This is a genomic window from Myroides odoratus, from assembly GCF_965118575.1.
GTDB lineage: Bacteria > Bacteroidota > Bacteroidia > Flavobacteriales > Flavobacteriaceae > Flavobacterium > Flavobacterium odoratum_B.
Map to the genome: position 1 here is coordinate 1 of NZ_CBCPHW010000012.1, position 57671 is coordinate 57671.

At 34.4% G+C, this 57671-nt stretch carries 55 protein-coding genes (1 of these 55 running past the window's edge); 34 read left to right on the forward strand and 21 right to left on the reverse strand.

The annotated features are described in order from the left end of the window. The first annotated feature begins 141 nt into the window (after positions 1-141). Together ACMHJ2_RS11005 and ACMHJ2_RS11010 are read left to right on the forward strand one after the other, a co-directional pair. The gene (locus ACMHJ2_RS11005) at positions 142-1161 is read left to right on the forward strand and encodes a hypothetical protein (RefSeq protein ID WP_413512907.1); all 1020 of its coding nucleotides are present in this window, start codon (positions 142-144) and stop codon (positions 1159-1161) included. Positions 1162-1252: 91 nt separating this feature from the next. Next, positions 1253-2185 carry a restriction endonuclease gene (locus tag ACMHJ2_RS11010; RefSeq protein WP_413512908.1) on the forward strand — a complete coding sequence of 311 codons (933 nt, stop codon included), beginning with the start codon at positions 1253-1255 and terminating at the stop codon, positions 2183-2185. Positions 2186-2507: 322 nt separating this feature from the next. Here the strand turns inward: ACMHJ2_RS11010 and ACMHJ2_RS11015 are convergent, their stop codons facing one another. The 3 genes from ACMHJ2_RS11015 to mnmE form a co-directional block, all read right to left on the reverse strand. Further along, positions 2508-2801: a helix-turn-helix transcriptional regulator gene (locus ACMHJ2_RS11015; protein ID WP_413512909.1), complete on the reverse strand. Its 294-nt coding sequence runs from the start codon at positions 2799-2801 to the stop codon at positions 2508-2510. A 120-nt stretch (positions 2802-2921) separates the two neighbouring features. After that, entirely contained in the window at positions 2922-4055 is a 1134-nt protein-coding gene (locus ACMHJ2_RS11020) for a site-specific integrase (RefSeq protein ID WP_413512910.1), read from the reverse strand. A 180-nt stretch (positions 4056-4235) separates the two neighbouring features. Next, positions 4236-5627, reverse strand: a complete 1392-nt coding sequence (gene mnmE, locus ACMHJ2_RS11025) for a tRNA uridine-5-carboxymethylaminomethyl(34) synthesis GTPase MnmE (protein WP_413512911.1) — start codon at positions 5625-5627, stop codon at positions 4236-4238. A 116-nt stretch (positions 5628-5743) separates the two neighbouring features. On the opposite strand from mnmE, the gene ACMHJ2_RS11030 reads away from it, so the two are divergent. After that, positions 5744-6739 carry a hypothetical protein gene (locus ACMHJ2_RS11030; protein WP_413512912.1) on the forward strand — a complete coding sequence of 332 codons (996 nt, stop codon included), beginning with the start codon at positions 5744-5746 and terminating at the stop codon, positions 6737-6739. Positions 6740-6884: 145 nt separating this feature from the next. Next, positions 6885-7718: a universal stress protein gene (locus ACMHJ2_RS11035; RefSeq protein ID WP_413512913.1), complete on the forward strand. Its 834-nt coding sequence runs from the start codon at positions 6885-6887 to the stop codon at positions 7716-7718. Between the two features lie 56 nt (positions 7719-7774). Here ACMHJ2_RS11035 and ACMHJ2_RS11040 read toward each other — a convergent pair whose 3' ends face one another. Further along, entirely contained in the window at positions 7775-8353 is a 579-nt protein-coding gene (locus ACMHJ2_RS11040; protein WP_413512914.1) for a hypothetical protein, read from the reverse strand. A gap of 248 nt (positions 8354-8601) precedes the next feature. On the opposite strand from ACMHJ2_RS11040, the gene ACMHJ2_RS11045 reads away from it, so the two are divergent. Next, entirely contained in the window at positions 8602-9594 is a 993-nt protein-coding gene (locus tag ACMHJ2_RS11045; RefSeq protein WP_413512915.1) for a hypothetical protein, read from the forward strand. A 49-nt stretch (positions 9595-9643) separates the two neighbouring features. Then, positions 9644-10102 (forward strand): PaaI family thioesterase, encoded by a 459-nt coding sequence (locus ACMHJ2_RS11050; protein ID WP_413512916.1) that lies wholly within the window; start codon positions 9644-9646, stop codon positions 10100-10102. Positions 10103-10159: 57 nt separating this feature from the next. On the opposite strand, the gene ACMHJ2_RS11055 is transcribed toward ACMHJ2_RS11050, so the two are convergent. Further along, entirely contained in the window at positions 10160-11563 is a 1404-nt protein-coding gene (locus ACMHJ2_RS11055) for a glycosyltransferase (RefSeq protein WP_413512917.1), read from the reverse strand. 294 nt (positions 11564-11857) lie between these two features. On the opposite strand from ACMHJ2_RS11055, the gene ACMHJ2_RS11060 reads away from it, so the two are divergent. From ACMHJ2_RS11060 to ACMHJ2_RS11070, 3 genes are read left to right on the forward strand one after another with little or no spacing between them, the layout of a single operon-like run. Continuing rightward, positions 11858-11989 (forward strand): hypothetical protein, encoded by a 132-nt coding sequence (locus tag ACMHJ2_RS11060; RefSeq protein WP_413512918.1) that lies wholly within the window; start codon positions 11858-11860, stop codon positions 11987-11989. A 21-nt stretch (positions 11990-12010) separates the two neighbouring features. Continuing rightward, a complete protein-coding gene (gene galE / locus ACMHJ2_RS11065) occupies positions 12011-13027 on the forward strand; it encodes a UDP-glucose 4-epimerase GalE (protein WP_413512919.1) in 1017 nt (338 codons plus the stop codon). 25 nt (positions 13028-13052) lie between these two features. After that, the gene (locus ACMHJ2_RS11070) at positions 13053-13553 is read left to right on the forward strand and encodes a DUF4199 domain-containing protein (RefSeq protein WP_413512920.1); all 501 of its coding nucleotides are present in this window, start codon (positions 13053-13055) and stop codon (positions 13551-13553) included. A 29-nt stretch (positions 13554-13582) separates the two neighbouring features. Here ACMHJ2_RS11070 and ACMHJ2_RS11075 read toward each other — a convergent pair whose 3' ends face one another. The 8 genes from ACMHJ2_RS11075 to ACMHJ2_RS11110 all read right to left on the reverse strand — a co-directional run bounded on the left by ACMHJ2_RS11075 (position 13583) and on the right by ACMHJ2_RS11110 (position 20082). Then, the gene (locus ACMHJ2_RS11075) at positions 13583-13924 is read right to left on the reverse strand and encodes a hypothetical protein (protein ID WP_413512921.1); all 342 of its coding nucleotides are present in this window, start codon (positions 13922-13924) and stop codon (positions 13583-13585) included. Between the two features lie 37 nt (positions 13925-13961). Then, complete coding sequence (locus ACMHJ2_RS11080) at positions 13962-15071, reverse strand: FUSC family protein (RefSeq protein ID WP_413512922.1); 1110 nt, start codon at positions 15069-15071, stop codon at positions 13962-13964. Positions 15072-15315: 244 nt separating this feature from the next. Beyond that, a complete protein-coding gene (locus ACMHJ2_RS11085) occupies positions 15316-15849 on the reverse strand; it encodes an NADPH-dependent FMN reductase (RefSeq protein WP_413512923.1) in 534 nt (177 codons plus the stop codon). A 283-nt stretch (positions 15850-16132) separates the two neighbouring features. Beyond that, positions 16133-16390, reverse strand: coding sequence for a DUF6952 family protein (locus ACMHJ2_RS11090; protein ID WP_158963096.1), 258 nt, complete (start codon positions 16388-16390; stop codon positions 16133-16135). A 17-nt stretch (positions 16391-16407) separates the two neighbouring features. Beyond that, positions 16408-16716: a thioredoxin family protein gene (locus tag ACMHJ2_RS11095; RefSeq protein ID WP_413512924.1), complete on the reverse strand. Its 309-nt coding sequence runs from the start codon at positions 16714-16716 to the stop codon at positions 16408-16410. A gap of 29 nt (positions 16717-16745) precedes the next feature. After that, the gene (locus ACMHJ2_RS11100) at positions 16746-17384 is read right to left on the reverse strand and encodes a peroxiredoxin (protein WP_413512925.1); all 639 of its coding nucleotides are present in this window, start codon (positions 17382-17384) and stop codon (positions 16746-16748) included. A gap of 346 nt (positions 17385-17730) precedes the next feature. Next, entirely contained in the window at positions 17731-19437 is a 1707-nt protein-coding gene (gene ureC, locus ACMHJ2_RS11105) for an urease subunit alpha (RefSeq protein WP_413512926.1), read from the reverse strand. A gap of 21 nt (positions 19438-19458) precedes the next feature. Beyond that, positions 19459-20082: an urease subunit beta gene (locus tag ACMHJ2_RS11110; RefSeq protein WP_413512927.1), complete on the reverse strand. Its 624-nt coding sequence runs from the start codon at positions 20080-20082 to the stop codon at positions 19459-19461. Between the two features lie 144 nt (positions 20083-20226). Here ACMHJ2_RS11110 and ACMHJ2_RS11115 point away from each other — a divergent pair, with 144 nt between their 5' ends. Then, positions 20227-21129 carry a helix-turn-helix domain-containing protein gene (locus ACMHJ2_RS11115; protein ID WP_413512928.1) on the forward strand — a complete coding sequence of 301 codons (903 nt, stop codon included), beginning with the start codon at positions 20227-20229 and terminating at the stop codon, positions 21127-21129. A 76-nt stretch (positions 21130-21205) separates the two neighbouring features. Here the strand turns inward: ACMHJ2_RS11115 and nhaC are convergent, their stop codons facing one another. Next, positions 21206-22648: a Na+/H+ antiporter NhaC gene (nhaC, locus tag ACMHJ2_RS11120; RefSeq protein ID WP_413512929.1), complete on the reverse strand. Its 1443-nt coding sequence runs from the start codon at positions 22646-22648 to the stop codon at positions 21206-21208. A 503-nt stretch (positions 22649-23151) separates the two neighbouring features. On the opposite strand from nhaC, the gene ACMHJ2_RS11125 reads away from it, so the two are divergent. The 3 genes from ACMHJ2_RS11125 to ACMHJ2_RS11135 all read left to right on the forward strand — a co-directional run bounded on the left by ACMHJ2_RS11125 (position 23152) and on the right by ACMHJ2_RS11135 (position 25524). Beyond that, positions 23152-24078, forward strand: coding sequence for a bestrophin family protein (locus tag ACMHJ2_RS11125; protein ID WP_413512930.1), 927 nt, complete (start codon positions 23152-23154; stop codon positions 24076-24078). Between the two features lie 223 nt (positions 24079-24301). Beyond that, on the forward strand, positions 24302-24928 hold the full coding sequence (locus tag ACMHJ2_RS11130; protein WP_413512931.1) for a 2OG-Fe(II) oxygenase: 627 nt from the start codon (positions 24302-24304) through the stop codon (positions 24926-24928). A 137-nt stretch (positions 24929-25065) separates the two neighbouring features. After that, positions 25066-25524, forward strand: coding sequence for a VOC family protein (locus tag ACMHJ2_RS11135; RefSeq protein WP_413512932.1), 459 nt, complete (start codon positions 25066-25068; stop codon positions 25522-25524). Here ACMHJ2_RS11135 and ACMHJ2_RS11140 read toward each other — a convergent pair. Next, positions 25521-25850, reverse strand: a complete 330-nt coding sequence (locus tag ACMHJ2_RS11140; RefSeq protein ID WP_413512933.1) for a winged helix-turn-helix transcriptional regulator — start codon at positions 25848-25850, stop codon at positions 25521-25523. The two genes, ACMHJ2_RS11135 and ACMHJ2_RS11140, sit on opposite strands and share 4 nt — an antisense overlap. A gap of 267 nt (positions 25851-26117) precedes the next feature. Here ACMHJ2_RS11140 and ACMHJ2_RS11145 point away from each other — a divergent pair, with 267 nt between their 5' ends. Further along, complete coding sequence (locus tag ACMHJ2_RS11145) at positions 26118-27014, forward strand: LysR substrate-binding domain-containing protein (protein ID WP_413512934.1); 897 nt, start codon at positions 26118-26120, stop codon at positions 27012-27014. A 72-nt stretch (positions 27015-27086) separates the two neighbouring features. Continuing rightward, positions 27087-28028: a YeiH family protein gene (locus ACMHJ2_RS11150; RefSeq protein WP_413512935.1), complete on the forward strand. Its 942-nt coding sequence runs from the start codon at positions 27087-27089 to the stop codon at positions 28026-28028. 290 nt (positions 28029-28318) lie between these two features. On the opposite strand, the gene ACMHJ2_RS11155 is transcribed toward ACMHJ2_RS11150, so the two are convergent. After that, positions 28319-29947, reverse strand: a complete 1629-nt coding sequence (locus tag ACMHJ2_RS11155; protein ID WP_413512936.1) for an acyl-CoA carboxylase subunit beta — start codon at positions 29945-29947, stop codon at positions 28319-28321. Positions 29948-30551: 604 nt separating this feature from the next. Here ACMHJ2_RS11155 and ACMHJ2_RS11160 point away from each other — a divergent pair. The 6 genes from ACMHJ2_RS11160 to ACMHJ2_RS11185 all read left to right on the forward strand — a co-directional run bounded on the left by ACMHJ2_RS11160 (position 30552) and on the right by ACMHJ2_RS11185 (position 37372). Further along, positions 30552-31196: a DUF47 domain-containing protein gene (locus ACMHJ2_RS11160; RefSeq protein WP_413512937.1), complete on the forward strand. Its 645-nt coding sequence runs from the start codon at positions 30552-30554 to the stop codon at positions 31194-31196. A gap of 17 nt (positions 31197-31213) precedes the next feature. Next, on the forward strand, positions 31214-32311 hold the full coding sequence (locus ACMHJ2_RS11165; RefSeq protein ID WP_413512938.1) for an inorganic phosphate transporter: 1098 nt from the start codon (positions 31214-31216) through the stop codon (positions 32309-32311). Positions 32312-32999: 688 nt separating this feature from the next. Further along, positions 33000-33692, forward strand: coding sequence for a hypothetical protein (locus ACMHJ2_RS11170; protein ID WP_413512939.1), 693 nt, complete (start codon positions 33000-33002; stop codon positions 33690-33692). Between the two features lie 35 nt (positions 33693-33727). Further along, positions 33728-34360 (forward strand): hypothetical protein, encoded by a 633-nt coding sequence (locus ACMHJ2_RS11175; RefSeq protein ID WP_413512940.1) that lies wholly within the window; start codon positions 33728-33730, stop codon positions 34358-34360. Next, a complete protein-coding gene (locus ACMHJ2_RS11180; protein ID WP_413512941.1) occupies positions 34360-35853 on the forward strand; it encodes a hypothetical protein in 1494 nt (497 codons plus the stop codon). The genes ACMHJ2_RS11175 and ACMHJ2_RS11180 overlap by 1 nt, the downstream gene beginning before the upstream one ends. Positions 35854-35863: 10 nt before the next feature. Continuing rightward, positions 35864-37372 carry a hypothetical protein gene (locus ACMHJ2_RS11185; protein ID WP_413512942.1) on the forward strand — a complete coding sequence of 503 codons (1509 nt, stop codon included), beginning with the start codon at positions 35864-35866 and terminating at the stop codon, positions 37370-37372. Positions 37373-37443: 71 nt separating this feature from the next. Here ACMHJ2_RS11185 and metK read toward each other — a convergent pair whose 3' ends face one another. Then, positions 37444-38736, reverse strand: coding sequence for a methionine adenosyltransferase (gene metK / locus ACMHJ2_RS11190; protein WP_413512943.1), 1293 nt, complete (start codon positions 38734-38736; stop codon positions 37444-37446). Positions 38737-39127: 391 nt separating this feature from the next. On the opposite strand from metK, the gene ACMHJ2_RS11195 reads away from it, so the two are divergent. Together ACMHJ2_RS11195 and can are read left to right on the forward strand one after the other, a co-directional pair. After that, on the forward strand, positions 39128-39766 hold the full coding sequence (locus ACMHJ2_RS11195; protein WP_413512944.1) for a carbonic anhydrase family protein: 639 nt from the start codon (positions 39128-39130) through the stop codon (positions 39764-39766). Positions 39767-39777: 11 nt separating this feature from the next. Beyond that, the gene (can, locus tag ACMHJ2_RS11200) at positions 39778-40428 is read left to right on the forward strand and encodes a carbonate dehydratase (RefSeq protein WP_413512945.1); all 651 of its coding nucleotides are present in this window, start codon (positions 39778-39780) and stop codon (positions 40426-40428) included. Here can and ACMHJ2_RS11205 read toward each other — a convergent pair. The 4 genes from ACMHJ2_RS11205 to ACMHJ2_RS11220 all read right to left on the reverse strand — a co-directional run bounded on the left by ACMHJ2_RS11205 (position 40425) and on the right by ACMHJ2_RS11220 (position 46773). Then, on the reverse strand, positions 40425-41570 hold the full coding sequence (locus tag ACMHJ2_RS11205) for an LETM1-related biofilm-associated protein (protein WP_413512946.1): 1146 nt from the start codon (positions 41568-41570) through the stop codon (positions 40425-40427). The genes can and ACMHJ2_RS11205 overlap by 4 nt on opposite strands. Positions 41571-41624: 54 nt before the next feature. Next, the gene (rimK, locus tag ACMHJ2_RS11210) at positions 41625-42989 is read right to left on the reverse strand and encodes a 30S ribosomal protein S6--L-glutamate ligase (protein ID WP_413512947.1); all 1365 of its coding nucleotides are present in this window, start codon (positions 42987-42989) and stop codon (positions 41625-41627) included. A gap of 143 nt (positions 42990-43132) precedes the next feature. Beyond that, a complete protein-coding gene (locus tag ACMHJ2_RS11215; RefSeq protein ID WP_413512948.1) occupies positions 43133-45691 on the reverse strand; it encodes an ATP-dependent Clp protease ATP-binding subunit in 2559 nt (852 codons plus the stop codon). Between the two features lie 647 nt (positions 45692-46338). Then, the gene (locus tag ACMHJ2_RS11220; protein WP_413512949.1) at positions 46339-46773 is read right to left on the reverse strand and encodes a helix-turn-helix domain-containing protein; all 435 of its coding nucleotides are present in this window, start codon (positions 46771-46773) and stop codon (positions 46339-46341) included. A 303-nt stretch (positions 46774-47076) separates the two neighbouring features. Between ACMHJ2_RS11220 and ACMHJ2_RS11225 the strand changes: the two genes are divergently transcribed. From ACMHJ2_RS11225 to ACMHJ2_RS11275, 11 genes are all read left to right on the forward strand, one after another. Continuing rightward, positions 47077-48234 (forward strand): M14 metallopeptidase family protein, encoded by a 1158-nt coding sequence (locus ACMHJ2_RS11225; RefSeq protein WP_413512950.1) that lies wholly within the window; start codon positions 47077-47079, stop codon positions 48232-48234. An 84-nt stretch (positions 48235-48318) separates the two neighbouring features. Further along, on the forward strand, positions 48319-48798 hold the full coding sequence (locus tag ACMHJ2_RS11230) for an Lrp/AsnC family transcriptional regulator (RefSeq protein ID WP_002985664.1): 480 nt from the start codon (positions 48319-48321) through the stop codon (positions 48796-48798). 83 nt (positions 48799-48881) lie between these two features. Continuing rightward, positions 48882-49895, forward strand: coding sequence for a metal-dependent hydrolase (locus ACMHJ2_RS11235; protein ID WP_413512951.1), 1014 nt, complete (start codon positions 48882-48884; stop codon positions 49893-49895). Positions 49896-49928: 33 nt separating this feature from the next. Further along, entirely contained in the window at positions 49929-50696 is a 768-nt protein-coding gene (gene yaaA, locus ACMHJ2_RS11240) for a peroxide stress protein YaaA (protein WP_413512952.1), read from the forward strand. 28 nt (positions 50697-50724) lie between these two features. Then, a complete protein-coding gene (gene hutH, locus ACMHJ2_RS11245; RefSeq protein ID WP_413512953.1) occupies positions 50725-52227 on the forward strand; it encodes a histidine ammonia-lyase in 1503 nt (500 codons plus the stop codon). Positions 52228-52343: 116 nt separating this feature from the next. Further along, a complete protein-coding gene (locus ACMHJ2_RS11250; protein ID WP_413513013.1) occupies positions 52344-53582 on the forward strand; it encodes an HD domain-containing protein in 1239 nt (412 codons plus the stop codon). Between the two features lie 30 nt (positions 53583-53612). Next, entirely contained in the window at positions 53613-54629 is a 1017-nt protein-coding gene (gene lpxD / locus ACMHJ2_RS11255) for a UDP-3-O-(3-hydroxymyristoyl)glucosamine N-acyltransferase (protein ID WP_413512954.1), read from the forward strand. A gap of 30 nt (positions 54630-54659) precedes the next feature. Next, on the forward strand, positions 54660-56051 hold the full coding sequence (locus tag ACMHJ2_RS11260) for a bifunctional UDP-3-O-[3-hydroxymyristoyl] N-acetylglucosamine deacetylase/3-hydroxyacyl-ACP dehydratase (RefSeq protein WP_413512955.1): 1392 nt from the start codon (positions 54660-54662) through the stop codon (positions 56049-56051). A gap of 10 nt (positions 56052-56061) precedes the next feature. Next, positions 56062-56847: an acyl-ACP--UDP-N-acetylglucosamine O-acyltransferase gene (lpxA, locus tag ACMHJ2_RS11265; protein WP_413512956.1), complete on the forward strand. Its 786-nt coding sequence runs from the start codon at positions 56062-56064 to the stop codon at positions 56845-56847. Between the two features lie 22 nt (positions 56848-56869). Then, complete coding sequence (gene efp / locus ACMHJ2_RS11270; protein ID WP_413512957.1) at positions 56870-57436, forward strand: elongation factor P; 567 nt, start codon at positions 56870-56872, stop codon at positions 57434-57436. 7 nt (positions 57437-57443) lie between these two features. Further along, a protein-coding gene (locus ACMHJ2_RS11275; RefSeq protein ID WP_413512958.1) for a UDP-3-O-(3-hydroxymyristoyl)glucosamine N-acyltransferase crosses the window boundary here: on the forward strand, positions 57444-57671 show its 5' end (the start). It continues 717 nt past the right edge of the window; only the first 228 of its 945 coding nucleotides appear in the window; its start codon is at positions 57444-57446; its stop codon lies off the right edge, out of view.

Genomic DNA, 57671 nt, shown 5'->3' on the forward strand with positions numbered 1-57671 from the left:
TCAAATAATAAATATTAATAAAGCTGCTTAACTAATTGTCCGAATTTCATTAGGATATCCAATATCTAATATCAAACGTGCTTTTATATGGTAATAATACTATTAAATAGATTATAATCAGATGAAAATGGAAATCTGAGTATGGAAAAATTTAGAAAATCTGATCAGTTTTATATTGATCAATATGATAGACATACAATAGAAGAGCTTAAAGAGTTAGAGTTGCAAATTGAGAAAGTTTACAAAAAAATAAAAACTAATCAGAATCCAGAGCATGATTCTGATTATTTTAAGCTTCAAATGCAGTATCAAGATACAGCTGTTCATTTTGCGAGGCAAAGAGAGAAACTTATACAGTCCCGTATTTATGAAGATGAAAAAAAGGATAGATTAATTCAATCAGTACCTATACCTAAAAATGTAAGATGTAATACTTGCCTTGAACAGATGAAATTTGATATGTTTGATTTTGTAGAAAATGATTCAGAGATAATATTTGTTTTTTCATGTAATCATAAACATCTACCTAAAAAAGCAATTTATGCTGATGGTAGAGAGTTCTATGTTGCCAAACATTTATGTAGCTATTGTGGAGGAAAACTTAATAGTACTAAAAAAGAAACAAATGGTAAGTTAACTTTAATTGATACCTGTGAGCAATGTGACCAAGTTGAAGCTATGGAAATAAATCGTTCTGTTAAAAAGATATTACCTATCAATGAAGATGAACGAAAAAAGTATTGTACAGATTTTATAGGATCAAGTACTTTTTATGAAGATTTAGAGACAATAACTAACTTAAGTATTAGTCTTGATCAAGATAGTGAAATTGATGTTAGTCAATTGAAACAATTAAATATAGCACAAGTAGAAAAGGTATTATCTGAAGAACTTGAAAAAGCACAATTCACTAAAGTTCAATTTGAAAAACCTCAAGTTGGTAGATATTTAACTATAGAGTTTTCAGCTCAAGATTTGTCTGATAGAAATGAAACGAATAGGATTAAAGAGCTAATACAAGTAATCCAGAAGGTTTTATTCTTGACTAACTGGCGATTAAGTGTAAATAGTGTTTCTTATAAATTAGGATTCTTAAGTGCTCATATTAAAGGATATTCAGAGAAAGATGATTTACTTAGGATTCTTAAAGAAATAAGGTGAATAAAATAGTGCTGTATGATTGGTTGTTTTTTTATTTGTTATCTTCTAAACCTAAGTTATCTTTACTAATTAGTTTTGTAAATAGAATGAAATGGCTATACCTAAACATGATGAACTAAGAGTACCAATACTTGAAATTTTAAGTGATGGTCAACAGTATAAATTAAAACAGTTTCAAAAGCCTTTAGCAGAGAGGTTTAAATTAACAGATGAAGAGATTAATGAAATGTATCCATCAGGTAATGGACATGTTTTTTATGATCGTATCTCTTGGGCATTAAGCTATTTGAATATGGCTGGTTTACTAGATAAACCCAGCCGTGGAGTTTATGTTATTAACATGAAGGCTAAAGAACTTTTAAAGACACCTGAAAAGATAAATTATTATATAGATGATAAAATGTCTAAGAGGGAAAAGAAAAAAAATTCTGGAGATGAGTTGATAAATGATTTTCGAATTTCGAAAATACAAGAAGATGCTACACCTTCCGAAAAGTTATATGCCTCTTTTACAAATATTAAAAACGCTGTTTATGATGAGATTATTGAAAGTATTCTTAGTAAGAGTCCAGCATCTTTTGAACGATTAGTTGTGATGTTATTGCAAAAAATGGGATATGGGGGTGAAGTTAAAGATTCAGGATTGGTAACGCAGATTTCTAACGATGGAGGTATAGATGGTGTCATAAAGGAAGATGTGCTTGGTTTTGGACGTATTCACATTCAAGCTAAAAGGTTCAACTCTAAGTTATCAGTAGGGAGACAAGATATACAAGGTTTTGTAGGGGCATTAGCTGTAGCTCAATCTAATAAGGGGGTGTTTATAACGACATCGTATTTTACACAAGGAGCTAAGGATTACGTAAAGAGTTTAAATGGGGCTACTACAGTTGTTTTGATTGACGGAAAAGATTTAGCAGAGTATATTTATGAGTATGGACTTGGTATGCAAGTAGAACAAACAATTGAGATTAAAAAGTTAGATGCTGATTTTTGGGATAGTTTTGAAGATGATAATAGATAAACTTTTTATATTTGAAATAGTATTAATGAATTAAAAATCTTTGACTTAAAAGCTCATCTAATTCATAACACTCAAAAATATAAAAGTCTGAAAGCCGTAATTTATAAGACATATGGAGTAGGGTGTAAATCCCTCTTTAATATATTTGAAAACCGATAGCCTACGCTATCGGTTTTTTATGTTTACACTATTCTACTTTTTACAATTCAACGCTAACATGTTTTTCCAAATGTAAAATTCAGATGTACTACATTCTCTATAACTCCTCACCACCAAAGACCCATAACTTTTTGCGCCGACATTTTAATTCAAGAAAAACCTTCTAAAGATTCCTTTTTTTCAAAACATATTCACGTGCTTTTTCCTGGATTTGATCATCAGATAAAGACTTGTTTTTTAGTAACCACTCATCAATTTCAGATTTTTGAAAGAATAAATACTTACCATTAGGTTTAGAATAAGGAATTTTACTGTAATGAACCAGGTGATAGATATATGATTTTTTAAAACCAGTATATTTTTCTAGTTCTTCTACAGACAGAATTTCTTTGTGATTAGCAATGATGAGTTGCTCTAAATAGTCAAGCTTTTCAAGAATAAGTTTAATAGTTTCCATAGTCAATTGTTTTTAGATTTAAGAGCAAACTACAGTTATATCATAAACGACTAAAGCCAAGAGTACTTTCAAGTACCACTTGGCTTTATTGTAATGATAATCTGTAATTAAACCTTCCGTTTAAAATCCAAACTTAAGTTCCGGAATAAGCTCAGAGGCTTCTTTCATTTTACTATCTATGATCTTAGCATAGATTTGAGTAGTTCTAATTTCACGATGTCCTAAGCGCTTGGAAACTGTGTAAATATCTGCTCCATTCTCTAAGAGGAGTACCGCATTGGTGTGTCTTGCACTATGGAAGGTGATATGCTTGTGAATACCCGCTCGGTTACACCAACGGACAATTTCATTATTGTAAATAGCAGAATATTTAAGATTAGTAAAAACGAGTTGATTCAATGATTCTCTTTCTCCTAAGAGATCTCTTGCTTGTTTAGAGATATAAAGATACTCAACACCTTCCGTTTTTTCCTGTCTATAGATGACTCTACAAATATCATCTTCGTCTCTTACTTCAGACCAAACAAGTTTGTTAATATCCGACCAGCGTAGACCAGTTAAACAAGAGAATAAAAAAGCACGTTTAAGTACTTCGTATTTACAATTTGTTTTTACCAGACGTTGTACCTCATTAAACGTAAGGTACTCTCTTTGACTTTCAGCTTGTTTGAAGCTCTTTACCTTTTGGGCATAGTTAATCGTTAGATAGCCCTCTTCAAAAGCTAATCTAAGAGCAGCTCTAAACTTATTGAGATAAGAGTATTTTGAGTTTAATGAAAGCGGAAGTTTACTTTTAGTAAGGGCCTTTGTATCAAAGTAATGTCTGACCTTTTTTAAGAAGTCATCATCTACCTCGTCAAAAGTAAAAGTAGTAGAGATACATTTTTTTAAGTGAAGAAAACTAGCAGCCCAGTTTCCATAGTTTTTAGGACTTTCGTATTTCTCTTCCATTTTTTCGTGAAAGAAGTCTAGGAAGCAACGTTGTCCTTTATGTATGTTTTTGATTCCATATTTACCTCGAAGGATTTCACTTTGTCTGATGGCTAAGATATTCTCAGCCATTTGGAGTGCTTCTTTGTTCTCCTTTCTTTCCTTAGGACTATTAGGAGCGCCGTGAAGGAAGAGTTTGAGGTTTTCGAATTCTCTGATATGTTTCCTTTTTCCATTTGCAAGTACTTCAGTTCCTTTGAGATATTCTATATGAAGACTAATTCTTCCACTAGGAAGTTTTCTTTGTTTAAGAGTGATGTTCATAATGTTCTATATTAGGTTAGGGAGACTCATTTTGTACAACATTTGTACAACACTTTTTAATTATGTTGTACAAATGTTGTACGCAATATAGAAAATAAGGACATCTTATAAAAACATTTAACACTTAACTATTTGATTTTCAAAGTATTTAAAATCAAATAAAAGTATTAAAAAGACAGGTTATTTACCGATACAAAAATTAGCAAAAATATTCCCTAGTAGCTCATCATTGGTCACTTGACCCGTGATTTCTCCGAAGTAGTAGAGTGCTTGGCGAATATCGATAGCCATGAGATCTGCGGATAAATTCGTTTGCAGTCCCCATTTCACCTTTTCGATTTCCTCTAGTGCTTTGAGGAGAGAGTCGTAGTGGCGGGTATTGGTTACGATGGTTTCATTGTTGCGCAGCGCACCTGTATTAACGAAGCTCAGTAACCTTTGTTTCAGTTCATCAATACCGATATTTGTTTTGGCAGACATCAACATAAGATTGTCAATTTTCGATTGAAACAAAGCAATTTGTTCCTCACTCAAAAGATCCTGTTTGTTGCAAACCACCAACAGCGGTTTAAGTGGATATTTATTTTTCAGCCGTTCCAGTTCAACCGTAAGTTGTTCTATTGATTGCAGCGTTACTTGTCCCCCATCAATTAAATAGATAACAACCTGAGCGGCTTCCATCTTTTCAAACGTCTTTTGAATACCGATGCTTTCCACCACATCTTTTGTCTCGCGAATACCAGCTGTATCGATAAAACGAAAGCCGATGCCGTCAATGACCAATTCATCCTCAATGGTATCGCGAGTAGTTCCGGCGATATCCGAAACAATGGCGCGTTCCTCATTGAGTAAAGCGTTGAGTAGCGTAGATTTCCCCACATTAGGTTCCCCAACGATAGCAACCGGAATCCCATTCTTAATCACATTGCCAACCGCAAAAGAATCCAGCAAGCGCTTCAGTACAAACCCGATGCGTTCAATTAATTCTCTGAATTGCGTGCGATCCGCAAATTCCACATCCTCCTCAGAAAAATCCAATTCCAATTCAATCAATGAAGCGAAGTTGAGTAACTGTTCCCGAAGAAGTGCAATTTCATTGGAGAACCCACCGCGCATTTGTTGCATGGCAATTTGGTGACTCGCCTCATTATCCGAAGCGATTAAATCAGCCACAGCCTCTGCTTGCGATAAATCCAGTTTACCATTTAAAAAAGCGCGCATGGTAAATTCACCTGGTTGAGCCATTTTCGCCCCTTTGCGCAGGCAAAGCTGAATAATTTGCTGTTGAATAAACGTAGAACCGTGGCAAGAAATCTCAATCGTATCTTCCCCTGTATACGAATTAGGGCCCTTAAAAACAGAAATAAGTACCTGATCCAGTATGCGTTCCCCATCAACCACATGACCTAAATGCAAGGTATGCGTCTTTTGTTTGGTTAAATCCTTGTTTTTGATCGATTTAAAAATGCCATGTACCAAAGCAATAGCCTCTTTTCCCGAAACCCGTATAATAGCAATAGCTCCAGCACCTGAAGGGGTTGCCAAAGCGACAATTGTATCTTGTAATATCATTTTATTCGTCTATAATAAAACGCAAAGATACTATTTATTCAGCAATCAATCCGCGGTAGATTCGCGGAATGAAGTAGCTTTATTTCTTTGTATATTTGAGTATAAAACGCCTAAAAATGAAAAAAATACTTCTCTTACTTTGTGGTTTATGTAGTGTGATGCTTTTTGGTCAAGCCTATCGTATGCCTATAGAAAACAAAGAAAAAATAGCACAATTAAATCCAGATGGCTTGGTGTTTTTAGTCAAAATAGAAGAAGTATTAGCAAACAATCACGAGAAGTTAAAAAATAAAAAGGAGGAGATTCAAAATCCCGCCATAGGAGAACTCTTTAAACAAGGCTTGCGCAATAGTCCCACATCAATCAAAAAACAAGTAGAAAATAACGTCTGTTTGAGTTGTTATGAAGCAGAGTGGGCGGATCAGCTTCTCGAAGTGAATTTGATTCGAGCAAAGAAGAATTACAACCGAGATAGTTTATATCAGAAGTCACTAACATTTAGTCGAGAGGCTATTCAAATACTTGGAAAAAATGTAGTAGAAAACAAAAATCCGAAGGCAAAACAAAGCGGAAGCACAGAGGTAGAGGGTTATGCTAAATTAGAACGGCAGTTAGGCGCATTATCCAGGGTAGAGGATTTTACCTTATTTAGAAAATTAGATTACAATTTTGTTGTTTCTCGTTTTGGCGTTTATTTACAGCTGACAAAGAGAATGACTTACTTGGGACAAGAAAAAAAGGGAAATAAAATTATAGATAAATACACCCCTGGCATATCGATTAAGAAGGATGAATACCTCTATGTCACTTACACCGTTGAAGAACATCCAGACCTTAGAGGAGCATTTGGCGATGGATTAACAGAAATTAAAGAAGTTGAAATTACAGGAGACCCCGAACTAGTAATCCAACTATTTGCTTCCTATTGGAGTCCGCTACAAGTGGACCTAACCCGTAATACAGGTTATATGGTCTCCATAGAAAAAATGAGCGATTATATTCAATTACAAGCTGTAGCTCCTAAGCAATACAAGATAACCATCACCAAGGGGAATATGGACGTTAATTATGCAGCCACGTTTGGAATTCACCAAAAGATAGAGGTAAAATAGAATAGGAGAAGAGGGGGTTGTTTTTTAGTTAAGGGACAGCCTTTTTTTATTTGAAAAGGTAGATTATTCCTGATTTTTTGCTTGAAATAAACGAGACATTCAAGCTTAATTTTATATCTTTATAGAAATCAAAATTACCACTATTATGAAAAAAATACTTTTTCCAACCGACTTTTCCGAAACGGCAAATAACGCTTTACTATACGCTTTGAAAATGGCGGATAGCCAAAAAGCAGCTCTTTTTGTACTTCATGCCTATGAGATGCCCGTAATATCAGCTACGGCAAATCCAGTGATGGTACAAGATGTGTATAAATCTATTGAATTAAGCAACTTTGAGAATTTTAAAGATCAAGTTCCTTTTATTCGCGATATCGCTAAAGCAAACAATTTAGACCATGTGCCGATGCACTTTATTTTAGAAGAAGGATTTTTAAACACCATTCTGAAGAAAAGAGTAGAAGAAGAAGAAATTGATTTGGTTGTAATGGGAACCAATGGAAACTCTGGATGGGACAGAAAACTTTTGGGATCCAATACAATTAACGCCATCAATTCACTAAAAGCACCCGTATTAAGTGTGCCCCATGATGCGATTTTTAATGGAGTAGAATCCATTGCGTTTTCAACCTTATTCAATGCAAATGATAAAATAGTATTAGACAAATTAGTGAAAATTGCAGAAGGCTATAACGCAACGATTAAGTGTATCCACATTGCAGAAGATGTAGATAAAATAAAACAAGATGTAGTAGATAGTTGGTTAGAAAACTATAAAGGACATCCAATTACCTTTACAATTATAGAAGGCAAAGACGTAGAAAAAGAAATTTTTACTTTCTTGGATAAAGAAAATATAGATATACTAGTTTCAGTTAAGCGAAACAGAAGTTTCTTAGAAAAATTATTTACTTCGAGTATGACTAAAAAATTGAGTTACCATACCCTTGTACCAATTATAGCTTTTCACGAGGAATAAAAACAATAAAAAAGTCGTAAAATTTAATGTTTTACGACTTTTTTATTCGTTTCATATTAATTGTCCTTGTTTTTATTGATTTCATCTTGAAGTTGTCTTCGGATTTTTTGTTCTCTTTCTAAAGAAGTTTTTCTAAATTCTTCTAATTCTTCATCCGTTTCTTTTAATTTGCGAACTGCATCTTTGGTATCCACATGACATTTTTTGAAGCGAAAGTAAAAAAGAGCCATCAATACAAAAAGAAAGGCAAATAGTGTTAAGATAACTACTTGAAAGGTTGTTTGATGGGTTGAAATGCCGAGGAACGTAAAGTTTTCTTCGTTATTCGCTGCTGATTTTAAATCGTTTTCAGCCTGTTCAAGTTTTGTAGTTAGCAGCGTAAGTTCTTCTTTGTTTTGGTTTATAAGAATTTGATTGCTTGCCAAACTGCTTTTGTATTGCTGGATAGAATCTGCTATATTTTTTTCTAGATCCCTAAGGCTTTGTTGATCAACCAGCTTAAAATTTTTATAACTGGAAGAGGTATCGAATATAGTTGAGAATTGGTTGTTGATAGTTGGTGTATTGCCCTGTGCGAAAACAGTACTTGTCACTGCTAGAAGGGCAACAATTAAAATACGTTTTTTTCTTTTCATTTAGTAACTTTTTTAGTCTTATTTTTATTGACGTCTAAGATAAGCCATTTATTGTAGAAAATTAAGATTAGGAAGTTTTCTTTTTAAGAGAAAATATTTTTTATTCGTGTAAGTATAGGGTAAAAAATGATGTTTATTTAATAAATAAGGTAATTTTAAGTAATTATTGTAAGGATAGTTTAAAAATGGTATATTTTTATACTTTTTTTTTCTTTAATAACGCGTATTTTGATGTAAAAGGGTTGATAATGATAGATTTTTTTTGGGTTAAGCATAGATTTGTAAGATGGAGCTTATGGCTTTTTTTATTGTACCCCTTAGCTCCTCATGCACAAGCATTAAATCAGGATGAATTAACGGCTGTCAAAATGTGGTTAGATGAAGATGGAGATACCAGTTTGTATATAAAAGTAAGCGCAGCTTGTAATAATTATGACAGTAAAAGAGCTTTTGAATTTATTGGTTTACCTTCTGCAATCACCTTGTTATTAAAAAATGATTTAGGCGATACTACTTTTGTCTATGAACATCCGCGTTTTGATTCTTCCATGCTTATGTTTTATAGTGAAGCCGTTTGGTTTAAGACCTATGAGTGGAAACAGGCAGTATTTATACCTTTATTTTATTGCAGTCAAAAACATGGAGCAATTATGCCTTTGTCTTACCTTATTTTATATAATCAGCAAATGCAAGTTGTTCATCTTTCCTTTCAATGTAAACCTGAAGTGTGGGGAACGTGCACCCCTGTATTTAAAAAACAAAAAATAAAGAATCAATTGACCCAACTGCCTCAGGCCTTACAAAAGGATTTTATAAAGTACATAGAAAATACCTATACCACTCGGGAGGATTTATATCCCAATCACAGAACCTTTGAACAAAAAAAATACAAAGATTGGAATTTAGAGTCTGTTGTTTCTATTGTTGAAGCGAGTTATCCTCATGAACTTTTACATCGATTACACACCTTTGTAGAAGATAAAAAATGGGATTTAGCAGAAGCGTACTTAAAAGAATTTGAGTATTTATATGTAGATACAGAGGGAATTGTTAGTATTTCTGGATTTCGAACGAGTAAAAAATTCTTTCAAGAAGAATGGACTACTTATGTAAGACACAATTTAACAAATGAACAGCTTATTTTAGAAAAGGCCAATGATTTTGTTGCACAAGGCGATTTTCAACGTGCGTATGATTTGTATAAAGCCGTGGTCGAAGAAATGAAGCCTACCCATTTTTAGAGGCCATTTAAAAGGCGTATCTTTTTACTGAATTAAAAAAGATCAAAGCATGCAAAAGGCAATACAAGATTTATATCCAGAAAATTTAGCGCATTGCTATGGATGCGGAAATTTAAATCCGGCAGGTCATCAGTTGAAAACCTATGTTGACGAACAAGAGGGGACGGTAGCTTATTTTACACCCAAAGAAGAATATACCGCTTTACCAGGAAGTGTGTATGGCGGATTAATCGCTTCATTACTCGATTGCCACGGTACAGGATCTGCAGCAGCATTTGTTTGTTTGGCTGAAAATATAGCCTTCGAAAAACCAATTGCTGTTCGCTGTGTAACGGCTTCTTTAAAGGTTGATTTCAAAGCCTTAACCCCCATGGGAGTGCCCTTAGTTTTAAAAGGAAAATTGAGAAGTATTGAAGGCAGAAAAGTATGGGTAGATATGACTTTATCTGCGGGGGATACACTTTGTGCGACCGCAGAAATTCTAGCTATTCGCTTAAGAGAGGAGTAAAAATAAAACGAGCTATAGTAGACCTATAGCTCGTTTCGCAACTTATGGAAAACCTGCTTATTTAACAGGAAGTGTTCGGGTTAACCAACCCCTTCTATTGGCGGTTGCAATGGCATAGGGTGTAATCCAAAACAAAGCAAAGGTGTAAAAAATACTATACGTATATGCCCAGAAGGAGTCTTTAATATTGTATTTCTTAGCGTAAAAAATAACCTGTATAGACGAAAAAATTAAAATTCCTGCTAAGGCACTGCTAATAAACATAATCGGGTAGCTTAAAACAAAATAAAGCATTAGCATCGTCATTGGATAGGCTAGAATTACTTTTAACCATTGATTTAAAAGTAGAATACGAGAGCCTGTTGTACTCCCTTTTCTAAATTTAGTAAACGCAAACTTACTCATCATAATATTCTCACGTACATTACTGCGTTCCCAACGAATAAACATTTTGTATAATCCCTTGAAATTCTCAGGGGTGTTGGTTAAAACATATGCATTCTTTTGAAATAATACGTGGTAACCTTGTTTTAAAATCATATTGGTCATCGCTCTATCTTCTCCAATATCCGAAGGCGTACCCATAAACGTCTGATGAATCCATTCTTCCAAACAATTCATAACCGCTTCTCTGCGATAGGCTGCTAAAGCCCCCGGAGTACATAAAACACTGTTTAAAGCACTTTGAGCAGAGCGGATAAATTCAAAACTAAATACGAAACTTACATTGAGCATTTTTGGAATTATACCATCTTGTGTGTTGAGCACAAGTACATTACCACCAACGGCACCACATAAACTGTTGTTTACGAAAGGACTAACTAATTGTCGTAATGTATCCTTTTTAACAATAGAATCACTGTCAACGGTAATAAAAACTTCTCCTTTTCCCAATTTAAATCCGCGGTATAAGGCATGTCTTTTTCCCTTGTTTTTGGGTTGTTGATAAATTTCTACTCGGGAACCCAATACGGCTTTTGCCTTTTGCATCCATTCCCATGTGTCATCTTTACTACCATCATCAAAAGAGATAATCTCTAATTTGTCTGCTGGAAAATCACTCTGGGCTAAACTGAGTAAAGTATCATATACCAAACGACCCTCATTATAAGCAGGTACAATTACAGTACAAGTGGGCAATAATTGATCATCCGTAACTGGTTTTACGGGTTTATATTTAAAATATTGATAGAAAATATAGACTAAGAACAGTAATTGGATGCCTAATAAGAACATACTAGACCCAAAAAATAATTGTCCTCCCCATCCTTCTAATCGTTTTAATTGAATTTTTTCAAAATAGGGATGAAAATAATATAAAATGAGTACACTACTGAATAATAAGGTAAAGGTAAGCGCTAAGACGAAATAGTCTGTAAGACTAAAGCGTTTCTTTTTATTTGCATTTTGCGAATATTCAGAAACTGAATGCGCAAATTGGGGAGCTTGAGTTTTTTTCATGAGTTTTAGTTTAGTGGAAATTAAAGGGGAGCCTAATTCCCTAAAAAGGTTTAAGACGGTCTGTTTTTTCCAAACTTTTATCTTACTGATTGTAATACAAGATACGTGCCATACGGTTTTACTGAGGTTTTGAGCGGTTTTGAGCGGTTTTGTGCCTTTGAGGTTCCCCACATTGTTGAATTGGACAACACTTTGGTTAGAGTAAGAATAGTAGTTGAGCTACTTGTTTTGAATAATTAACAGATTTAGGTTGTTTTATATGAAGGATTTAAGAGTGAATTTAGTGTACGCAAAATGAGATTTTTTAAATCGTTCGCTACTGCTTGTATAGAAAAAGAACCGATGCATTGGAATGAATCTAGAGAAGTTGAAAAGGGAAGAGAATTAAAAAGCAAAACGTTTAAAAATCTAGTTATCTTTGATTAACCTATTTTTTAAATAAATAATATGAAAATACTAGTAACTGGTGGACTAGGATTTATTGGCTCTCATACCGTTGTAGCTTTGCAACAAAAAGGATATCAAGTCATTGTGATTGATGATTTATCGAATGCGTCTATTGATGTTTTAGAAGGAATAAAGAATATAACGGTAAGCAAACCTTCATTCTCACAACTAGATTTGCGCGACAAGCAAGCGGTTTTTCAATTTTTTGAAAAAAATAAAGACATTGAAGGAGTCATTCATTTTGCAGCCTCTAAGGCGGTTGGAGAAAGTATGGCAAAACCTTTAGTGTATTACGAAAATAATTTTTTCTCTTTAATTAATTTACTATCCGCTTTACAAGCTTTTAACATCAATAAGATGCTATTTAGCTCGTCTTGTACGGTGTATGGTCAAGGAGAGACTATGCCTATAACCGAAGAGGAGCCTATTAAAACAGCACTTTCTCCTTATGGAAATACCAAACAAGTAGGAGAGGAGATTATAGCAGATTTAGCCAAAGTTTACCCTTTACAAGCCGTTTTATTGCGCTACTTCAATCCAATTGGCGCGCATGAATCAGGACATATAGGAGAATCTCCGTTAGGGATTCCTTACAACTTAATACCTTATATTACACAAACAGCAATTGGAATTAGAGAATACTTATCTATTTATGGTGGGGATTACGATACACCTGATGGAACTTGTGTACGCGATTATATTCATGTAGTAGATTTAGCAGAGGCGCATCTTCGTGCCATGGAGTATCTTTTACAGCAAAAAAACACACAACAAGTAGAAGCTTTTAATGTAGGAAATGGACAGGGGTATTCTGTATTGGAATTGGTGCATTCTTTTGAACGGGTAAGTGGCATAAAAATCAACTATAAAGTAGTAGAACGCCGTCTTGGTGATATTGACAAAGCGTGGGCAAATATAACTAAGATTGAACGTGTTTTAGGTTGGAAACCTACGAAAACATTAGACGATATGTTGGCTAGTGCATGGAAATGGGAACAAAAATCAAGAATAAAATAAAGAGAATTACATTTAAAATTTACGGATGAAAAATAGTAGCATTGAATTAAAATGGGGCATTATCTTTTCGCTTGTTGGATTACTGTGGATGGTGTTGGAAAAAGTAACCGGTTTACACGGAAAATACATTGATTATCACATGTATTTGACCAATTTATTTGCTATTCCAGCTGTAATTGTAATGGTTTTAGCTTTAAAGGATAAAAAGAAAAACTTTTATGAAGGAGATATGACATATAGTGAAGGTATGTTGACCGGTGTAGTCCTTTCTTTAATTATTGCCCTTTTGAGCCCCCTAACCCAATGGATAACAAGCTATGTGATTACACCCGATTTTTTTCCTAAGGTTATTCAACGATCAGTCGAATTAGGCTATTATGCCAATACCCAAGATGCAGCTAGTTATTTTAACTATGCAAATTATGCTAGACAAGGCTTTTTGATGAATTTGATGATGGGTGTAGGAACTACGGCAATAATTATGATTTTTTTGAGAAGCAAAAGTGGGAGTAACTATGAGAGGTGATCACAAACCTTTTACCTATCACCTTTTACTTAAAAAACATATCTCAAAAAAGAATAAGCTTTGCGTGTTTCATTATAAGATAAATTAGATTCGTTGGCATACGCCTCTTGTTCAAAGGAAATTTGTCTATATGCTTTTCTCCTATTGCGATAGTACAAGAGACGCAGGAGAAATTCAATTCCATACCAAAGATAGAAAACAATAAGGACGAGTTCTAGCTGTTGTTTAAGGTGAATGCGTTCATGATTCACAAGAATAGGATCAGTAGCAAAAGAGGCTTCTCTGTAAATAATAAAAGGAAAAAAGGTCAAAGCCATGAAGTTTTTAGGCAACAGTTTACATACGAGCAAAATTGATTTAGGCTTTGTCATAGATTGAACCGTATAATTTTAATTTGGTACACTGAAATTAAGCTTTTTTTCGACCTCTTTTTAAAACAATTCGCGTGCTTCTGATTTGATCAACCGTGTGGTGTCTAATATATTCATTATGCAAGAGCCAACCACCGAGGCCGCCAAGTAAACTTCCGATAACAATATCTGTTAAACGAACTTGAATCAATGTATTTGGTGCATGTATCAGTGGACTTCCTGCTTCAGCTAATAAAACAGTTAGAGCAGTAATGAAAACAACCGCAATCGTATAATTTCTAGAAATAAAAATTTCAATAATGAATTGCAAAATCATAATGCAAATACACAAGTACAAAGGATCCTGAGAAATTGAGATTAGGACCCAGCATAAACCGATTCCAATAAAAGTACCCGTTATACGATGTAAAGCCCTTTGCCAGACGTGATACAGCGATATACCTTGCATAATGGCCAAACACGAAATAGGAATCCAATAGGGGTTATTAAGATTCAATACATTCCCAATAAGCAAAGAAATCAACATAAATCCACCTACAAGGAGTGCGCGAATAAAGTAATCTACTTGCGCTTTTATAGGTACAGGTTGGATAATCCGAACCGGTGTTTTGCTTGTATACTTTCGTCCAACACTAAAACTATAAATCAGCGCTAAGGTACAAGCAAAGATAGTTCCTAAAACAAAATAACCAATTCGCGTGGCTATTGTATCAAAATCAAAAGGGGTATTACTAGCCATTGAGGCAATCATAATAAAGAAAAAACTCCCTGGAGGAGGCATAGAAAAATAAAGTGAGATCCAATGTACGGCAGTTGCAAATAAACCAAAAACTAGCGCTGATACAAGGTAATTAAAACTAAAAATTACCCCAACCACGTAGGAAAACATAAAACCAAAAGAACAAACCAGCATGATAAACATGCGTTGAGGTGTGGGGAGATTAGAAGGCAAATACAAAATAACCAAACCCGCTAAACAAGCCAATAAGCCCGCTTGCAAATGGTCAAAATACCAACCTACTAACAAGGGAACTCCTATCGCGAACATAGCCATAAATGGAATGTGCCACAAGCGATCGCTGTGTTTCAGTTGGAATAAATTAGCGCCTTCTTGCTTCAGCAATTGAACAAAGAAATTACTTCTCATGGTTTTGAACTTTTTTACAGTTAAGAAAGTATAAACTGTTTTATCTCTAAATTTAAATCCTTGCCCAAGGAGTAGGTAGGACTAAATCAGTGTTTTTTTAGGTTGTGCAAATATACAAAAAAGAAGGAGGGAATGCCCCTTGAACAGTATATTCGTTAAGAACAAAATAAGAATCCATTCTACTAAAAATAAAAGAGGTTATCTCCTGAGAAATAACCCCTTCGTTGAAAAAATTAAAAAATTGTTAGTTTTGATGAAGCGTTGATTTGAATTCATTTAGACTATCTTCAAAGACTTGTTTAAGCCTATCGTTGCTAATACTGCCATTTTTAAAATTATCTTGAAAACTAGGTAAAGAAAAATGGGCTTTTATATTACCTCCAAAAAAGGGGAAAATAGTTTTTGCCGATTCCATTACGGATTGTCCACCTCTTGGTCCTGGAGAAGTAGAAAGCAAAAACATTGGTTTTTGTTGAAATAAGGTTTTATCTGCACGCGATCCCCAATCGAATATATTTTTAAAAGCGGTACTAAAAGTTCCATTGTGTTCCGCTAATCCAATAATTAAAGCATCACTTTCTTGTAGAATTTGATTGAAGGTTAACGCTTTTTCAGGAATTCCTTGTTTATTTCTTTCCGCAGAATAAATAGGCATTTCATAATCGTTTAAATCTAATACTTGTATTTCGTATCCTTCTAAAGTATATAAGGCACTTTTTACCAATTCTAAGTTGATAGATTGCGTGCTATTCGTTGCTGCAAATGCGGTTATTTTCATGGTTGTTTCTCGTTTTATTGTTTGACAAAGGTAGACGTATAACAAAAGAGAATGACTTAATCTAGAATAAGAAATAACAGAAAACGGGCTGTTTTTCTATAGTCTTTATCCACGTAAAATCTCCCTGAATATAAAAGGGTATTCAATTACTGTTCTGAATAAAATGAAAGAGAAGGGGAGCATCCAATACATCCACAATAGGTAAAGTGAACGTTTGATTCCAATAAAAAAAAGCTATGAAACCAAAGTTTCATAGCTTTTCCACTTTATTAAAATAAAAAGATTATTTATCGATTGATCCAAGTACTCTTTGCATAAAGCTATTCAACGCTTCTTTTTGCGTAGCACCTTCTTTCATTAATTTTTGAACTTCCAGTGCCCCGTACATATTGGAAATTAATTCACCTATTACGTCTAATTCTTCATCTTTCAAGGAAGGAACTTCTGTTAGGTTTTCCAATACTTCAAGTGTTTCAATGATATAGTCTTGGTCATTATCCTCAATAAATTGAGTTAGGTGTTTGATTACGGGTAATTTCATGCTATTTGTATTTAGAATTAAGCAATTTCGCCAACTAATTCGTGTAAAACTTCTGTTTTATTCGTTTGCGTTTGATTCACTAATTTCCCATTTACAAAAGTAGCAAAAGTAGGTAGATTACTCACGTCAGCTAGTTTTCGAGATTCAGGAAATTTCTCAGCATCTACAATAACAAAAGTAATATTCTCTTTTTCTGTCGAAAGCTTTTTAAACTTCGGCTTCATAATTCTACAATTCCCACACCAAGTAGCTGAAAATTGAACAACTACTTTCTCATTTTGACCTACAATTTCTTGTAAGTTATCTTGGTCTAATTCTAAAAGCATTTTTTTGTTTTTTTTAGATTAATTACTAATTAGTGTTTGCTTAAATAAGCTGCAACACCTTTTCTGTCCGCATTCATTGCATCTTTTCCTTCTTCCCAGTTTGCTGGACATACTTCACCATGCGTTTGAACGTGCGTATAAGCATCAATTAATCTCATATATTCATTCACGTTTCTTCCTAATGGCATATCGTTTACTGACTCATGGAAAATTTTTCCTGCTTCGTCAATTAAATAAGTAGCTCTATAAGTAACGTTTGATCCTTCAATTTGTACTGAATCTAACTCTTCGTTGTATTCTTCACTTTCAATGTCTAAAATTCCCAATACTGAAGATAAGTTTCTTTGTGTATCCGCAATAATAGGGTAAGTTACGCCTTCGATACCTCCGTTGTCTTTGGCTGTATTTAACCAAGCAAAGTGAACTTCATTTGTATCACAAGAAGCACCAACTACTAGTGTGTTTCTTTTTTCAAATTCAGGAAGTGCTTCTTGGAAAGCATGTAATTCAGTTGGACATACAAAAGTAAAATCTTTTGGATACCAGAATAAAAGTACTTTTTTATTATTTTTTGTTGCCTCTTCAAAAAGGTTGATTCTTAAATTATCACCCATTTCTGAAATTGCATCTACTGTAATGTTTGGAAACTTTTTACCTACTAAAGACATAATGTTTATTTTTAAAAGTTAATATGTGTTTTTATTTCTTATTTCTACTACAAATGTAGTGTACCCTCTAGGGATAAGCTATTATTTTTGATTATTGTTTTTTATTTTACTATAAGTTTTATTTATAGTCTATAAAAGCTTTTAGAGTTGAGGTCGATGATAAAACTTATTTCGACGAGTCTAAATATAGGGATAAAAAACGAGTTTGTATGCTAAGAAATTGTTATAAATCTTTAAAATAGGAGACGCTTATTCTGAAGTATAAGCAATAGAAAAGACACTTTCCGGGTGTATATACTAAAAAAAAACTGACTGTTTGCTAGAACAGTCAGTTTAGGAAAGTAAGTTATATATAATAAAGTTGACTTAAAGGCAAAGTCTGAGAAGGTTGAATAGAAACAGGACGCTGATCAATGTGAATCTCATAGGTTTGATGATCCATTTCGATATGCGGTCTAGCTGCATTGTGTATTAAATCTGATTTTTTTACCTGGCGTGTATTTTTTACAGGTAGCAGATTTTTTTCTACACCTAATTCTTTCAATCCTCCAAAATCAATCGCTTGTTGAGCAACGAATAAGGCTGAAATCTCACCCACTACTTTTCCGAATGTTCCCCACATTGGGCGATACATATAAGGCTGAGGAGTTGATATTGAAGCATTAGGGTCACCCATTCCTGCGTATACAATTATACCTCCTTTTAGAACCATTTCTGGTTTAATACCAAAAGCGCAAGGTCTATAAAAAACTAAATCAGCCATTTTGCCAATTTCTACTGAACCTACATATTCAGAAATACCGTGTGTAATAGCGGGGTTTATCGTGTATTTTGCTACGTAGCGTTTGGCTCTGAAGTTGTCATTAACTGTATCAGGATGCAATGCACCAAAATCTTTTTTCATTTTATCCGCAATCTGCCAAGTACGCGTTACAACTTCTCCGATACGTCCCATCGCTTGTGAATCTGAACTCATCATCGATATAGCTCCCATATCCTGTAAGATACCTTCCGCAGCGATTGTTTGTTCTCTGATTCGCGATTTTGCAAAAGCGATATCCTCAGGAATATTTTTATCTAAGTGATGACAAATCATCATCATATCTAAATGCTCGTCAATCGTATTGATGGTGAAAGGATTCGTTGGCGTAGTAGAAGAAGGCAAAATGTTGTCATATTCCACGACCTTTAATAAATCCGGAGCATGTCCTCCTCCTGCACCTTCGGTATGGTAGGTATGGATAGATCTACCATTAAAAGAAGCTAAAGAATCCTCAACAAATCCAGCCTCGTTTAAAGTATCCGTGTGAATACAAACCTGAATATCAGCTTCGTCTGCCACTTCTAAACATTTATTTAGAACATAAGGTGTACTTCCCCAATCTTCGTGAATTTTCATTCCACCCGCACCCGCAGTTACTATTTCATGTAATGCTTCAGCACTTGAGCTGTTTCCTTTGGCTAAAAAGATAAAATTAACTGGAATTTTATCAGTAGCTAGCGCCATGCGTTGTAAATGCCATGCGCCAGAAGTACAATTGGTTGCTAGTGTACCAGCAGCAGGTCCTGTACCACCACCTACAACAGTAGTTGTTCCAGCTTGTAAAGCTACATCAAACTGTTGGGGACAGATATAATGAACATGCGTATCGATTGTTCCAGCTGTGACAATTAGGTTTTCACCTGCAATGTATTCTGTACCAACACCTACAATCATATCAGGGGATACGCCATCCATGGTCAAAGGGTTTCCCGCTTTTCCAATGCCAACAATTATCCCGTTTTTAATTCCTATATCTGCTTTTACAATACCCCAATGGTCTAGAATAATAGCATTAGAAATAACGGTATCTAGTACTTGGTCTTTCGTTGCTAAAGGATGTTGACCCATACCATCTCGCACTACTTTTCCACCACCAAATAGTAATTCATCCCCATAGGTAGTATAATCTTTTTCAACCTGAATCCACAGGTCTGTATCTGCTAAGCGTATTTTATCTCCTGTTGTTGGACCAAAGTAGCTAGCATATTCTTTACGTGATATTTTTTTCATTTTGCTTGTCAATAGTATAAATTAAAGGGAACCATTTATTTTTCCTGTAAAACCATGGATGATTTTATCTCCGCCATATTCTACAAGACCAATCGTTTCTTCCACCCCTGGCATAAAACGAACAGATAAACCGGAGGCAATATCCAAATGATACCCTTTAGTTTGTTCTCTGTCAAACGATAAAGCGGGGTTGACTTCATAAAAGTGAAAATGAGAGCCTACCTGTACCGGTCGATCAGCCGTATTGATTACCTGTACCTGAATGCGTTTTCTATTTTCAGATAAGGTGATATCTTCTTCTGCATAAGCGTATTCACCCGGTATAAGTGTAGCAGATGCTGCATGTGGAATAGGGTTATTTAGTGAAACAAGTTTGGTTCCATCTACAAACATAGCCTCCACTTGTACTTGTTCTAATAATTCTGGAACACCTGGCATAACCTCTTCTGCTGTAAGTAACTGATTACATTCTTCAATCAATTTCTGCACGGTTTTACCTTCCCTTGCTCCCTCAATAATATGACCTGATAGATAAGCAATTGCTTCTGGATAACTGAGTTTTAAGCCTTTGTCTTTTCGGCTCTTTGCTATAATAGCGGCAAATAAAAGAAGCATTTTTTCTTTTTCTTGATGCGTTAAATACATAGTTGATAAAGTTTTGTGCAAAAGTAGACCCCCTAGAAGTAGGAGCAAATAGCCATACCATGCGAATACTTTCCTTTTTCGTGCCATGCCTAATTTTGCTTCTTTTTTTAGTTAACTTTAGGCGTATTTTTTACTGTACTTTATATGAAAGAAGTTTCTATGATTTTATCTAGTTACGATTATAAAAAAAGATACTTACCCTATCTCGATTTTACGATATTAAGCAATACAAATTCACTACAGGTTTATAAAGTAGAGGAATATCTAACAGGTATCATAAAACCAGTTAGCCCCTATAGAACGGCTTTTAGTTTTGTTATTTTCATTGTTCAGGGCGAATTTGAACAATTGATTAACTTTCAGAATTATCGCATTTCAGCAGGGGAGTGTCTGCATGTCAAGCAAGGCGTATGGACAGCCACACACTATTTATCAGAAGATATTAAAGGATTTATTGTTTTTTATGAATCGGATATTTTTACCCAATATTTGTTGATGCACAACAAAAAGGAAGAGGTGAGGTATATGCCGTATTACAAATTAAACTATTACGATGTTCAGGCATTAACAGCTAGTATGCTTTTGCTATACGGTGAGTTAGGACAGCCAGAAAATCGGCCTAGTATTTATGTACCCATTTTTTACTCTATTTTGTCGCGATTAAATTATTATACCGATAATTATACCTTTACTTCGAGGGATTTAGAAATTGCCTTTAAATTTAAAGAGCTCGTTATAGAATCCCATATTCGCGAAAAATCGGTGAGCTATTATGCCAATCAATTATGTTTGTCCGAGAATTATTTAAACCGCTGCATCAAAAAAATTATTGGCCGTTCAGCCAAACAATTTATCAATGAAGTGATCCTAGAATACGCTAAGTTACTCTTGCTAAATTCTACACGAGATATTGCTGAGATAGCCCATGAATTGCATTTTCCATCACCGAGTTATTTCTCCAAGTTTTTTAGGAAAGAGATGGGAATGTCTCCGCATGAGTTTAGAATAAAAGAAAGACTTTATATGGAGGAGGTTCTCAATCGATGAGTGAGGTGGAGGTTTGTTGTTTTGTAAGTAGCTAGTAGGGGGGCTTCTTTCTTACCAAAGAACAATCCACAAAAAACTATTTCTTGAGAATACGCCTAATTTTAATATCAAAAGCAGCATAGAGTAACGTTACAAATGGACTTAGATAATTGAAAAAAGCATACGGTAAATAGGTTAATGTAGGAATGCCTAAAACGCCTGCGTGATAAGCGCCACACGTATTCCACGGAATTAGAACAGAAGTAACAGTTCCTGAATCTTCTAAGGTTCTACTTAAGTTTTCGGGTGCTAAGCCTTTTTGCTTATAGGCTTCCGCAAACATTTTTCCAGGTACAACAATCGATAAGTATTGGTCAGATGTGGTGATATTAACGGCTAAACAACTTGCAACCGTACTGGCAAATAAACCAAATAGGCTATTGCCAATGGATAAAAGAGCTCCTGATATTTTTTGTAAAGCGCCAATAGCTTCCATGGCTCCTCCAAAAAACATAGCACAAAGAATTAACCAAACTGTATTAAGCATACTAGCCATTCCTCCCGCTTCAAATAGACCATTTAAACTTTCTAAAGGCGATAAGATGCGGATATCAGTTGTTAGCGCAAGCATCACTCCTTTGTAAGCGTGATAAAAATCAAACGTTGTTCCACCTGCTACACTTGTTACAATATTGGGTTGAAAAATAAGAGCGAAAATTGCACCTAATAAAGTGCCAATTAACAAAGCGGCAATGGGTTGTACTTTTTTAACAATCAGTACAATCACTACAACAGGTACAATAAATAAGAATGGAGTAATGGTAAAAGTAGCGCTAATAGCCTCTAAAGTTTCGGTAGTATTTACTTGTCCATCCGCGGTGTAGATAAAACCGAGAATAATAAACAAAATTAGCGTTACGATATAAGTAGGAACAGTGGTATAGAGCATGTAGCGAATATGTGTAAATAAATCGGTACCTGCCATGACAGGAGCTAAATTCGTGGTATCCGATAAAGGAGATAATTTATCCCCAAAATACGCACCAGAAATTACGGCTCCTCCGATAACCCCTAAAGGCATTCCCAAGGCATTTCCAATCCCTACTAGAGCTATACCAACCGTTGCAGAGGTAGTCCAAGAGCTACCTGTCGCAATGGAAATAATAGAGGTAATAAGCAAACAAGCAGGTAAATAGATAGAGGGATGTAGAATTTCCAAACCATAGTAAATCATAGTTGGAATGATCCCACTTAACAGCCAAGTACCCGATAAAGCTCCTACCAATAAGAGGATGAAGATGGCATTGGATGTATCGCGAACGTTATTGATAATTTGAGTGAGTATGGTATCATAGGAGACGCGATTGTACAGCCCTACAAGCATGGCAATGGCTCCTCCAAGAAGTAAAATAAACTGATTTGTTCCTGATAAAGCATCATCCTTAAATATAAAAACATTGATAGCCAATAAGAAAACTAATAACAAAACTGGAATTAGAGATTGAAATAAAGTAATAGGTTTTGTTTGTTTTTCTTGCATTTCGAGTTTTTTAAGGAATGAATAAAAGTAAAAGTAATTAATTTTGTGGGATACAACCTAAAAACAGCAACATAAACTATACCAAAAAGGTAAAAAAGTATCATTCCTAAGCTTATATTGGAATACAGCAATGATAGACTTTCGCTTTTTTGTACAGGACCTCGTAGGCAATTTATTTTGGTCTTATTCGGATTTTGTTTGAGACTTGTTCGGAAAAAGTTCTCTTTTTCCGAAGCGTTTCCGAAGGAGTCTCGAAGGAGTCTCGAAGAAAGCCCGAATAAGGTGGGGTAAAAACGGAAGCACGACCTAGCTTAGAAAAGGATTTAAATAATAGAAATTCAATAGTTTATAAGATTTTCTAAAAATCAACTTAGGTATATAGGATAAAGAATTCGAAGTGTTCAAGCTGCAATATAAACCTAAATGAGTTAGAATTTACGGACTAAAAGGACTATTTATCTCTTGATATCTCTTAATTTTGTAAGGAATAAAATCGATAGCATATGATAGTTAGAGACAAAAAGCATATTGTGCAAATGCTTTTTATTTGGAAGGGGTCTGTGCTCAAAAAAATAGCCCCTACTTTATTAGCCATATTTCTCTTTTCTTGGTTGGTATATTGGAGTCATTATTTTTTTCCAGAGATCATCATACCTCTGAATGTTGGCGCATTTACTTTAGTGGGGATTTCTCTAGCTATTTTCTTGGCCTTTTGCAATAATGCAGCCTATGATAGGTATTGGGAAGGACGAAAACAATGGGGGAGTTTAGTGATTTACACCCGATCGTTGGCTTTTCAAATTTTGCATTTTATTCCAGAAGATGATTCCTTTACCCTCAAAGAGAAGCAAAAGGGGATTCGCTTGATAATTGCTTTTTGTTATGCACTGAATAAACAATTGAGAAATAAGACGGATTTAGATATTGTGCGCTCCTATTTGACGGAAGAAATGTATCAGGAAATGTTGACCAAGCGCTTTAAACCCGCTTTTTTGTTAAGTGAATTAACCAAATGGATTAACGAACAATATAAAGCAGGAAGAATAGACTCTATTACGCAAGCGAGAATCGATCAAAATATAGAACAACTATCCATCGTTTTAGCGGCTTGTGAACGTATTGTACATACCAAGATTCCCTTTGTATATTTTATTATTCTGCATCGAACTGTCTATATCTATAGTTTTCTTTTGCCTTTTGGGTTGATTGATTTGATTGTCTGGACCATGCCTTTCTTTGTTACTTTTGTCGCTTATACCTTTATTGCTCTTGATGCTGTGGTTGCAGAAATAGCAGAACCTTTTGGCGAGGAAGAAAACGATTTAGCACTGGATCAAATGTGTAGCAATATTGCCTATTCCTTAGCTGAAATTTCAGGATTGGAATTACCTGCTTTAGTGCTTCCTGATAAAAATTACATTGTAAAATAAAGCGTAAATACGATTTGATATCAAAAAAAGCATGCTGTTGAAGCATGCTTTTTTTTATGCATACCTTTGAAATGCGTTTATGGATGCCCAGTAGGCTAGGGAAAACAGCTGTTTTTTATTCTTAAGAAAAAATTAACACAAGGAGAAGTAAAAAAAAAGGCCTTTACTGCATTATTTTTTTTGTATTGTAAATTACTTTTGCTTAGTTTTTATCTAATGATATATGGGCGATTTTGAAGTAAATTCATTTTATGAGTTAATAATACACGATTTAGTGAATCAGGGGTACGCCACTGTGGATTGTTTTTTTACCGAAGAAGAAATCGACCTGTTGCGAGCGAATTTGTTTGTGAAACAAGAACTGCAAACTTTTAAAAAAGCAGCGATTGGACAAGCAAGTAGTGAACAAATAATTGAAGAGGTACGCGGTGATTTTATTCTGTGGATGGATGAACATGCGCTTGATGAGGTGGAGAAAATGTATTTCCAAAGGATGAATGAATTTATTGTCTATGTGAATCGCACTTGCTTTTTGGGAATCAAAGAAGGGGAGTTTCACTATGCAAATTATCCTGTAGGGACTAGATACCAGCGTCACTTAGATGTTTTTCACAAAGATACACGTCGTACTCTATCTGTTGTTTTGTATTTGAATGACAAAGATTGGACCCCAGCTAATGGGGGTGAATTGGTTTTGTTCGTACCCGATGAAAAGGGGAACGAAAGAGAGGAAATTGTCTATACCCTACCTGGTCGACTGGTGATTTTTGACAGTAAAACAATTGAACACGAAGTTCGAATGGTTCACAAGCCTCGCTATAGTATTACGGGATGGTTGAAAACAAGATAAATTGGAGGGTACCTAATAGGGTGCTCTTTTTGTTTTTAAATGCCTTATCGAAGTCCTTTTTCATCTACTAACAATTTTGTAAGTTCTTTCTTATTCACCTAACGTGAGCTAATTTTGAGATCACAAATTTGAAAAACATGAATTTAGCTCAGAATATTATCGGATTCCATCACGTATCTATCAAAGCAGAACAGTTCGAGTCTACGATTGAATTTTATAAAAATTTAGGATTTGAACCCGTTCACAGTTGGTCATTGCCAGAGATTAACATGGAAAAATGTACCATGCTTTACCACAAGGCAATTAACTTTTACTTGGAAATCTGCGATAAAAATGCCGCTATGCCTACCCAAGGAAGAAAGCGAGAAGCTGAGGATGACTATATTGAAAATGCGTTACTCCATATCTGTTTTGAGGTGAAAGATGCCAATCTTGCACGACAACAAGCCTTGCAATATGGAGCAATCGATTTAAGCCTAGGAGTGGATGAGGTAGAATTGAAAAGTGACATCAAAACCATCCATGTGCGAAACAGCCTCGTTTATAGTCCCAATGGAGAAGTAATCGAATTTCTGGAACGCGCAAACTTTGCTTAATCATCCGCTGAAAAATCAGCTAGTACCTGTAAAATAGGCGCTAGTTGATGGCCTTTTTGCGTGAGGGAATAGATAGATGAGGTTTTACTCTTGTCTTTGAAAACCAAGCCATCGGCTATCAATTCATTCAATTGCCTCGAAAGCGTTCGGTCACTGATTTCAGGTAGCAGTACTTTGAATTGAGAATAACTCGTTGTTGCTTGAAGGAGCTGGAATAAAAGAGAGAATTTCCATCGACCACTAAATAAAGCCAAAGTCTTAGAAGCCTTGCAGAATTGTTGCAGTGCTTTTTCATTGCTTGCGTTGGTTGAATTTTCTTTGCGCATATTTCAAATTTAACTCGTTATATGCAAATGTAGGATACGCTAAATTAGTTTGCAACAATAGACCGTATAACTAAAAATAGAGATTCATCGCTATTTAGCGTCAATTTGGGAGTAAAGATGAAGTTGGAGGCTATTGCTTACACGGAATCCTAGCTTATTTCTACTAGATACAGAATAAAATCCAGCTTCTCTCGTTAATTTCTGTATTTTTGTTTACTATAGCAAAAGTATCTCCATACAAGGGTACACGGCTTAATTTTGAAAACTATGTTTGATTTTCGGTTGAAGGTTTTTTATACAGTTGCGAAGAGGGAAAGCTTTACCAAGGCAGCCAAAGAACTCCTGATTTCTCAACCCGCCGTTTCTAAACACATTCGAGAAATTGAAGGGCATTACCAAACCAAACTATTCGTTCGGGATGGAATTGCGATTCGATTGACCGAATCAGGTCAATTGCTGTACACCTATGCAGAAGAGATTTTCTCGATCTATCGCAATTTAGAATTTGATATGCACGCGCTCAATTCAAAAATGGATGGAAATTTGCGCATCGGAGCAAGTACAACCGTTTCCCAATATGTTTTACCACCACTTTTAGCGGAATTTAGAGCCAAAGTACACGATATCCATCTGGATATACTTTCTGAGAATTCGGCGGTGATTGAACAATTGTTATTGAGTAAAAATATCGATGTGGGGGTAGTGGAAGGATGTTCAAAAAATCCACAAATCAAATATATTGACTTTATTGATGATGAAATTGTCCTAGTTTGTCGCGCGGATAACCCCAAATTTAAAACCGGTATAATTGAACCCGAAGAGCTCAAAGGGTATTCCTTTTTACTGAGAGAAACGGGATCTGGTACGTTAGATGTCATTGAGCGAAACCTAAATCAGGTGGGAATTTCAATCAATCAATTGCGCAATGAAATGAATTTTTCAAGTACCGAAAGTATCAAAATGTATTTGAAACATTCGGATAGCTTTGCCTTTGTGTCGATTCATGCCATTCTCAAAGAATTAAAATACAACGAATTGATTGTCGTTGATATCCATGGGTTAGATATTCGCCGAAAATTTAGTATTGTTCAACGCCAAGGGCAAGAAAGTGCCTTGGTTGAATTGTTTATCCGCTTCATTAAATCCTATAACTTCAAGTTATAGCTCATAACTATTATGTATTTTTTTCGCTTCTAAGGATGTTTGACCTTTGTAGAGTTGAAAAACATACAAATTATGACGCTATCAAATAAGAATACCGAATTAAGTAGTAAAATTATAGGGATTGGTTTAGCTGTTTTAAGTTTATTTCCTTTTATTTCTTCAGCAACTGCTTTAGTTTTAGGAATCATTTATGCGCAAATATTCGAAAATCCTTATAGTAAACAAACAAAAAAAGCGACAGGTTTGCTATTGAAAGTGGCTGTAGTAGGGTTGGGGTTTGGCATGAATGTACACAGTGCAATAGCCGCGGGAAAAGAAGGGTTTGTACTGACCATTTTCTCCATTTTCGTCACCTTAGTTTTGGGTTTTGGAATTGGCAAGTTATTTAAAATTGACAAGAAAATATCCTATTTGATTTCATCGGGTACTGCCATTTGTGGCGGAAGTGCAATTGCTGCAGTATCTCCAGTAATTCAGGCTGATGAAAAACAAATATCCGTAGCCTTGGGCATTGTCTTTATCTTAAACTCTGTGGCGCTGATTATTTTTCCTCCTATAGGGCATGCTTTGGGGTTGAGTCAAGTTGATTTTGGTTTGTGGTCGGCCATAGCCATTCACGATACAAGTTCGGTAGTTGGCGCAGCAGCTAAATACGGAGATGAAGCTTTAGCCGTCGCAACTACCGTAAAATTAGCCCGCGCTTTATGGGTAATTCCCGTTGCTTTTTTATCTACCCTATTATTTCAAAATAAAGGATCCAAAGTAAAAATCCCCTATTTTATAGGTTTGTTTATTTTAGCGATGTTGGCGAATTCTTATCTTCCTTTTATTCAACCTTTAAGTCCTTATATCGTTCAAATGTCCAAAGCAGCCCTAACGCTAACGTTGTTTTTTATTGGTACATCGCTCTCCTATCGAACAGTGAAAAACGTAGGCGCTAAACCTTTTATTGAAGGGGTATTGTTGTGGGTTTTTATTTCGATTAGTTCTTTGGCTTATATTTTGTATGTGTGAGGTTTGTGATAGGTAGAAGGGAAATATCAAATCACAAACAACGGTGTAGTACCTGTAGTACCTATGACAAGCTGTAGTAAGGAAGAAGAAAATAATTTACCCTCTCAAACCTATCAACTTTCAGATGAAGGCTAGCAACTAAAAATTACCAAAATGGAAGCCCTATTTTCAACATAGGGTTGGAGTAAAGATAAGCACTATTATATTTCCTCTATTATCCACTACTTTATAAAAAAAACGGATATTTCTTAGTTGAAATATCCGTTTTTTTATTGGTTTGTATCGTTGTATCAAACTTGAATTACACCCAGATTAAAAGGTTTTTCGATAGGCGCATGATTCGCTGCTTCAATTCCCATAGAAATCCATTTTCTCGTATCTAACGGATCAATGATACCATCGGTCCAGATGCGAGCTGCTGCATAATACGGAGAGATTTGTTTGTCGTATTTGGCTTTTATTTGGTCGTATAGTTTTTGTTCTTCTTCCGCTGATATCTCTTCCCCTTTTGCTTTTAAAGAAGACGCTTCAATTTGCATTAATACTTTAGCGGCTTGAGCTCCACCCATCACAGCAAGTTCTGCACTTGGCCAGGCAAATATTAAACGCGGATCATAGGCTTTTCCACACATGGCGTAGTTACCTGCTCCATATGAATTCCCAATAATTACAGTAAACTTAGGTACAACAGAATTAGAAACTGCATTAACCATTTTTGCACCATCTTTAATGATACCGCCATGCTCTGATTTTGAGCCTACCATAAATCCAGTTACATCTTGTAAGAAGACCAAAGGTATTTTCTTTTGGTTGCAATTCGCAATAAATCGAGTGGCTTTGTCTGCGGAATCTGAATAGATTACACCGCCAAATTGCATTTCTCCTTTTTTAGTTTTAACTACTTTGCGTTGGTTGGCAACAATACCAACAGCCCAACCATCCATACGAGCATATCCCGTAATTAAAGATTGGCCATAACCTGCTTTGTATTCTTCAAATTCTGAATTATCAACCAAACGCTTGATAATTTCCATCATATCGTATTGCTCTGCACGAGATTTTGGTAAAATACCGTATATATCATTGGGATCAGAAGCTGGTTTTTTAGCCGCAATTCGGTTGTAACCTGCTTTGTCAAAATCGCCAATTTTATCCACGATATTTTTAATCTTGTCTAAAGCGTCTTTATCGTCTTTTGCCTTGTAATCTGTAACACCCGAAATCTCACAATGAGTAGTTGCTCCACCCAAAGTTTCATTGTCAATACTTTCGCCAATAGCTGCTTTTACTAAATAGCTTCCTGCTAAGAAAATACTACCTGTTTTGTCAACGATTAAAGCTTCATCACTCATAATAGGTAAGTAGGCACCTCCTGCAACACAGCTACCCATTACAGCGGCAATTTGCGTGATACCCCTACTACTCATAATGGCATTATTTCTGAAAATACGACCAAAGTGTTCTTTGTCTGGGAAAATTTCGTCTTGTAGTGGTAAATATACCCCCGCACTATCTACTAAATAAATAATAGGCAGTTTATTTTCTATTGCAATTTCTTGTGCGCGTAAATTCTTTTTTCCAGTAATAGGAAACCAAGCACCCGCTTTTACTGTAGCATCATTGGCAACTACAATACACTGCTTGCCTTTGATATAACCTAATTTGACTACAACACCACCAGACGGACATCCTCCGTGTTCTGCATACATTTCTTCTCCTGCAAAGGCCCCAATTTCAATACTATTAGCCTTGTCATCTAAGAGGTAATCGATGCGTTCTCTGGCTGTCATTTTTCCTTGTTGGTGTAATTTTTCAATTCTTTTTTCACCGCCACCAAGTTTAACTTTTGCTAGTTTTCGTTTTAAATCTGAAAGCAATAACTTGTTGTGATCTTCGTTTTTATTGAAGTTAATATCCATAGTTATCTAGGTTGTTGTATAATATTATTAGTTGTCGCTAAAGTACAAAATAAAAATATATAGCCCCATACTATGTGTAATATTCACAAAATGCTTCCCTTTAAACTAGAATCCACAAAAATAAAATAAACGTAAAAAACTGGAATAAAAGAAAATAAAGGAATTCCAATTGATTTATTTGTACTGTTAAATTTCATGTGTTACTGCGTGAATAGCCTTTCTATACAGTTTCCTCTTTTTTTTGAATTTAGTTTGTCAGTATAAAAATTTCGAACAAGGTCAGCTTGATTCGCACTTCGTTGCTCAAGAACTAAAAGATGATGGAATTTTAGTTTTATGTTTTTGAAATACAGTACTTTATTGTATATTTAACAAGATTGAAATACAAGCAAGAAAAAGTTTAATGTTACCTCAGTGTTAAGTGAATATAAAAAAAATGGAGGGATGTTTACTTGTTAATTGTTTGATTTATAGTAATTAAGCTAAGGTTTTGTGCGTAAATCCAGTGTTGCCTAGGTTTTGATGTAAAAATTAACGTTAAGGAAACATTCGGTTTATTTTATTGCGTAATTTTGCTTCTGTTTATAACATATATTAGTATATAATGTCATTGAATAACATTTTTCAATTTTTAGTTCCAAAGGACAAAACATTTTATCCTTTATTTGAACAAGCAGCTGTAAAGCTTAAAAAATTATCGGAAACTCTAAATGAAGCGGTGCATACACCAGCTAAAGAAAGAGAGAAATTACTTAAAGATGTTGAAGTAATAAAACTCGAAATCGAAGCGATTGCACAAAAAACGAGAATTGAATTAGGAAAAAACTTCATTACTCCGTTCGATAGAGAAGATATTCATAATTTAATTACAGCGGTTGAGGATGTTGCTGATCATTTATCTGATGCAGCTTCTCGTATGAGATTATATCAAATAGATAAAATTACAAAACCCTTGCGCAAATTGACTGAAGCAAATCTTGAAGCTTGTAGTGAAGTTTACAAAGGATTATTGCACTTGAAAGATTTAAAAAAGCTAGATGAGTTAGCTACTGTATGTAAAAACATTTCTCGCTTAGAAAGAAAAGCAGATAAAGTTTTTGATAAGGCCGTTGCAGATATTTTTGAAAATGAAAATAACGCGATCGAAATTATAAAATACAAAGAAGTAATGGTGGCATTAGAAACGGCTACAGATAGTTGTAGAGACGTTGCTAATGTTTTAGAAACCGTTATCGTTAAATACTCTTAATGATCTAGCTCAAGTATATGGAATTTTTTACAGAAATAGTGAGTAATCAAAGTGGGATAATGCTAATTGTCATTATCGTATTAGCCCTAGGATTTGATTATATCAATGGTTTTCACGATGCCGCAAACTCAATTGCTACAATCGTAACAACCCGAGTTTTGACACCTTTCCAAGCAGTGCTTTGGGCGGCGGCTTTTAACTTTGCAGCCTATTTTATCTCCCTATACATTATTGGTGAATTTAAAATTGGTAATACAATAGCCAAATCGGTTAACGAAAACTTTATTAGTTTAGAAGTTATTTTTGCTGGTTTGATTGCTGCGATTATTTGGAACTTATTAACCTGGAAGCTAGGAATTCCATCTTCGTCTTCTCATACTTTAATTGGCGGGTTTATTGGAGCAGCAGTTGCACACGCAGGTGGGTTATCCGTAGATGGCGCAGATGTAGTTGTATATTCAAAAGTAATTCCTATTTTCTTATTTATATTTGGAGCACCCTTGCTAGGTTTAGTCCTCGCTTACTTTATAACCGTCGCTATTATGTGGATTTGTAGAAATCAAAACCACTATAAATGTGAGAAATGGTTTAAGCGTTTGCAATTAGTTTCTTCTGCTTTATTCTCTTTAGGACACGGAGGAAATGATGCGCAAAAAGTAATGGGTATTATCGGTGCTGCTGTAATCTTTTATCACGTAAACGTAGATATGGATCCTGACTATTTAGTAGAAGGGGTAGATACCTTTAAAGTTTTCGTAGAACATTGGTGGTGGGTGCCTATTGCTTCTTTCTTGTTCATCGGTTTAGGAACTTTATCAGGTGGATGGAAGATTGTTAAAACGATGGGAAGTAAAATTACAAAAGTAACCCCATTAGAAGGTGTAGCGGCTGAAACAGCAGGTGCATTTGCTTTGTATGTTACAGAACACTTAGGTATTCCTGTATCTACAACACATACTATTGCAGGTTCAATTATTGGAGTTGGTGTTACAAAACGTGTCTCTGCGGTTCGCTGGGGCGTAACCATCAATTTATTGTGGGCTTGGATTTTAACTATCCCTGTATCCGCTATTATAGCAATGCTTGTATACTATATTGTATCGGTAGTTATGTAATTAGAATTTAAATTTTTATTTACTATAAAAAGGAGTTGTCTCAAAAAGACAACTCCTTTTGTTTTTCAAGCCTTATTCTCAAATACCAGATTAGAAGCAAAAGTAAGGAACTAGTCAAAAAATATATTTTCAACCATTCTATTTTACGATTTGTATCTAACGCTGAAAATAAAAGGGTATTTCAATTCCTTTCATCCTGAATAGAAGGAAGGAGAAGAGTCACATCCTATATACCACTCTTCGTGCTATCCCCTCGTATGTTCCTAAGATACATACCTTCAATTTTTGGCTTTATTCTGTTCTAAATGAAAGGCAAACAAGGAGTGCACGTAAAATATCTACAATTTATAACCTCCTTTATTTGTAGAATTAACGGTAAGATGTACCTCAAAAAAGCTTTTGAAGAAGGACAGGTAATTTTTAAAAAACAAGAATTTAAAAGGAGAGTACACCAAGAATATGCCACACTCATTTGATAGAATAAGTCAATAAATACGTTATTTTTTATCAAAATAGAAACTATAATGTGCTGTTTTAACTTACGTTTATGTGGTTTTGTTTTTTGAAAAAAAGATATCTTACTACTATACCGTAAAAAGGTAAAAAGGAATTTGCTTTAACTTTTTTACGGTTTATCCTTTTTTTTCTTTGTTTCTGTTTTTGTTTTGCAGGAGTAAAATAAAAGAAAATGAAGAATAAGAAATGGATCGTTATGGTGTTGCTTTTTTTTGGTGCAACAGCAATGAGGGCACAAGAAAATATAGGTATTGGCACAGTACAACCCCATCAAGCAGCTATATTAGAACTCAGTGCCTCTGATCGAGGTGTGTTATTTCCGCGCATAGATTTGAATGCTGATATGGTTTTGGCAGGAGGTACGAATCCTATCGGGGTTCTTGTTTTTAATACAGGAGAAGGGACAATATCCCAAAAAGGGTTTTACTTCTGGACGGGAAACAACTGGGAGCTATTAGCTTTAGATACAGAAGTTGGTATTGAGATAGAAAAATTAGAACAAAAAATACAACAGCTGCAACAGTCAAAAGAAATCATAGGTAATCCTCCTGTGCCGACACACCAGATTATTGACAATAAAATAGTTTTTATCGGTCGATTTGATATCGAAGTAGCAAAACCTGAAGGAACTGATTTAAACTACAATACAACAAGTAAAGAACCCTTGCTGATTGCTAATTTGGATAAAGTAATGGACGCGAAAATCTATGACCCTACAGGCGAACTTGTCTTACAGACTATTTCTACTATTTCCAATGAGAGAGGTTTGTCTTTCTATTTCGGAATAAAGAACATGTATACCGCATTGCCCATAGGTAATTATCAGCTGATTTTGACTTATGTTTCTACCTTACCTGCAAATTAATAGCGCAAGAATTAAAACAATTATACTGAAGAAATATGAAAAATAAAATACTAATAGCCTTCTTATTTGTATTAGGATCCGTTCATTTATTTTATGGACAAGTAGTAATTGGAGGGGCAACCTATCCCGCAGAAGGGGCTTTATTGGATTTGAAAGAGTATAAGGCGAACACGGAAAATATTACCGGAAATAAAGGACTGCTATTACCTCGTGTAAAATTAGCCAGTCTAACAAGTTTGGTTCCATTGGTCCAAACAGAAACAGAAGCAAACAAGATAGAGCATATTGGTTTGCAGATCTACCACATAGGGAATGAAGAGATTTCGGCAGGATTAAAAGTTTGGAATGGTACGATGTGGGAAGGAGGAACTAGTGAAGCCAAAGAACAGTGGATTTATATGCCTTCTTTTCCCATTCAAATGTTTCAAACAACCGAGCAAAAAATAGATTTGTATCAAGAATATAAGAAACAAATAGCAGATAACGGGGTTCTATCCATTTGGGAAGAAAATGAGGTAAAGTTCGTGATTACGGGATATGATGCTATTGCATTTAGTACTGCGCCCACAGTTCAAATTGATAATGGCAAACAGTATTTAGTCTATAAGTCCAATGTGAATAGGGTATCAGCGTCGAGTTATTTGAATATAATTATAGTGAAGAAATAATGGCCAATAAGCTTGTACAACTACTTGGTTTACTTGTGCTTTTTTTTGTTCAAGAGGTACAAATGTATGCCCAGTTTCCTTATGTGAATCCTGCGGTATCGGGCAATGATTTTAATCAATTTCAGGGGACAAATCGGGTTAATTTTACGCCATATGGAGCAGAATTAACAAGAGGAGATAATGAAATTAGAGGGTTTTTTCTCAATGATATTGCCTTTACAATTGATCGCGGTTTTAGTATTGAATTCGATTATATCATGACAGGCAAAGGTCCAGAAACGAATTATGGGGCTGGAGATGGGTTTGCCTTAGTATTATTTGATGGGAGTGTAGATGATCCTATTATGGGCGCAAAAGGGGCTGGACTTGGGTATAGTTATGCCAAAAGTAACATACAAGCAGGTAATAGGAATGGATTAACCAAAGGCTTTTTAGCTGTAGGAATTGATTTATATGGAAATTTTAAATCTAGAATGCAAGATTCTTCTGAATTTCGCAATGGAATTCGATTAGAAAATAGAGAAACAGATCATATTACCATCAGAGGACAAGGTAATTTACTGGAAGGCTATCCAGTCTTAATTTCTCAGGGTGTTTCTACTATCTACAATCGATATAAACTTAATCTCCTCAATGGCAATTTTGAAAATAATTTTGTAGCTCCAGATCCAAAGGGTTTCTCTTTTAAATTGCGAGAGAGTAATGTAAATAGTGAATATGATATTGCTGCAGAATATGGACATCCTTCTTATAGACGAGTTATCGTTAGTTTATTACCTACAACAGTTGGTACTGAAAGAGGGTATTATCTAAAAGTAGAGGTTATACATGGGCGAGAGAGAAGTTGTATCGTAAATGATTTTTATTTTCCTAAAACGGGTTTGATGAAGTATTATGAGACACAAAATGGGATGAATGATATTTTAACGTCTAAAAATATCAAAACGCCCAATACACTAAAGTTGGGATTTACTGGGGCAACCGGGTTAGCTTTTCAAAAAACATATGTTAGAAATATAAGTATTGTACTTCCATTTTCCCCTGCTGTAAAGGACGTAATACTAGAGAATGCCTGTAAAGATGATCTAACGACAATAGATGTGCTAAGCAATAGTTTAGGCTTTAATACCAATATATATCAGGCAGGAGATAATCAAGAGGCTTTAGGTAGCAAGGAATATTTAGATCCTTATAGTTTTCAATTTGTAACATTCTCCAATGATCTCTTAGAAAAGACGGCAGAACCTTATGTGGCGACAACACGGAATGGGAGATATGAATACGATCCAATAACTACACAAGTTGTTTTTATACCTAAGAAGGGAATGACAGCTACTCGCGATCAAGTTTATTTTAATATAAAGAATAAGGAAACTATAGGAGAAAATACAAATTTAGGAGGGGAGCAATTTAGATCAAATAATGCCATGATAAAATTGAATTTTACTCATAATTGCAATGATATTATTATGGTTAATGGTCATTCACTTTAAAAAAAAGAAGATGAAAATAAAGAGTATAAAAATAAAATTTGTTCTACTTGTTTTATTTGGTTTAAACAGTTCCCTATTTCACGCTCAATTTCCCTATTTTAATTCAGGACAAAAGAAAGGAGATTTTACTTTATTAGGTGAAAGTAGAACGGGGTTAGTTACCTATGATCGCAATGGAATTAAATTACTAGATGCGCAACATCAATATTCAGGTGTATATTTAAATAATTTAACGTTTACTACAAGTAAAGGGTTCATCCTAGAGTTTGAATATGGATTGGATATAGGAAGAATGGAAGATAAAAAATATGGAGATGGTATTGCCATGGTTCTTTTTAATGCGAATGAAAGAAATCCTCAACTAGGCGATAAAGGAGGAGCTTTGGGCTATGCTTATACTAAGAAATACGGGAGTAACCATACACCAGGATTTACGCAAGGTATTTTTGGACTCGGTTTAGATTTATTTGGAAATTATAAAAAAATAACAAGAGGAGACAACGAAATTAGAAATGGTCTCACACTGAATCCGGAAGGAAATTTTGTTGTTTTACGAGGCCCTTATAGCGTAACTAGTACGAGTGAAGGATATCCTGTTCTTTTTGCAGTAGGAACAAGAACCAATACAAATTTGTACTTAGATCGCAATACGGGTAAAGTAATTAGTAAACAAAAAGGATTAATAGGACAGCGCTTTAGCCTTCGTGGCGGGGTATTAAATGCTTCTTCAGGTGAGACAGGGTACAGAAAAGCAAGGATATCTTTAGTGCCAGGTAGAGAAGATTCTAGTGGACAGGAAGGGTTTTTTATTTCCGTTGATATTGTAAATGATAGTTATATTTCCTCTATAATACTCAACTATTTTGTACCTAAGGCAGGTAGTATTAAATATGAAGAACAAATGATTGATGGAATGACGCCAACCGCAATAAATAGTATGAGTATGATGATTCCCTCTACAATGAAAATGGCCTTTACAGGATCTACAGGAGCGGCTTCTGTTCGTGCACATATTCGAAATATTTCATTGAGCTTGCCTTTTTCACCTCAAGTAATTGATATTGTGATTCCAAATGTAATATATAATAGAGTGTTTGCTTTCAAGCCCTTGTATAGTGCAGTAGGGTATGATTCCAATGTATATTCTGTCTTAAACCCTCCTAATCCTTCAACCTTATTTTTAGATCTAGATTCTTTTCGATTTAAACTATTTAATGCAAATACAAAAGCGTATACAGTACATGATGACCCTCATCATTTGGTAGTGCCAAAAGTAGGCGATTTTCAATATAATAGCAGCAGTGGAGAAGTAATATTCTCACCTGTTGAAGGGTTTAAAGATAAAAGTTATACACTGTATTATGATATCAAAAATAAACGCCCCCCTACAGGAGTGGATATTAGTGCAGAAGAATATCGATCGACGACAGCCGCTGTCACCTTGAATTTTACTTCGGAAATTCCACTCTATCGCAATCCTCCATTACTTGTAAATAAAGGAGTTAAAACAATAAAGTAGACCCAACGGTTTTTTAGTTTTTGGAAGTAAAAAAAACGCTTAGCATTTCGCTAAGCGTTTTTGATTTAGTTTTATAAGTTAAATGATTTTTTGATATCATCTACACGATCTAGTTTTTCCCAAGTAAACAATTCAACTTCAATTTGTTTGGTTTCTCCTCCAGGTCTTGTGAAAGTTTTGGTCACTACTTGTGGTTTGCGTCCCATATGCCCGTAAGCTGCTGTTTCACTGTAGATTGGATTTCGCAATTTTAAACTTGTTTCAATAAAATAAGGTCTTAAATCAAAAAGCTCATTTACTTTTTTTGCAATTTCTCCATCTGTAAGGCTAACTTTTGCAGTACCGTAGGTGTTAACATAGATACCCGTTGGTTTTGCAATACCAATCGCATACGAAACTTGTACTAATACTTCTTCTGCAACTCCTGCAGCTACAAGATTTTTAGCAATATGACGCGTAGCATAAGCCGCACTTCGGTCTACTTTACTAGGATCTTTCCCTGAAAATGCACCACCTCCATGAGCTCCTTTTCCTCCGTAGGTATCAACGATGATTTTTCTTCCAGTTAAGCCCGTATCGCCATGAGGACCACCTATGATAAATACTCCCGTTGGATTGATTAAGAATTCAATCGCTTCTTCTCCTTGAAATAAATATTCATACTGTGGATATTTAGCTAATACACGAGGAATTAAAATCTCAATAATATCTTTCTTAATTTGAGTTTGCATCGCTTTTTCAGCAGTGATTTTAGCCTCCAGAGTATTGTTTTCTGCTTGAATAAAATCATCGTGTTGAGTAGAAAGTACAATGGTTACAATGCGAACCGGTTTGTTGTCGTCATTGTATTCTAAGGTAACTTGACTCTTAGCATCAGGACGTAGGTAGGTAACAGCTTTGTTTTCTCTGCGAATAACTGCAAGTTCTTGCAATAATTTGTGAGATAAATCTAAGGCCAAAGGCATATAGTCTTCGGTCTCTGTTGTAGCATAACCAAACATCATCCCTTGATCTCCTGCTCCTTGATCTTCTTTACTTGAGCGCTCAACGCCTTGACTGATTTCTGCAGATTGTTCGTGTATAGCAGATAAAATACCACACGAATTACCGTCAAACATATACTCACTCTTCGTATAACCAATTTTATTGATTACATCTCGAGCAATTTGTTGTACATCTAAATACGTTTTTGATTTTACCTCCCCAGCAAGTATCACCTGACCCGTAGTAACTAATGTCTCACAGGCTACTTTCGATTCTAAATCAAAAGCAAGAAAATTATCAATTAAAGCATCTGAAATTTGATCTGCAATTTTATCAGGATGTCCTTCACTTACAGATTCGGATGTGAAGTAATAAGCCATATAATATGTTTTTTTAAATGTTTAAAAAAAAGAGGAAATGGCTAAAGTGAAGATACAATGATTCTGCTTTAGCATTTTTTTACCGAGGTTGCAATCAGTACAAATTTTTCCTCCTATGAAATTCTCTGCAAATGTATCAACTATTTTTTTAATCTAACTCTATTTTCGAACTTTTTATGTTCCTCTTAACGATTATATGATTTTTACTAATCCACAAGAAATGTATCTTTATCTGAATTAGTTAGCAAACATCTGTGAGGTTTAATTTCTTAAAAAATGTTATGTTTTTTGTGTATTGATAAAAATAGGGGGTTTTATCGCTTTATTTTTATTTTAAAAACCATTTATACTTACATTTGTTTTGAATTATTATCGTATTAATCGCGTAAGAATGAGACTACATAATATAGAAGATCAAAGATCAATGACGCCGCAATTAGCGCTGTCTTTTTTAAAGGATGGAAATAAACGCTTTGTCGCCAATTTAAAAGCCCATGCCAATTTATTGGAGCAGGTAAATGAAACCAAAGAAAGTCAATTTCCTTTCGCTATTATTTTAAGTTGTATTGATAGTAGAACTTCCGCAGAACTTATTTTCGACCAAGGTTTAGGAGATATATTTAGTACGCGAATTGCAGGTAATATCAGCAATGAAGATATTATTGGTTCTATGGAGTTTGCTTGTAAATTAGCAGGTTCGAAATTAATCGTTGTCTTAGGACATTCACACTGTGGAGCGATTACAGGAGCTTGTAAGGAAGTTAAACTAGGCCATCTAAGTAATTTGTTGCAAAAAGTGGAGCCTTCTGTTGGTTACGTAAAACAAGCCTATCCAGACCTAGATATTACCTCAAAAGAAGGGGTAGACAAAGTTGCCTTATACAATGTAGAATATACCATTGACCATATTCTATCCCATAGTGAGGTGCTGCGAGAAATGTATAGCAAAGGAGAAATTGGAATTACAGGTGCTTTTTACAAAGTAGAGACAGGAGAAGTAGACTTTGTAAAAGAAATGTTTATTGAATAAAAGACAAAATTTTGAAACACAACGATTTTTATAAAAAGATACTAGAAAACAACAAGGCTTGGGTAGAAGAAAAACTAGCTATTAATCCGGAGTATTTTAGACGTTTATCGCACAAACAAACCCCTCCCGTTTTGTGGATTGGTTGTTCCGATAGTCGAGTGCCTGCAAATGAAATTATTGGTGCTGAGCCAGGAGATGTATTTGTTCATAGAAATATAGCTAATATGGTCATCCATTCCGATATGAATATGTTGAGTGTATTGGATTATGCTGTAAATATTCTAAAGGTCACCAATATTATTGTGTGTGGTCATTACGGATGTGGAGGAGTAGAAGCGGCGATGAAAAATGAATCTTATGGGTTAATAGACAATTGGATTAGACACATAAAAACGGTTTATCGTTTGCACAATGTCGAGCTAGATGGTATTGATGATACTACCGAACGCTTTAATCGATTTGTTGAATTAAACGTACAAGAACAAGTGTATGATTTAGCCAAAACTTCTATTGTTCAAGGCGCTTGGGCCCGAAATCAAGACTTGAGTATTCACGGTTGGGTGTATGGATTAAACTCCGGATATGTAACAGATTTAGAAGTGAATGTTACAAGTAATCAAGACCTTGATGAGGTTTATCAACTTCGATTTAGAAAAATTTAATCTGAATCCAAATTCTCATTAAATGAGGAAGGTAGGAGCGAGGGAATAAATTTTAATATAATAGGCAATAATATAGTTCCGCCTGGCAACATAAATATAGCAAGAGAAGGAATGGTTTTAATTACTTCAAAGGTTTGTTTTTTAATCAATTTCTTTTCTTGTATATCTAAATTTCGATGCGTAGAATCAATTAATAACTGCATCAATTGCTTATTTTTCTGAATCTCTTTTATAATCCTCCCTTTATTTCTTCCTACTAAAAATTCCACATAATTTGTTGAATTGTTAATCATATTGTTGAACAAATTGGTCGACTTTAAATAAAAATAATTGTAGTCATTTTGTTGTAAAAAAAGCATGAAACACATTCTGCTATCCTCAATTTGCTCTTCAGAAAAAGCCAATCTACTAAAAGGCTCCAGTGATAAATCAGGCAAGGCTAAGGTCTTGGTCTCATTGTTCCACGAACTACACATTACAATATCAAGAATCAAACTCAATTCTAAATATGATGGTTTTATATCCATCGACTCATCTAGGGCAAAGTCATTTGTTATATCCCCTACATAAACTTCTGCATTAGTTTGACGTTGAGCTTGATTTAAAATAGTTTGAATGAGGTCTTCAATATAAACATGATAGAAGTTCGGATGAATTTTCCCCGTTAAATAAGACTCAAAGGTTAAGAGATAAATGGATAAAATAAGCAGATTAAGCACTAAATTATTGCTTTTAGACTGGGAAAAGAAATTTTCTTTCCATTTCATAGCAAATAAGTGTTCCAATCTGGAATACGTATTTTTCTCTTCAAAAAGACTAGAGAAGAAATTAGTTTTATGAGGTACAAAAAGCTGATAGAAATCAAGTAAACTAGTGATAAATTGATCCGTAGTATGGGTAGGGTTCTTGAAAAAATAGACTTTCTCTAGCAGCTGTAAAAAGCTCATTTTTGCCAATTCCTCTTGGGTATAATTAAAGGTGGTGTAAATAGGAGGAAATTCGCTGTTTTTTATTTGGCCAAAACTAAAGCCTATACTCCTAATTTCATGCGCTAATTCAGTAGAATTTGTCGCTTTGAAAATAGTGTATTTATCTTGTTCAGAAAAGTATTTTTTTATCCAGCCAGCGGTTGATGGGTTCATAAAGACAAGAGGCGTTAGATTAGAAAGGCAAGAAATAGCTTTTAAGCTATTTCTTTACCATTTAACTTGTTTTTCGATTGCCTTAATCATTTCAGATGCAATATCTTTATTGGTAGCACCTTCAATTCCTTCTAAACCAGGGGAAGAATTTACTTCTAACAATAAAGGCCCTTTGGCAGATCGAATAATGTCTACACCTGCTACTTTTAGATTCATAGCTTTGGTAGCGCGTATAGCAATGCGTTTTTCTTCAGGGGTAACTTTGATAATAGAAGCCGTACCACCTAAGTGTATATTAGCTCTAAATTCGCCAGGAACAGCTTCTCTTTGAATAGCAGCTACTACTTTGCCATCTACAACAAAACAACGGATATCTTTTCCATTCGCTTCTTTGATAAATTCTTGAACTAAAATATTAGCATTTAGGCTTTTAAAAGCATTAATTACACTTTCTGCTGCTTTTTTGGTTTCTGCCAAAACAACTCCTTTTCCTTGAGTTCCTTCTAATAACTTGACAATCAAAGGACTTCCTCCGACCATTTTAATCAAATCATTAGTATCTAAGGGAGAGTTTGCAAAACCAGTGGTTGGAATATCAATTCCATGATTTAATAGCAATTGCAAAGAGAATAATTTATCTCTAGATTGTGCGATAGCAGAAGCGCTATTTAAACTATATACTTTTAAAGATTCGAAATGACGAGTTAAGGCACAACCATAATAGGTCATACTCGGTCTAATACGAGGAATAACCGCGTCAAAATCATTCAATACTCTGCCACCTCTATAATGAATTTCAGGTTGGTTAGCATCTAATTTCATATAGCAGTACTTCAAGTTTAAAAAGTGCATTTCATGTCCTCTTAATTCTCCTGCTTCTATAATTCTTTGATTACTATATAAATCGGGGTTACTTGCCAATAATCCTATTCTCAAACCATTTTTGTTTTCCTTAGGTTTATTGTAGTATTCATCTAGTTTTTCAACTGTAGGCTGTCCTAGTAAAAAGTGTTTTTCAGGATCTACTAAAACACGTCCACCCATCGCTTCTCTACCTAATAGCATGCGATACCCCATAGAGTCTCTATTGGTCAAGGTTAATTCAATTTCCCAAGACATCTCACCTAAAACAATTGTGGTTTTAATGACATAACGAGATTCTCTATTACCACTAGAACTTTTTACAATTCTTTTATCCACAACTTTAGCTTCACAATGTATAATTGTTTTGCCGTTATGTTGTAGAGGATTTACATCAAACTTAACCCATTTTTCTCCTTCTTTTTCAAAAGGATTGATGTTTACTGCGTGTAAAGCAGAAGTCTTTGCTCCAGAATCTACACGAGCTTTAATTGCAGGGATATTTAATGTAGAGAAAGAACACCATTCTTCACTACCAACAATGAGTTTATCTACCATTCTATTTAATTATTCAGTTGCGAAAATAATACTTTAAAACAATTGCTATTGTTTTATAAAGATAAAAAAATAAAAAATAACGTTTAAATAACAAATGCAAGAATTTTAGTCAAAAATCAACTAAATGAAAGCGAAAAAACCTGCTAATTAGCAGGTTTTTTTGTTTTTATTTTGATGATTAGTTTTTCTCCATTTTCTTCTTTTGGTGCATCCAAAGTAATGGTATCACCCACAACTAACTTTGAATTTACAATCTCTTCAGCAATTGGGTCTTCAAGGTATTTTTGAATGGCCCTTTTTAAAGGTCTTGCTCCATATTGCTTGTCAAAACCTTTATCAGCAATAAAGTTTTTAGCTTTTTCAGTTAGGATAAGTTTATAGCCTAAATCTTCAATTCGATGAAACAACTTTGCTAGTTCTATATCAATAATAGAATTAATATGTTCTTTTTCTAAGGTATTGAATACAACAATGTCGTCAATACGGTTTAAGAACTCCGGAGCAAATGCTTTTTTCAGTGCACTTTCAATTACCGATTTGCTGTGCTGGTCTGTTTGTTCTTTGCGCGCTTGTGTGCCAAAACCAACACCTTGACCGAAATCTTTCAATTGGCGAACTCCAATATTTGAAGTCATAATGACAATCGTATTTCTAAAATCAACTTTTCGCCCTAAACTATCCGTTAAATGTCCGTCATCTAATACTTGTAACAGCATATTAAAGATATCAGGATGTGCTTTTTCAATTTCATCAAATAAAATTACACTATAGGGTTTTCTTCGAATCTTTTCAGTTAATTGCCCTCCTTCTTCATACCCAACATAACCTGGAGGAGCTCCAATCAAACGAGATAGCGCAAATTTCTCCATATATTCACTCATGTCAATGCGAACAAGTGCATCTTCAGAATCAAAAAGTTCTTTGGCAATTACCTTAGCAAGCTGTGTTTTACCAACTCCAGTTTGCCCTAAAAAGATAAAGGATCCAATGGGTTTATTAGGGTCTTTTAATCCAGCTCGATTGCGTTGAATCGCTTTGGCTACCTTGCCAACCGCTTCATCTTGGCCTATTACTTTGTCTTTGATGATTGCAGGTAAGTTAGCTAATTTCGTAATCTCTTTTTCAGCAATACGGTTAACAGGAATTCCGGACATCATTGAAACAACATCTGCAACATCATCCTCAGTAATTTGAATGCGATTGTCTTTAACTTCTTTTTCCCATATTTCTTGAGCTATTTCTAACTCTTTTTCAATATTTTTCTCTTTATCTCTGAGGCTTGCTGCTTCTTCATATTTCTGCTTTTGAACCATTTCGTTTTTACTTTCGCGAACTTGATCCAATTCTTGCTCTAAATTGAGAATGTTTGCAGGAACATGAATATTGGTGATATGTACACGTGATCCTACTTCATCCAAGGCATCAATTGCTTTGTCTGGTAAAAATCGGTCCATCATATAACGGTTGGTTAACTTCACACAGGCTTCTATTGCTGCATCTGTGTAGGTAACATTGTGGTGCGCTTCATATTTATCCTTGATGTTGTGCAAAATGATAATGGTCTCATCAACAGAGGTAGGCTCAACTAATATTTTTTGAAAACGACGCTCTAAAGCTCCATCTTTTTCAATATGTTGTCTGAATTCATCTAAAGTTGTAGCACCAATACATTGAATTTCACCTCTAGCTAAAGCAGGTTTGAACATATTTGAAGCATCTAAGGAACCCGTAGCTCCACCAGCACCAACAATCGTATGAATCTCATCAATAAACAAGATGATATCCGTGTTCTTTTCCAACTCATTCATTACCGCTTTCATTCGCTCTTCAAATTGCCCTCTGTACTTTGTACCAGCAACTAAACTCGCTAAATCAAGTGTAACCACACGCTTATTGAATAAAACACGAGAAACTTTCTTCTGAATGATTTTTAAGGCCAATCCTTCGGCAATAGCAGATTTTCCAACTCCAGGCTCACCAATAAGTAAGGGATTATTTTTCTTTCTGCGACTTAGAATTTGAGAAACGCGCTCAATTTCTTTCTCACGACCAATTACAGGATCTAATTTTCCCTCAATGGCCATTTCTGTTAAATCTCTACCAAAATTATCTAAAACCGGAGTTTTACTTTTTTTGTTTGGTGTAGGGGATTGTGTGTCAGTTTTTTTACTACTAGAACTGTCATTTTGTCCTGATTCTTCGAAAGTCTCTGCTTTGGGACTGTGAAAAATATCTTCACCATCCGATTCTTTCTTTTCATCAGAATGAAATTCGACATAGTATTTCTTTACATTCTCATAATCCACATTCATCTTATTTAAAATTTGTGTAATAGGATCTTCATTGTTTTTTAAGATACACAATAGCAAATGAGCCGAAGTAACTTCAATATTCTTGAATACTTTAACTTCAAGATAGGTTAAGCGCAAAGCTCTTTCTGCCTGCTTGGTAAGATATAGTGATCCTTTCTCGTTAACTGCTGTTTTAGCAGAAGAATAAGGGGTTAAGTTCTCAACTTTATGTCTTAAAAAGTCAATATCTACTTCTAAATTTTGTAGAATAGTTGATGCTTCACCTTGCTCAATTCTCAATAAGGCTAACAAAAAGTGTTCAGTTCCTATAAAGTCATGACCTAGACGTAATGCCTCGTCCTTACTAAAGGAAATAACATCTTTTATTTCTTGTGAAAAATTTTCGTCCATATAAACTGAATTTAGGTGATTATTTATTTATACACAATAGATAAGTCAAAAAGCATACCTAGTTATCATTTGTAGACCTTCTGTCATATGCTAATTGACAAAAAAAATCTGGTAAATAAAAATATTATACCTTCTTTTTTATTGGGTAAACAAAGAAATAAAACAACTTCTTCTTAGGAAATCGCAAAGGGGATGTAGCGGGGATGATGTAGGGAGTTCTATTTTGTCTAAATGAAAAGCAAATGTCTTTTCCTTTTTACTGGAGAGATTTAAAACAAAGTTTCGAGTCTTCGTCATTTTGAGCTTAGCCACTTGTTTGAGAAAATAAATAAAAATCAACACAAGAAGTAAAGTCATAAAAGTAGAAAGGAATGTGAGTTTGTTTTACAAAATTAAAATTTAGGGGAGTTAGTTCTAGCAAAGAGACTAAGAAATCAAAGGTAATTTTTGGGGTGAATTAAACTTTGAAAAGGCCTAAAAAAAAGAATTCGCAAAAATAAAAGAGCTAGGTATCGGGCAAATTTTAAATTTCAGGCTCTTGTTTTTAAGAATTAAAAATCAAGAAAAATAAATTTAGATCAGGCGCGAAAACAAATAGCATAGCACTAAAATTAAAAAGGGTTTCTACTTGTAAGTAGCTCGATTTTTTATCGAGGTTTATAGGTAGTAAAAGTTCCATCTTTATAAAAAACAACAATCTGTTCCATATCCGAAGAAGTGAAAAAATCTGGAATTGATTTAGAAGTAGGGGTCTCCTTTTTTACTTCCATAGTAGTTGGAAAAGAAGCGCTTTTTGGATTTGTTATTTGGGAATCTTCTGTAAATAAGTTCATGGATTTTGTCGAATTTTTTTCTGGTTTTACATCCTCAGAATAGGAGCCAATCCCCTTAATTAACCACTCAATATTTAGCTCAGGAAAAGCCTCATTTATCTTTAAAATAAAATCCAAACTTGCCTTATTTCTGCCAGATAAAATATGAGATAAACTCGATCTTTGAACGCCAATTTTATCGGCAAAAGAAGAAGCAGATAACTCAAAATGCTCCAAGATAAATTCCAATCTGTTTACAAAATCCTCCATGACTACAATTGTGTATTTTTATATTAAATAGTTTACAAATGTAATTAAAATAGTTAAGTAACAAATGTGTACAAAATTAAAAAAAGAGAAATACATTGTAGTTTTAGTTTAAGTAAGGTGTTCTTATCTGTTGAATCACAGTAATATAAAAACATTTTTTAGGTTTTAAAAAAAGATAAAGCATTGATTTGGTTTGCGTGGTGTAAAATTGTTGACATTTGTGAAATAAGTAAAAGAAACAGGTGTTTACAAATGTAAAAAATGAAATGTTTACATTTGTAATATTGTAAACTAAGTTATAAAATGAACGAGCAACAGAAGGCACAAGCCTATAAAGTACAAGAAATTTCAGGGCGATATATTACGAATGAAAAAATAGAACTTTTCTTAAAAGACTTAAAGCATTACTTTAAGGTTGATGTTGTTGGTAAATCAGTTGAAAATAGACCTGTTTTTTCTGTGAAGTTTGGACATGGTAAAACAAAGATTTTGATGTGGTCTCAGATGCACGGAAATGAATCTACTACCACAAAAGCTGTCTTAGATTTACTGAATTATTTAAATGAATCTAAGGATGAAAAAATAAGAGAATGGCGAGAGAAATTTACCTTACTTGTAGTTCCTGTTTTAAATCCAGATGGAGCTTTTTATTATACAAGGGTAAATGCAAATCAAGTAGATTTGAATCGAGACTCTATTCATTTAAGTCAGCCTGAAAGTAAAATATTGCGTAACTTATTAGATGAAATACAACCTGATTTTGCTTTTAATTTACATGACCAACGCAGTATTTTTGGTGTAGGAGAAACAGGACAATCTGCGGCAATTTCATTTTTAGCCCCTGCTTATAATGAGGAGAGAGAATTGAATGAAACTAGGAAAAAAGCAATACAATTGATTGTGGCGATGAATGAGGTGGTACAACAAATTATACCAGGTCATGTCGGAAGATTTGATGACTCTTATAATATAAATTGTATTGGCGATTATGCGCAAACGAGAGGAATTCCAACTGTACTAATAGAAGCGGGCCATTTAGGTACAGATTATCAAAGAGAAAATACGCGAGAAATTGTAGCAGTTAGTTTACTGCGTGTATTAGATAGTATAGCTACAAATAGATATAAGGACTCTGCTATGGATTCCTACTTTTTGCTTCCAGAGAATACAAAGAATTTTTGTGATGTAGAAGTAAAGAATGTAAATATTCTTAGTCTTGGAAGAAAATTTATAGTAAATATTCAATACAAAGAGGTGTTGGAAGGAGAAAATGTTAAATTTCACCCTGTTATTGTGGAAATTGATGAAAAACAAAGTAAATTTGGGCATACTTTAATAGAAAAAGAGTGTATTGTAGACACTTTTATTAAAAAACCAAGTGAGATTTTTGAACGAAATTTTGAGGATGTTATAGCGTTTTCAATGGAAGAGGTTAATTATTTATTAAAAAAAGAGGTATAATTGCTATTTTTTGAATAAATAAGATTTTTTTTTATTATTATTGTACTGAAATATAGATTTAGAATTAACATAAATAATTGATTTATGAGTAAGTTTCGTTTAGATGAAATCGACCACCAGATCTTAGATATGCTGATCGATAATACGAGAGTACCGTTTACAGATATCGCTAAAAAGTTATTAATTTCCGCAGGTACAGTGCATGTACGTGTGAAAAAAATGGAAGATGCTGGAATTATCCAAGGTTCATCATTAACTCTTGATTACGAGAAATTAGGATATGCGTTTATCGCATATATTGGGATCTTTTTACACAATACTTCCCAAACTAAGTTTGTCTTAGAGAGAATTAATGAAATTCCATATGTGACAGTTGCTCACGTAACTACTGGTAAATTTAATGTGTTCTGTAAAATCAGAGCCAAAAATACACGTCATGCAAAAGAAGTTATCTACATGATTGACGATATTGATGGGGTATACAGAACAGAATCAATGATTTCTCTTGAAGAGAGTATCAACGATAAAAAACGATTAATGCATACAATTTTTAAAGAATTGTAATCAATTTTTTTAAAAAAGTAAATGAATAAAAAAACTGCCTTTGGGCAGTTTTTTTTATATTCGTTTATTATATAGTAAAGAGAATGGATTCATTAACGCAAATTGTTTTAGGAGGTGCTATTGGCAATGCTTTATTAGGGCGAAAGTTAAAAAATAAAGCTGTTTTATATGGTGCAATAGCGGGAACTATTCCCGATTTAGATATTTTAGCTATTTATTTTACTGATCCCCTAAGTGCATTGGAATTCCATCGGGGAATTACTCACTCTATTTTATTCGCTATTTTTGGCGCTTTCTTTTTTGGTTATTTGCTCTATTGGTTTGAAAAAAAGAAGGGGGTGACCTATGAAGAAGGTTGTTGGCTTTTTTTCTGGGGACTTTTTACTCATTCTTTACTAGACGTGTTTACCACTTGGGGAACTCGTGTTTTATGGCCTTTGGACTATTCTTTTGCCTTTAAATCTATTTTTGTTATTGATCCTTTGTATACGTTGCCTTTTGTGTTTTTTCTTATTCGATCGATGTTAGAAAAGACGGATATGAATAGGCGAATGAATTTAAATAAATGGGGCTTGTACATTAGTAGTTCCTATTTAGCGTTAACTCTGCTCTTAAAAGCAGTAGCTTTTTATAATTTTACAGGCGCTTTGGATCAGCAACATATTGCCTACAAGTCGATGTCTGTGAAACCTACTCTAATGAATACGATTTTATGGTCTGCAATCGTCGAAACCAAAGACGCTTTTCTCATTGGAGAATATTCTTTTTTTAATCCAGAACCAGTCCTATTTCAAGCGTATCCAAAGAATCGAGAGGTTATTGGCAGTTTGGAAAAACATTATTTAATTAATCGCTTGATTAAACTCTCTGAAGGGTGCTATACTTTTTCTGAAAAACACAATGAAATTTATTTTAATGACTTGAGATTTGGGGTGCTGAAAGGGCAGGGGGACGAGGTTCAATTTGCTTTTAGTTATAAGTTTTATATCGATGAAAAAGGAGAATTGAATGTCAAAGAAGTGAAGAAAGATAAAAGAGATGGCTTAAAATTGCTGAAATCTATTGGGCGAAAGATTTTCGGATTGAAAGAAGATTAAGGGAAGAATAGTTATATTTGAAAAAAAAACAAGATGAAGATAGTCGTATCACCTGCTAAGAGCTTAGATTATAATACAAAAGTGCCTTTTACAGCTACTACGGAGCCTTTGTTCGTAAAAGAAAGTAAGCTTATTCAGGGTGTATTACAGAAAAAAACACCAGCCGAATTGATGGAATTGATGAAAATATCCAATACTCTTGCAGAATTAAATTGGCAGAGAAATCAAGAGAGAAGCTATAAGAAAAATAAAAAAAACGAAACTGATTTTAGACAAGCCGTATTTGCTTTTAGTGGTGATGTTTATGTTGGATTGGATGCGTATACACTAACCGAAGATAAAATGGAGCGCTTGCAAGATACTTTGCGTATTTTGTCTGGATTGTATGGGATTTTACGACCTTTCGATGAAATAGAGCCTTATCGATTAGAGATGGGAACTAAAATGGCAGTGGGGGATAAACAAAACTTATATGCTTTTTGGAAACCGATTTTAGTTGCGTATTTAAATAAAGAAATGAAAGAGGGTGAGGTGCTTTTGAATCTAGCAAGTAATGAGTATTTCAGTGCGATTGATCAAAAGAAACTACATGCTTCTATTGTAGTTCCAGAGTTTAAAGAACTGAGAGAAGGTAAGTTGAAAACTATAAGCTTTTATGCTAAAAAGGCTAGAGGAATGATGGTGCGATATATTATTGATAATAATATCCAAGAGGTAGAAGGGATAAAGAAATTTAATTTAGAGGGCTATGCCTGGAGTGAGGCGGAATCCTCAAAGAATAATTTGATATTTACAAGATAATAAATAAAAGAATATAGCCAATAAAATTATGGAAACAGTACATTATATAAGTTCAGATGTATTTACGATTGAAAAACTAAATGAAATAATAATACAAAATCAAAAGTTAGATATATCAGAAGAGGCGCGTGCTAATATTGTCAATTGCCGTGCGTATCTGGACAATAAAATGGAAACACATAAAGGGCCTATTTATGGTATTAATACCGGGTTTGGTTCTCTGTGTGATGTGAAAATCAACGATAGTGATTTAACGAAATTACAAGAAAATTTGATGAAATCTCACGCTTGTGGTACAGGTGAAATTGTGCCGGATGAGATCGTTAAAATTATGTTGTTGTTGAAAGTAAAATCCTTGAGCTATGGTAATTCAGGGGTTCAATTAGAAACAGTAGAACGATTGGTAGATTTCTTTAATCACGATATTTTACCCGTTGTTTATACCCAAGGGTCGTTAGGAGCATCAGGAGATTTAGCTCCATTGGCGCATTTGACCTTGCCTCTAATTGGCGAGGGAGAAGTGATGTATGAAGGATTTAGACAACCAGCGAGTAAGGTATTGGAAAAAATGGGATGGAAGCCAATCCAATTGAAATCCAAAGAAGGATTAGCTTTGTTAAATGGAACCCAATTTATGAGTGCATACGGTTGTTATGTAATGATTAAATCAAAAAAAATGTCCTATTTAGCAGATTTGATTGGGGCTGTTTCACTGGAGGGATTCGATGGTAGAATAGAACCTTTTAATGAGTTAATTCACCATGTAAGACCACATCGCGGGCAAATTGAAACGGCTTCATTTTTTACTGAAGTATTAGAAGGTTCGGAATTAATTGGACGTTCAAAAGAACATGTACAAGATCCTTATTCATTTAGATGTATTCCTCAAGTACACGGCGCTTCTAAAGATGCGATTGAATATGTAAGTAAAGTATTTAAAACAGAAATTAATTCTGTAACTGATAATCCTAATGTTTTTTATAAAGAAGATTTGGTAGTGTCAGGTGGAAACTTCCATGGACAACCATTGGCTTTGGCTTTTGACTTTTTAGGTATTGCTTTAGCAGAACTGGGGAATATTTCAGAAAGACGTACGTATCAACTAATTTCAGGCTTAAGAGGGTTGCCTGCTTTTTTGGTTTCAAATCCAGGTTTAAATTCTGGTTTTATGATTCCTCAATATACCGCAGCGAGTATTGTTAGTCAAAACAAGCATTTAGCAAACCCTACAAGCACAGATAGTATTGTATCGAGTAACGGACAAGAGGATCATGTGAGTATGGGAGCAAATGGAGCTACAAAGACTTTGCGTATTATAGATAATTTAGAGCGTATTTTAGCTATTGAATTATTAAACGCAGCTCAAGCATTGGAATTTAGACGTCCAGCTAAATCAAGTGAATTTATCGAATCTTTTATTAAGTCGTATCGCGAAGAAGTATCTTTCGTTTCAGAAGATCGTATTTTGCATTATGATATTGAAAAGACAATCGCGTTTTTAGGAAGCTTTCAAATTGATTTAGAAGAATAATTGTAGTTTTTTAAAACCGTTTATATAAAAGCTACCTCTTTTTTTTAAAAAAGAGAGGTAGCTTTTTATTATATATGTTATATTTGTTTCACGTATTACAAACTAATTTATCATCGTTGATTACAAGCAATAAATTAAAAATACTGAATGATCCAATTTATGGATTTATTTCTATTCCCAATTCATTCGTTTATGATTTGATTGAGCATCCTTATTTTCAAAGATTAAGAAGGATTTCTCAGATGGGAGTATCTTATTTGGTCTACCCGGGAGCTCACCATACTCGTTTTCATCATGCTTTAGGATGTATGCACTTAATGCAAAAAGCAGTGCAAGTACTTCGCTTTAAAAATATAGCTATTTCAGAGGAAGAAGAAACGGCTTTATATGTTGCGATTTTACTTCATGATATCGGTCATGGTCCTTTTTCTCATGCCATGGAAGAGAGTATTGTAGAAGGAGTGCATCATGAAGCGATTTCTCTTTATTTTATGAATCAATTAAATAAAGAATTTAACGGAAAACTAGATTTAGCCATACAAATTTTTAAAGGAGAATATCCGCGTCAGTTTATGTTGCAATTGATTTCAAGTCAGTTGGATATGGACCGCATGGATTATTTAAAAAGAGATAGTTTTTACAGTGGGGTTGCGGAAGGAGATATTAATTCAGAACGTTTAATTCAAATGCTCCATGTTGTAGATGATAAGTTGGTTGTAGAAGAAAAGGGCATCTATTCGGTAGAAATGTTTTTGGTAGGTCGTCGTTTGATGTATTGGCAGGCGTATTTACATAAAACAAGTGTTTGTGCAGAATTGATTTTAGTGCGCATTTTAAAACGAGCGAAAGAATTAGTAAATAAAGGAGAAAAATTGTGGTGCAGTCATGCGCTATTATTTTTTCTTGAAAATCAGGAAGTTTTTGAAGATTTTGAACAAATTGCATTGGATAAATTTGCCTTACTGGATGATTCTGATATTATTAGCGCTTTGAAAGCCTGGCAATTTCATGAGGATTTTGTGTTAGCTGAATTGAGTAAGATGATAGTCAACCGAAAATTGTTGAGAATAAAAATTGTTGAGGATAAAAAATTAGTTCATGAAAAGTTAGAAAAACGTTTAAAGGAGGTTCAGGTTAAAAATAAGCTTTCTGCCGAATTAGCTAGTTACTTTGTGTTTAAAGGAAAGGTTAAGAATCAGGCCTATAGCAAGGATAAAGAGCCAATTATGATTTTGAGAAAAGATGGACAAGTTGCGGATGTTTTGTCCGTTTCGGATCAATTAAATCTCAAAGCTTTAACCAAACCTGTAACAAAGCATTTTGTTTGTTACCCAAAAAGCGTTTTTGAAAGTTAATTTTCAATTATATTTTATATTTTTGCGGTGATGAAAATAACAGCAGAACAAATAGCGGCAGTATTAGGAGGAGAAGTAGTAGGTAATCCTCAAGAAGAGGTGTCTACTTTAGCGAAGATTGAAGAAGGAGTAAAAGGCTCTATTTCTTTTTTAGCTAACCCTAAGTATGTCCATTATATATATACCACTCAAGCATCGGTTGTCATTGTAAATAAAACCTTTGACCCAGAAAATGAAGTGGTGGTAACATTAATCAAAGTTGATGATGCCTATAAAGCTTTCTCTAAACTCTTAGAATATTACAATCAAGTGAAATTGATGAAATCGGGAATCGAACAGCCGAGTGTAATTTCTGAGGGGGCTACCTATGGAACTGATTTGTATTTAGGAAGTTTTTGTTATGTAGGGAAAAATACTAAAATTGGAGATAATGTGAAAATTTATCCCAATACGTTTATAGGTGATAATGTAGTAATTGGAGATAATAGTGTGCTATTTGCTGGAGTTCGTATCTATTCTGAATCTAGCATTGGATCAAATTGTACCATACATGCAGGAACAATTATAGGATCAGATGGATTTGGTTTTGCACCTAATGGAGATGGTACCTATAGTAAAGTACCTCAAATAGGAAATGTTATTATTGAAGATAATGTTGAAATTGGTGCCGCAACAACTATTGATCGCGCTACATTGGGATCAACAATTATCCGAAAAGGAGTTAAATTAGACAACCAGATTCAGATTGCTCATAATGTTGAGATTGGAGAAAATACAGTGATTGCCTCACAAACAGGGGTTGCCGGTTCTACTAAAATTGGAAAGAATTGTATGATTGGAGGGCAGGTTGGAATTGTAGGACATTTAACCATTGGTGATAATGTAAAAATTCAGGCTCAATCAGGAGTGACTAAAAATTTAGAGTCAAATATAGCAGTTCAAGGATCGCCCGCTATTGGGCATACAGATTTTTTAAAATCGTATAGTCATTTTAGAAATTTGCCTAAAATAGTCGAAGATTTAGATACACTAAAGAACGAAAAATAGTAACCTATAGAAATACAAAAAGATTTTATTATGGTTAAGCAAAAAACCATCCAAAGTGAAGTAACCCTAGAGGGAGTTGGATTACATACAGGACAAGATGTTGTTATGACATTAAAACCTGCGCCAATTAACAATGGATTTACTTTTGTCAGAGTGGATTTAGAAGGGCATCCTGTTATCGAAGCAGATGCGAATTATGTTGTTAATACACAACGCGGAACAAACTTAGAGAAAAAAGGAGTTCGTGTTCAAACAACAGAACATGTTTTAGCTGCTTTTGTTGGGTGCGACCTTGATAACGTGATTGTTGAGTTAAATGCATCTGAACCACCCATTATGGATGGCTCATCAAAGTATTTTGTTGAAGCAGTAGAAAAAGCGGGTATTGTTGAACAAGACGCAGAAAGAGAAGAGTATATTGTAAAAGAAGTAATTTCGTATGTTGATGAAACAACTGGAAGTGAAATTATCATTATGCCATCGGATAGTTATCAAGTAACAACTATGGTTGATTTTGGTACTAAAGTTTTGGGCACACAAAATGCTACTTTAAAAGACATGAAAGATTTTAAAGTAGAAATCTCAGAAGCACGTACCTTTAGTTTTTTACATGAACTAGAAGATTTATTAGCGAAGGGACTAATAAAAGGAGGTGACTTAAATAATGCTATTGTTTATGTAGATAAAGAGATTTCTTCTGAAACTATGGGGCATTTGAAAAAAGCCTTTGGTAAAGATGAAATTAGCGTAAAGTCAAATGGTGTTTTAGATAACTTAACTTTACATTATCCGAATGAGGCCGCTCGTCATAAACTATTAGATGTGATTGGAGATTTAGCCTTAATTGGAATTAGAATTAGAGGTAAAGTTATCGCGAATAAACCAGGACATGCGGTGAATACTAATTTCGCAAAAAAAATATCAAAGATTATTCGCAATGAAAAAAGAAATCAAGTACCTTCTTTTGATTTGCATCAAGAACCTTTGATGGATGTGAATAAAATTATGTCTTTCTTGCCACATAGACCTCCATTCTTATTAGTGGATAAGATTTTGGAGATGTCGGATAAGCATGTGATAGGTCTGAAAAATGTAACAATGAATGAGCCCTTTTTTGTTGGACATTTTCCAGGTGCGCCTGTTATGCCTGGAGTTCTTATTGTTGAAGCAATGGCTCAAGCAGGCGGAATTTTAATTTTAAGTTCAGTACCAGATCCTGAAAATTATATTACCTTATTTATGAAAATAGATAATGTTCGATTCAGAAACCCAGTACTTCCGGGAGATACTTTAGTTTTTAAATTAGAACTATTAACTCCTATTCGCAGAGGTATATGTCATATGCAAGCCATTGCTTATGCTAATGGTAAAATTACCACAGAAGCAGAATTGATGGCACAAATAGTTAAAAAACAAAATTAAACCAAAGAGTATGAATCAGCCTTTAGCATATGTTCATCCAGGTGCAAAAATTGCACGGAATGTTGTAATAGAACCATTTACTACGATTCATAATAATGTAGAAATTGGCGAAGGAACTTGGATTGGATCTAACGTAACAATCATGGAAGGTGCGCGCATTGGAAAAAATTGTAAGATTTTTCCTGGTGCAGTGATTTCTGCAGAACCACAAGATTTAAAATTTGAGGGCGAAATTACAACTGTTGAAATTGGTGATAACACAACCATTCGCGAATGTGTTACTATCAACAGAGGTACAAGAGATAGATATAAAACAATAGTCGGAAAAAACTGTTTAATTCAAGCTTATAGTCATATTGCACATGATTGTATCATTGGAGATAACTGTATCTTCTCTAACTCAAGTACCTTAGCTGGTCACGTGACAATAGGAGATTATGTTGTATTAGCAGGATTAGTAGCGGTACATCAATTCTGTACCATTGGTTCTCATTCTTTTGTAACAGGGGGTACTTTAGTTCGTAAAGATGTTCCACCTTTTATTAAAGCGGCTAGAGAACCTATTTCTTATGCAGGTATAAACTCTGTAGGTTTACGCAGAAGAGGATATTCTCCTGATAAAATTAGAGAAATACAAGAAATATATAGAATTTTATTTCAAAAGAACTACAATACAAGTCAAGCACTAGAGATTATAGAAACTGAAATGGAAGCAACTCCAGAAAGAGATGAAATTCTTATGTTCGTTCGCAATAGTTCACGAGGAATTATGCGTGGGTATTCAGGAATGTATTAATAATAAAATAAAGCTTTTAAAAATGGCAACAACTTCAGATATTAGAAACGGTTTGTGTATTCGTCATAATAATGACATTTACAAAATTGTAGAATTTTTACACGTTAAACCAGGAAAAGGACCTGCTTTTGTGAGAACAAAAATGAGAAGTGTAACAACAGGTAGAGTATTGGAAAATACCTTTTCTGCAGGACATAAAATTGATACGGTACGCGTTGAAACTCATAAATTTCAATACTTATACCCAGAAGGCGATCAGTTTCATTTTATGAATGTTGAGTCTTATGAACAAATTACACTTTTAAAAGACATTTTAGATGCGCCAGATTTATTAAAAGAAGGAGAAACGGTAATGGTTCAAATTAATGCAGAAACGGATATGCCTTTATCTGTAGATATGCCTTCTTCTGTAATTTTAGAAGTAACCTATGCAGAACCAGGTGTAAAAGGAAATACAGCTACAAATGCTACAAAACCAGCGACTGTTGAAACAGGAGCTTCTGTAAACGTACCTTTATTTATCAACGAAGGAGATAAAATCAAAATTGATACGGCTACAGGATCTTACGTGGAGCGTATTAAAGAATAACTAAAAGATGCGTTTTTCAAAAGTTCAAGATTTACAGACGATAGCTGAAATTATCGGTTGTCAATATGTGGGATCTGCGGATTTCCCCGTGTATGGTATGAATGAAATTCACGTTGTACAAGAAGGTGAAATCGTATTTGTAGATCACCCTAAATACTATGATAAAGCATTGAATTCCAATGCAACTATTATTCTTATTAATAAGGATGTAGTATGTCCAGAAGGAAAGGCTTTA

Bases quoted from the DNA above. Each gene is read 5' to 3' on its own strand.
- ACMHJ2_RS11165 (WP_413512938.1), top strand. From the start codon at position 31,214: ATGGAATTTTTTACAGAAATAGTGAGTAATCAAAGTGGGATAATGCTA.
- ureC (WP_413512926.1), bottom strand. From the start codon at position 19,437: ATGAAAAAAATATCACGTAAAGAATATGCTAGCTACTTTGGTCCAACA.
- ACMHJ2_RS11175 (WP_413512940.1), top strand. From the start codon at position 33,728: ATGAAAAATAAAATACTAATAGCCTTCTTATTTGTATTAGGATCCGTT.
- ACMHJ2_RS11235 (WP_413512951.1), top strand. From the start codon at position 48,882: ATGGATTCATTAACGCAAATTGTTTTAGGAGGTGCTATTGGCAATGCT.
- ACMHJ2_RS11010 (WP_413512908.1), top strand. From the start codon at position 1,253: ATGGCTATACCTAAACATGATGAACTAAGAGTACCAATACTTGAAATT.
- ACMHJ2_RS11045 (WP_413512915.1), top strand. From the start codon at position 8,602: ATGATAGATTTTTTTTGGGTTAAGCATAGATTTGTAAGATGGAGCTTA.
- ACMHJ2_RS11155 (WP_413512936.1), bottom strand. From the start codon at position 29,947: ATGGATATTAACTTCAATAAAAACGAAGATCACAACAAGTTATTGCTT.
- metK (WP_413512943.1), bottom strand. From the start codon at position 38,736: ATGGCTTATTACTTCACATCCGAATCTGTAAGTGAAGGACATCCTGAT.
- ACMHJ2_RS11035 (WP_413512913.1), top strand. From the start codon at position 6,885: ATGAAAAAAATACTTTTTCCAACCGACTTTTCCGAAACGGCAAATAAC.
- ACMHJ2_RS11115 (WP_413512928.1), top strand. From the start codon at position 20,227: ATGAAAGAAGTTTCTATGATTTTATCTAGTTACGATTATAAAAAAAGA.
- rimK (WP_413512947.1), bottom strand. From the start codon at position 42,989: ATGGTAGATAAACTCATTGTTGGTAGTGAAGAATGGTGTTCTTTCTCT.
- ACMHJ2_RS11225 (WP_413512950.1), top strand. From the start codon at position 47,077: ATGAACGAGCAACAGAAGGCACAAGCCTATAAAGTACAAGAAATTTCA.
- ACMHJ2_RS11195 (WP_413512944.1), top strand. From the start codon at position 39,128: ATGAGACTACATAATATAGAAGATCAAAGATCAATGACGCCGCAATTA.
- ACMHJ2_RS11230 (WP_002985664.1), top strand. From the start codon at position 48,319: ATGAGTAAGTTTCGTTTAGATGAAATCGACCACCAGATCTTAGATATG.
- ACMHJ2_RS11075 (WP_413512921.1), bottom strand. From the start codon at position 13,924: ATGACAAAGCCTAAATCAATTTTGCTCGTATGTAAACTGTTGCCTAAA.
- ACMHJ2_RS11180 (WP_413512941.1), top strand. From the start codon at position 34,360: ATGGCCAATAAGCTTGTACAACTACTTGGTTTACTTGTGCTTTTTTTT.
- ACMHJ2_RS11080 (WP_413512922.1), bottom strand. From the start codon at position 15,071: ATGAGAAGTAATTTCTTTGTTCAATTGCTGAAGCAAGAAGGCGCTAAT.
- ACMHJ2_RS11060 (WP_413512918.1), top strand. From the start codon at position 11,858: ATGAGATTTTTTAAATCGTTCGCTACTGCTTGTATAGAAAAAGAACCG.
- ACMHJ2_RS11030 (WP_413512912.1), top strand. From the start codon at position 5,744: ATGAAAAAAATACTTCTCTTACTTTGTGGTTTATGTAGTGTGATGCTT.
- ACMHJ2_RS11020 (WP_413512910.1), bottom strand. From the start codon at position 4,055: ATGAACATCACTCTTAAACAAAGAAAACTTCCTAGTGGAAGAATTAGT.
- ACMHJ2_RS11170 (WP_413512939.1), top strand. From the start codon at position 33,000: ATGAAGAATAAGAAATGGATCGTTATGGTGTTGCTTTTTTTTGGTGCA.
- ACMHJ2_RS11160 (WP_413512937.1), top strand. From the start codon at position 30,552: ATGTCATTGAATAACATTTTTCAATTTTTAGTTCCAAAGGACAAAACA.
- ACMHJ2_RS11140 (WP_413512933.1), bottom strand. From the start codon at position 25,850: ATGCGCAAAGAAAATTCAACCAACGCAAGCAATGAAAAAGCACTGCAA.
- ACMHJ2_RS11100 (WP_413512925.1), bottom strand. From the start codon at position 17,384: ATGTCTTTAGTAGGTAAAAAGTTTCCAAACATTACAGTAGATGCAATT.
- ACMHJ2_RS11070 (WP_413512920.1), top strand. From the start codon at position 13,053: ATGAAAAATAGTAGCATTGAATTAAAATGGGGCATTATCTTTTCGCTT.
- galE (WP_413512919.1), top strand. From the start codon at position 12,011: ATGAAAATACTAGTAACTGGTGGACTAGGATTTATTGGCTCTCATACC.
- ACMHJ2_RS11145 (WP_413512934.1), top strand. From the start codon at position 26,118: ATGTTTGATTTTCGGTTGAAGGTTTTTTATACAGTTGCGAAGAGGGAA.
- ACMHJ2_RS11110 (WP_413512927.1), bottom strand. From the start codon at position 20,082: ATGTATTTAACGCATCAAGAAAAAGAAAAAATGCTTCTTTTATTTGCC.
- hutH (WP_413512953.1), top strand. From the start codon at position 50,725: ATGGAAACAGTACATTATATAAGTTCAGATGTATTTACGATTGAAAAA.
- nhaC (WP_413512929.1), bottom strand. From the start codon at position 22,648: ATGCAAGAAAAACAAACAAAACCTATTACTTTATTTCAATCTCTAATT.
- ACMHJ2_RS11125 (WP_413512930.1), top strand. From the start codon at position 23,152: ATGATAGTTAGAGACAAAAAGCATATTGTGCAAATGCTTTTTATTTGG.
- ACMHJ2_RS11055 (WP_413512917.1), bottom strand. From the start codon at position 11,563: ATGAAAAAAACTCAAGCTCCCCAATTTGCGCATTCAGTTTCTGAATAT.
- ACMHJ2_RS11050 (WP_413512916.1), top strand. From the start codon at position 9,644: ATGCAAAAGGCAATACAAGATTTATATCCAGAAAATTTAGCGCATTGC.
- ACMHJ2_RS11095 (WP_413512924.1), bottom strand. From the start codon at position 16,716: ATGCTTTTAGAATTAGACCAAGATAACTTACAAGAAATTGTAGGTCAA.
- ACMHJ2_RS11185 (WP_413512942.1), top strand. From the start codon at position 35,864: ATGAAAATAAAGAGTATAAAAATAAAATTTGTTCTACTTGTTTTATTT.
- ACMHJ2_RS11135 (WP_413512932.1), top strand. From the start codon at position 25,066: ATGAATTTAGCTCAGAATATTATCGGATTCCATCACGTATCTATCAAA.
- efp (WP_413512957.1), top strand. From the start codon at position 56,870: ATGGCAACAACTTCAGATATTAGAAACGGTTTGTGTATTCGTCATAAT.
- lpxA (WP_413512956.1), top strand. From the start codon at position 56,062: ATGAATCAGCCTTTAGCATATGTTCATCCAGGTGCAAAAATTGCACGG.
- ACMHJ2_RS11040 (WP_413512914.1), bottom strand. From the start codon at position 8,353: ATGAAAAGAAAAAAACGTATTTTAATTGTTGCCCTTCTAGCAGTGACA.
- ACMHJ2_RS11215 (WP_413512948.1), bottom strand. From the start codon at position 45,691: ATGGACGAAAATTTTTCACAAGAAATAAAAGATGTTATTTCCTTTAGT.
- yaaA (WP_413512952.1), top strand. From the start codon at position 49,929: ATGAAGATAGTCGTATCACCTGCTAAGAGCTTAGATTATAATACAAAA.
- ACMHJ2_RS11005 (WP_413512907.1), top strand. From the start codon at position 142: ATGGAAAAATTTAGAAAATCTGATCAGTTTTATATTGATCAATATGAT.
- ACMHJ2_RS11260 (WP_413512955.1), top strand. From the start codon at position 54,660: ATGGTTAAGCAAAAAACCATCCAAAGTGAAGTAACCCTAGAGGGAGTT.
- ACMHJ2_RS11150 (WP_413512935.1), top strand. From the start codon at position 27,087: ATGACGCTATCAAATAAGAATACCGAATTAAGTAGTAAAATTATAGGG.
- lpxD (WP_413512954.1), top strand. From the start codon at position 53,613: ATGAAAATAACAGCAGAACAAATAGCGGCAGTATTAGGAGGAGAAGTA.
- ACMHJ2_RS11205 (WP_413512946.1), bottom strand. From the start codon at position 41,570: ATGAACCCATCAACCGCTGGCTGGATAAAAAAATACTTTTCTGAACAA.
- ACMHJ2_RS11090 (WP_158963096.1), bottom strand. From the start codon at position 16,390: ATGAAATTACCCGTAATCAAACACCTAACTCAATTTATTGAGGATAAT.
- ACMHJ2_RS11015 (WP_413512909.1), bottom strand. From the start codon at position 2,801: ATGGAAACTATTAAACTTATTCTTGAAAAGCTTGACTATTTAGAGCAA.
- mnmE (WP_413512911.1), bottom strand. From the start codon at position 5,627: ATGATATTACAAGATACAATTGTCGCTTTGGCAACCCCTTCAGGTGCT.
- ACMHJ2_RS11130 (WP_413512931.1), top strand. From the start codon at position 24,302: ATGGGCGATTTTGAAGTAAATTCATTTTATGAGTTAATAATACACGAT.
- ACMHJ2_RS11220 (WP_413512949.1), bottom strand. From the start codon at position 46,773: ATGGAGGATTTTGTAAACAGATTGGAATTTATCTTGGAGCATTTTGAG.
- ACMHJ2_RS11085 (WP_413512923.1), bottom strand. From the start codon at position 15,849: ATGAAAATAACCGCATTTGCAGCAACGAATAGCACGCAATCTATCAAC.